The 54590-nt window shown below is 66.2% G+C and carries 58 protein-coding genes (1 of these 58 running past the window's edge); 29 read left to right on the top strand and 29 right to left on the bottom strand.

Features of this window, described 5'->3' with window-relative positions:
- On the top strand, positions 1 to 505 hold the end of the coding sequence (locus tag NX780_RS20795; RefSeq protein ID WP_258829792.1) for a GMC family oxidoreductase. It extends 1109 nt beyond the left edge of the window; 505 of the gene's 1614 nt are visible here — the last part of the coding sequence; the start codon falls outside the window, past its left edge; it ends in the stop codon at positions 503 to 505.
- Positions 506 to 526: 21 nt separating this feature from the next.
- Positions 527 to 1969 carry an HD domain-containing phosphohydrolase gene (locus tag NX780_RS20790; protein ID WP_258829791.1) on the top strand — a complete coding sequence of 481 codons (1443 nt, stop codon included), beginning with the start codon at positions 527 to 529 and terminating at the stop codon, positions 1967 to 1969.
- Here NX780_RS20790 and NX780_RS20785 read toward each other — a convergent pair.
- The gene (locus tag NX780_RS20785; RefSeq protein ID WP_258829790.1) at positions 1966 to 4503 is read right to left on the bottom strand and encodes a chemotaxis protein CheW; all 2538 of its coding nucleotides are present in this window, start codon (positions 4501 to 4503) and stop codon (positions 1966 to 1968) included. The genes NX780_RS20790 and NX780_RS20785 overlap by 4 nt on opposite strands.
- Positions 4504 to 4639: 136 nt before the next feature.
- On the opposite strand from NX780_RS20785, the gene NX780_RS20780 reads away from it, so the two are divergent.
- The 5 genes from NX780_RS20780 to NX780_RS20760 all read left to right on the top strand — a co-directional run bounded on the left by NX780_RS20780 (position 4640) and on the right by NX780_RS20760 (position 10324).
- Complete coding sequence (locus NX780_RS20780) at positions 4640 to 5371, top strand: class I SAM-dependent methyltransferase (RefSeq protein WP_258829789.1); 732 nt, start codon at positions 4640 to 4642, stop codon at positions 5369 to 5371.
- 203 nt (positions 5372 to 5574) lie between these two features.
- Positions 5575 to 6705, top strand: a complete 1131-nt coding sequence (locus NX780_RS20775; RefSeq protein ID WP_258829788.1) for a TRAP transporter substrate-binding protein — start codon at positions 5575 to 5577, stop codon at positions 6703 to 6705.
- A 161-nt stretch (positions 6706 to 6866) separates the two neighbouring features.
- Positions 6867 to 7448: a TRAP transporter small permease subunit gene (locus NX780_RS20770; protein ID WP_258829787.1), complete on the top strand. Its 582-nt coding sequence runs from the start codon at positions 6867 to 6869 to the stop codon at positions 7446 to 7448.
- Complete coding sequence (locus tag NX780_RS20765; RefSeq protein ID WP_258829786.1) at positions 7445 to 9352, top strand: TRAP transporter large permease; 1908 nt, start codon at positions 7445 to 7447, stop codon at positions 9350 to 9352. The genes NX780_RS20770 and NX780_RS20765 overlap by 4 nt, the downstream gene beginning before the upstream one ends.
- 324 nt (positions 9353 to 9676) lie before the next feature.
- On the top strand, positions 9677 to 10324 hold the full coding sequence (locus NX780_RS20760) for a YitT family protein (RefSeq protein ID WP_258829785.1): 648 nt from the start codon (positions 9677 to 9679) through the stop codon (positions 10322 to 10324).
- Position 10325: 1 nt separating this feature from the next.
- Here NX780_RS20760 and NX780_RS20755 read toward each other — a convergent pair whose 3' ends face one another.
- Positions 10326 to 11465 carry a serine hydrolase domain-containing protein gene (locus NX780_RS20755; protein ID WP_258829784.1) on the bottom strand — a complete coding sequence of 380 codons (1140 nt, stop codon included), beginning with the start codon at positions 11463 to 11465 and terminating at the stop codon, positions 10326 to 10328.
- 51 nt (positions 11466 to 11516) lie between these two features.
- Entirely contained in the window at positions 11517 to 12413 is an 897-nt protein-coding gene (locus NX780_RS20750; RefSeq protein ID WP_258829783.1) for a LysR family transcriptional regulator, read from the bottom strand.
- Between the two features lie 221 nt (positions 12414 to 12634).
- On the opposite strand from NX780_RS20750, the gene NX780_RS20745 reads away from it, so the two are divergent.
- The 4 genes from NX780_RS20745 (at position 12635) to NX780_RS20730 (ending at position 16906) form a co-directional block, all read left to right on the top strand.
- Complete coding sequence (locus NX780_RS20745) at positions 12635 to 14329, top strand: sensor domain-containing diguanylate cyclase (RefSeq protein ID WP_258829782.1); 1695 nt, start codon at positions 12635 to 12637, stop codon at positions 14327 to 14329.
- A 58-nt stretch (positions 14330 to 14387) separates the two neighbouring features.
- A complete protein-coding gene (locus NX780_RS20740) occupies positions 14388 to 15119 on the top strand; it encodes a transcriptional regulator (protein WP_258829781.1) in 732 nt (243 codons plus the stop codon).
- Between the two features lie 246 nt (positions 15120 to 15365).
- On the top strand, positions 15366 to 16382 hold the full coding sequence (locus NX780_RS20735; RefSeq protein ID WP_258829780.1) for a porin: 1017 nt from the start codon (positions 15366 to 15368) through the stop codon (positions 16380 to 16382).
- An 86-nt stretch (positions 16383 to 16468) separates the two neighbouring features.
- Positions 16469 to 16906 carry a hypothetical protein gene (locus NX780_RS20730; protein ID WP_258829779.1) on the top strand — a complete coding sequence of 146 codons (438 nt, stop codon included), beginning with the start codon at positions 16469 to 16471 and terminating at the stop codon, positions 16904 to 16906.
- Here the strand turns inward: NX780_RS20730 and NX780_RS20725 are convergent.
- The 3 genes from NX780_RS20725 to NX780_RS20715 form a co-directional block, all read right to left on the bottom strand.
- Complete coding sequence (locus tag NX780_RS20725; protein WP_258829778.1) at positions 16865 to 17887, bottom strand: SDR family oxidoreductase; 1023 nt, start codon at positions 17885 to 17887, stop codon at positions 16865 to 16867. The genes NX780_RS20730 and NX780_RS20725 overlap by 42 nt on opposite strands.
- Positions 17888 to 18142: 255 nt before the next feature.
- Entirely contained in the window at positions 18143 to 19156 is a 1014-nt protein-coding gene (locus NX780_RS20720) for a sulfate ABC transporter substrate-binding protein (protein WP_258829777.1), read from the bottom strand.
- 101 nt (positions 19157 to 19257) lie between these two features.
- Positions 19258 to 19470 carry a hypothetical protein gene (locus NX780_RS20715; protein WP_258829776.1) on the bottom strand — a complete coding sequence of 71 codons (213 nt, stop codon included), beginning with the start codon at positions 19468 to 19470 and terminating at the stop codon, positions 19258 to 19260.
- 139 nt (positions 19471 to 19609) lie between these two features.
- Between NX780_RS20715 and NX780_RS20710 the strand changes: the two genes are divergently transcribed.
- Both NX780_RS20710 and NX780_RS20705 read left to right on the top strand, forming a co-directional pair.
- Entirely contained in the window at positions 19610 to 20359 is a 750-nt protein-coding gene (locus tag NX780_RS20710) for a phosphatase PAP2 family protein (RefSeq protein WP_258829775.1), read from the top strand.
- A 16-nt stretch (positions 20360 to 20375) separates the two neighbouring features.
- Positions 20376 to 21212 carry a metallophosphoesterase family protein gene (locus NX780_RS20705; RefSeq protein WP_258829774.1) on the top strand — a complete coding sequence of 279 codons (837 nt, stop codon included), beginning with the start codon at positions 20376 to 20378 and terminating at the stop codon, positions 21210 to 21212.
- Between the two features lie 119 nt (positions 21213 to 21331).
- Here NX780_RS20705 and cls read toward each other — a convergent pair whose 3' ends face one another.
- A complete protein-coding gene (gene cls, locus NX780_RS20700; RefSeq protein ID WP_258829773.1) occupies positions 21332 to 22720 on the bottom strand; it encodes a cardiolipin synthase in 1389 nt (462 codons plus the stop codon).
- The gene (locus tag NX780_RS20695) at positions 22717 to 24810 is read right to left on the bottom strand and encodes a site-specific recombinase (protein ID WP_258829772.1); all 2094 of its coding nucleotides are present in this window, start codon (positions 24808 to 24810) and stop codon (positions 22717 to 22719) included. Before NX780_RS20695 ends, cls begins: the two co-directional genes overlap by 4 nt.
- A gap of 150 nt (positions 24811 to 24960) precedes the next feature.
- Between NX780_RS20695 and NX780_RS20690 the strand changes: the two genes are divergently transcribed.
- Complete coding sequence (locus tag NX780_RS20690) at positions 24961 to 25797, top strand: branched-chain amino acid aminotransferase (RefSeq protein WP_258829771.1); 837 nt, start codon at positions 24961 to 24963, stop codon at positions 25795 to 25797.
- Between the two features lie 104 nt (positions 25798 to 25901).
- Here NX780_RS20690 and NX780_RS20685 read toward each other — a convergent pair whose 3' ends face one another.
- The 5 genes from NX780_RS20685 to NX780_RS20665 form a co-directional block, all read right to left on the bottom strand.
- The gene (locus NX780_RS20685; RefSeq protein ID WP_258829770.1) at positions 25902 to 26480 is read right to left on the bottom strand and encodes an NUDIX domain-containing protein; all 579 of its coding nucleotides are present in this window, start codon (positions 26478 to 26480) and stop codon (positions 25902 to 25904) included.
- A 105-nt stretch (positions 26481 to 26585) separates the two neighbouring features.
- Positions 26586 to 27254: a YiaD family glycine zipper/OmpA-like lipoprotein gene (locus NX780_RS20680; protein ID WP_258829769.1), complete on the bottom strand. Its 669-nt coding sequence runs from the start codon at positions 27252 to 27254 to the stop codon at positions 26586 to 26588.
- Positions 27255 to 27362: 108 nt separating this feature from the next.
- Complete coding sequence (locus tag NX780_RS20675; protein ID WP_020652694.1) at positions 27363 to 27509, bottom strand: lmo0937 family membrane protein; 147 nt, start codon at positions 27507 to 27509, stop codon at positions 27363 to 27365.
- A 97-nt stretch (positions 27510 to 27606) separates the two neighbouring features.
- Positions 27607 to 27834, bottom strand: a complete 228-nt coding sequence (locus NX780_RS20670; protein ID WP_258829768.1) for a hypothetical protein — start codon at positions 27832 to 27834, stop codon at positions 27607 to 27609.
- Positions 27835 to 28017: 183 nt separating this feature from the next.
- The gene (locus tag NX780_RS20665) at positions 28018 to 28782 is read right to left on the bottom strand and encodes a glycine zipper 2TM domain-containing protein (protein ID WP_258829767.1); all 765 of its coding nucleotides are present in this window, start codon (positions 28780 to 28782) and stop codon (positions 28018 to 28020) included.
- A 242-nt stretch (positions 28783 to 29024) separates the two neighbouring features.
- Between NX780_RS20665 and NX780_RS20660 the strand changes: the two genes are divergently transcribed.
- Positions 29025 to 29756, top strand: coding sequence for a Crp/Fnr family transcriptional regulator (locus tag NX780_RS20660; protein ID WP_258829766.1), 732 nt, complete (start codon positions 29025 to 29027; stop codon positions 29754 to 29756).
- Between the two features lie 159 nt (positions 29757 to 29915).
- Here NX780_RS20660 and NX780_RS20655 read toward each other — a convergent pair whose 3' ends face one another.
- The 3 genes from NX780_RS20655 to NX780_RS20645 all read right to left on the bottom strand — a co-directional run bounded on the left by NX780_RS20655 (position 29916) and on the right by NX780_RS20645 (position 32641).
- Positions 29916 to 30137: a YMGG-like glycine zipper-containing protein gene (locus NX780_RS20655; RefSeq protein ID WP_258829765.1), complete on the bottom strand. Its 222-nt coding sequence runs from the start codon at positions 30135 to 30137 to the stop codon at positions 29916 to 29918.
- 22 nt (positions 30138 to 30159) lie between these two features.
- On the bottom strand, positions 30160 to 30471 hold the full coding sequence (locus NX780_RS20650) for a BON domain-containing protein (protein ID WP_258829764.1): 312 nt from the start codon (positions 30469 to 30471) through the stop codon (positions 30160 to 30162).
- Positions 30472 to 30568: 97 nt separating this feature from the next.
- Complete coding sequence (locus NX780_RS20645; RefSeq protein WP_258829763.1) at positions 30569 to 32641, bottom strand: AsmA family protein; 2073 nt, start codon at positions 32639 to 32641, stop codon at positions 30569 to 30571.
- 223 nt (positions 32642 to 32864) lie between these two features.
- Between NX780_RS20645 and NX780_RS20640 the strand changes: the two genes are divergently transcribed.
- From NX780_RS20640 to NX780_RS20615, 6 genes are all read left to right on the top strand, one after another.
- Complete coding sequence (locus NX780_RS20640; RefSeq protein WP_258829762.1) at positions 32865 to 33299, top strand: DUF4398 domain-containing protein; 435 nt, start codon at positions 32865 to 32867, stop codon at positions 33297 to 33299.
- A gap of 46 nt (positions 33300 to 33345) precedes the next feature.
- Positions 33346 to 34266, top strand: a complete 921-nt coding sequence (locus tag NX780_RS20635) for an OmpA family protein (protein WP_258829761.1) — start codon at positions 33346 to 33348, stop codon at positions 34264 to 34266.
- A gap of 62 nt (positions 34267 to 34328) precedes the next feature.
- Complete coding sequence (locus tag NX780_RS20630) at positions 34329 to 34862, top strand: ferritin-like domain-containing protein (RefSeq protein ID WP_258829760.1); 534 nt, start codon at positions 34329 to 34331, stop codon at positions 34860 to 34862.
- A gap of 43 nt (positions 34863 to 34905) precedes the next feature.
- Positions 34906 to 35265: an ElaB/YgaM/YqjD family protein gene (locus NX780_RS20625; protein ID WP_258829759.1), complete on the top strand. Its 360-nt coding sequence runs from the start codon at positions 34906 to 34908 to the stop codon at positions 35263 to 35265.
- A 17-nt stretch (positions 35266 to 35282) separates the two neighbouring features.
- Complete coding sequence (locus tag NX780_RS20620; RefSeq protein ID WP_258829758.1) at positions 35283 to 35669, top strand: phage holin family protein; 387 nt, start codon at positions 35283 to 35285, stop codon at positions 35667 to 35669.
- A 24-nt stretch (positions 35670 to 35693) separates the two neighbouring features.
- Complete coding sequence (locus NX780_RS20615; protein WP_258829757.1) at positions 35694 to 36077, top strand: hypothetical protein; 384 nt, start codon at positions 35694 to 35696, stop codon at positions 36075 to 36077.
- A 382-nt stretch (positions 36078 to 36459) separates the two neighbouring features.
- Here NX780_RS20615 and NX780_RS20610 read toward each other — a convergent pair whose 3' ends face one another.
- Both NX780_RS20610 and NX780_RS20605 read right to left on the bottom strand, forming a co-directional pair.
- Complete coding sequence (locus tag NX780_RS20610; RefSeq protein ID WP_258829756.1) at positions 36460 to 36822, bottom strand: hypothetical protein; 363 nt, start codon at positions 36820 to 36822, stop codon at positions 36460 to 36462.
- Positions 36823 to 36990: 168 nt separating this feature from the next.
- Positions 36991 to 37452, bottom strand: coding sequence for an outer membrane lipoprotein (locus NX780_RS20605; RefSeq protein WP_258829755.1), 462 nt, complete (start codon positions 37450 to 37452; stop codon positions 36991 to 36993).
- Between the two features lie 218 nt (positions 37453 to 37670).
- On the opposite strand from NX780_RS20605, the gene NX780_RS20600 reads away from it, so the two are divergent.
- The 3 genes from NX780_RS20600 (at position 37671) to NX780_RS20590 (ending at position 39952) form a co-directional block, all read left to right on the top strand.
- Positions 37671 to 38219: an HlyD family secretion protein gene (locus tag NX780_RS20600; protein WP_258829754.1), complete on the top strand. Its 549-nt coding sequence runs from the start codon at positions 37671 to 37673 to the stop codon at positions 38217 to 38219.
- A gap of 100 nt (positions 38220 to 38319) precedes the next feature.
- Positions 38320 to 38637 (top strand): BON domain-containing protein, encoded by a 318-nt coding sequence (locus NX780_RS20595; protein ID WP_258829753.1) that lies wholly within the window; start codon positions 38320 to 38322, stop codon positions 38635 to 38637.
- 46 nt (positions 38638 to 38683) lie between these two features.
- Positions 38684 to 39952 carry an AI-2E family transporter gene (locus NX780_RS20590; RefSeq protein WP_258829752.1) on the top strand — a complete coding sequence of 423 codons (1269 nt, stop codon included), beginning with the start codon at positions 38684 to 38686 and terminating at the stop codon, positions 39950 to 39952.
- Between the two features lie 131 nt (positions 39953 to 40083).
- Here the strand turns inward: NX780_RS20590 and NX780_RS20585 are convergent, their stop codons facing one another.
- Entirely contained in the window at positions 40084 to 41034 is a 951-nt protein-coding gene (locus tag NX780_RS20585) for a YihY/virulence factor BrkB family protein (protein ID WP_258829751.1), read from the bottom strand.
- Positions 41035 to 41144: 110 nt separating this feature from the next.
- Entirely contained in the window at positions 41145 to 42182 is a 1038-nt protein-coding gene (locus NX780_RS20580; RefSeq protein WP_258829750.1) for an OmpA family protein, read from the bottom strand.
- Positions 42183 to 42596: 414 nt separating this feature from the next.
- Here NX780_RS20580 and NX780_RS20575 point away from each other — a divergent pair, with 414 nt between their 5' ends.
- The 4 genes from NX780_RS20575 to NX780_RS20560 all read left to right on the top strand — a co-directional run bounded on the left by NX780_RS20575 (position 42597) and on the right by NX780_RS20560 (position 45727).
- Positions 42597 to 43211 (top strand): winged helix-turn-helix domain-containing protein, encoded by a 615-nt coding sequence (locus NX780_RS20575; RefSeq protein ID WP_258829749.1) that lies wholly within the window; start codon positions 42597 to 42599, stop codon positions 43209 to 43211.
- A 199-nt stretch (positions 43212 to 43410) separates the two neighbouring features.
- Positions 43411 to 44175 (top strand): glutathione peroxidase, encoded by a 765-nt coding sequence (locus NX780_RS20570; protein WP_258829748.1) that lies wholly within the window; start codon positions 43411 to 43413, stop codon positions 44173 to 44175.
- The gene (locus tag NX780_RS20565) at positions 44175 to 45074 is read left to right on the top strand and encodes a M90 family metallopeptidase (RefSeq protein ID WP_258829747.1); all 900 of its coding nucleotides are present in this window, start codon (positions 44175 to 44177) and stop codon (positions 45072 to 45074) included. Before NX780_RS20570 ends, NX780_RS20565 begins: the two co-directional genes overlap by 1 nt.
- A 92-nt stretch (positions 45075 to 45166) precedes the next feature.
- On the top strand, positions 45167 to 45727 hold the full coding sequence (locus NX780_RS20560) for a hypothetical protein (RefSeq protein ID WP_258829746.1): 561 nt from the start codon (positions 45167 to 45169) through the stop codon (positions 45725 to 45727).
- Between the two features lie 68 nt (positions 45728 to 45795).
- Here NX780_RS20560 and NX780_RS20555 read toward each other — a convergent pair whose 3' ends face one another.
- The 9 genes from NX780_RS20555 to NX780_RS20515 all read right to left on the bottom strand — a co-directional run bounded on the left by NX780_RS20555 (position 45796) and on the right by NX780_RS20515 (position 53545).
- Positions 45796 to 46341, bottom strand: a complete 546-nt coding sequence (locus NX780_RS20555; protein ID WP_258829745.1) for a hypothetical protein — start codon at positions 46339 to 46341, stop codon at positions 45796 to 45798.
- 11 nt (positions 46342 to 46352) lie between these two features.
- The gene (locus NX780_RS20550) at positions 46353 to 47222 is read right to left on the bottom strand and encodes a hypothetical protein (RefSeq protein ID WP_258829744.1); all 870 of its coding nucleotides are present in this window, start codon (positions 47220 to 47222) and stop codon (positions 46353 to 46355) included.
- A 97-nt stretch (positions 47223 to 47319) separates the two neighbouring features.
- Positions 47320 to 47850: a hypothetical protein gene (locus tag NX780_RS20545; RefSeq protein WP_258829743.1), complete on the bottom strand. Its 531-nt coding sequence runs from the start codon at positions 47848 to 47850 to the stop codon at positions 47320 to 47322.
- 5 nt (positions 47851 to 47855) lie between these two features.
- Entirely contained in the window at positions 47856 to 48221 is a 366-nt protein-coding gene (locus tag NX780_RS20540) for a VOC family protein (protein WP_258829742.1), read from the bottom strand.
- Positions 48222 to 48264: 43 nt separating this feature from the next.
- On the bottom strand, positions 48265 to 49074 hold the full coding sequence (gene hyi / locus NX780_RS20535; RefSeq protein WP_258829741.1) for a hydroxypyruvate isomerase: 810 nt from the start codon (positions 49072 to 49074) through the stop codon (positions 48265 to 48267).
- Between the two features lie 51 nt (positions 49075 to 49125).
- Complete coding sequence (locus NX780_RS20530; protein WP_258829740.1) at positions 49126 to 50427, bottom strand: MFS transporter; 1302 nt, start codon at positions 50425 to 50427, stop codon at positions 49126 to 49128.
- Between the two features lie 26 nt (positions 50428 to 50453).
- Complete coding sequence (locus NX780_RS20525; protein WP_258829739.1) at positions 50454 to 50936, bottom strand: MarR family winged helix-turn-helix transcriptional regulator; 483 nt, start codon at positions 50934 to 50936, stop codon at positions 50454 to 50456.
- A 177-nt stretch (positions 50937 to 51113) separates the two neighbouring features.
- On the bottom strand, positions 51114 to 52496 hold the full coding sequence (locus tag NX780_RS20520; protein ID WP_258829738.1) for a DEAD/DEAH box helicase: 1383 nt from the start codon (positions 52494 to 52496) through the stop codon (positions 51114 to 51116).
- A gap of 269 nt (positions 52497 to 52765) precedes the next feature.
- Entirely contained in the window at positions 52766 to 53545 is a 780-nt protein-coding gene (locus tag NX780_RS20515; protein WP_258829833.1) for an inositol monophosphatase family protein, read from the bottom strand.
- 176 nt (positions 53546 to 53721) lie between these two features.
- Here NX780_RS20515 and NX780_RS20510 point away from each other — a divergent pair, with 176 nt between their 5' ends.
- Positions 53722 to 54504: an RNA methyltransferase gene (locus tag NX780_RS20510; RefSeq protein ID WP_258829737.1), complete on the top strand. Its 783-nt coding sequence runs from the start codon at positions 53722 to 53724 to the stop codon at positions 54502 to 54504.
- The last annotated feature ends 86 nt before the right edge of the window (positions 54505 to 54590 follow it).

The following is a 54590-nucleotide window of genomic DNA, read 5'->3' as shown; positions in this document are numbered from 1 at the left end:
GAGCGCGGAGAACGCGGCGCGCGGCGTGCCCGAGCACGGCTGGACCATGTTCGCGGGACTCGCACACCCGAAGAGCCGTGGCGAGTTGCTCCTGTCGGGTCCCGAGGTGAACGACGCCATGATCATCCGGGCCAACACCCTGTCCGATCCGGACGACATGCGCGCTGCACTGGCCAATATCGATCTTTGCCGCGCGCTGGGCAACGCCGGCGCCTTCGGGCGACTGGTGAAGGGCGAGAGCATGCCCGGCAAGCTGAATCGCGAAGAGATGGAAGCGTACATCCGCGACGGCGCCGTCACCTACTGGCACCAGTCGTGCACGGCCAAGATGGGGCGCGACGCGATGTCCGTGGTGGACGCGAAGCTGCGGGTCTATGGCGTCAAGGGCCTGCGCATCGCGGATGCTTCGATCATGTCCCGCATCACGACGGGCAATACCATGGCGCCCTGCGTCGTCATCGGCGAAAGGGCGGCGGAGCTCATCAAGTCCGCACATGGCGTCTAGAGAATACGCTACAGTTCGGGGATGCACACCGACCACACCGTCACCGTAGAAGAAGCCGTCCAGGTGCTCGCCATGGTGGGCGACCTGAGCATGGGCCAGCCCACCGACCAGTCGATCCGCTCGGCCGCCCTGGCCGAGCGCCTGGCCCTGCAGGACGGCGCCGCAGCCGGGACCTGCGCCCACGTGCGGCTGGTGACGCTGCTGCGCTGGTCGGGCTGCACCGCCAACGCGAGCGGCTTCACCGACCTGCTGGGCGACGACGTCGCGGGCCGCGATGCGATGCTCACGCAGACCCTGCCGCCCGGCACGAAGATGAGCTTCACCAGCGTCGCGCCGCTGGCCCGCATCCACTGCGAGGTGTCGGGCGCGATCGCCGAAGCCATGGGCTTGCCGGTGGAAGTCGAGGTCGGCCTGCGGCGCGTGTGGGAACACTTCGATGGTGGCGGCATCCCCGAACGCCTGACGGATGCGGACATCCCGCGCCTGGTCTACTACGTCAACCTGGCGAGCGACCTGGAGATCCTGACCCGGGCGCACGGGCTGGAAGAGGCCCTGCGGATGATCGCCGCACGCGCGGACCGGAAATATCCGGGGGACCTGGTCCGGCTGCAGGCGACGCATGCCGCCCAGTGGCTGGAGGCGGTCGAGGCGCCTCCCTGTCCGACGGCTCTGCCGGTCCTGGGCGAACGCGTGTCGCTCACCATCGTGGCCGACATGATCGAACTGAAGCTGCCCTGGTTGCTCGGCTACTCGCGCAGGGTGGCGGACCTCGCCGAGCGCGCCGCCGCGCTGGCGGGCCTGAGTCCGAGCCAGCAGCAGTGCCTGGGCCGCGCCGCCCTGATGCACGGCATCGGCCGTGCCGCCGTGCCGAACGCCGTCTGGCAGCGCAGCGGCAAGCTGACGACGGCGGACTGGGAAAAGGTGCGCCTGGTGCCTTACTGGACGGCGCGCGCCGGCGTGCAGATTCCCTCGCTGCGCGCCGAGGCCACGCTGGCATCCCACGTGTATGAGCGCCTGGACGGCAGCGGCTACCACCGCGATCTTGAAGGCGATACGCTGACGCTGCCGCAGCGGATCCTGGCCGCAGCAAGCGCGTATGCGGCCTTGTGCATGCCGCGCCCCTGGCGCGCCGCCTGCGATGCCGGGGAGGCGGGGCGGCTGCTCGCGGCAGGCGTGGCGGCGGGGCGTTTCTGCGGCAGCGCCGTGAACGCCGTCGTCACGGCCGCCGATGGCAAGGGGCTGGACGTGGCGGAGCCGGCGGCACAGCGCAAGCGCCTGCTCTCCGAGCGCGAGACCTCGGTGCTGCGCCGGCTCAGCCTCGGCGAAAGCAACAAGGAAGTCGCGCGCGAGCTGCAGATCAGCCCGTCGACCGTGCGCACCCATGTCGAAAGCATCTTCCGCAAGCTCGAATGTTCGACCCGCACCGCTGCGACGCTCAAGGGCCTGACGCTCGGCCTGATCTAGGCCGGGACCATCGCAGCGCAAACCTGCGCCAGGATTTTTTCCACGCTGATTTCCTGGATCAGGAGCTCGCCGCCATTTGCCTTGATCAGGCCGACGGTAATCCCCGTTTCGTCTCCCGCCATGCCGATCGGACTCGCCGCTTCCGGGGCGAAGCGCTGCACCGAATGCACGTCGTTCACCAGCAGGCCGACCGTCGTCGCGCCATGGTGTACCAGGATGACCTGGCCGTCGCCGGGCAGCGCCCGGGGATGGCCTGATGTCCAGCGCGCCAGGTCGAACACCCACACGACATGGCGCCGCTCCCTGTCGACGGCGACATCGAGCATGCCGATGCGGGCGCTATCGGAGGCGGGGGTGCGTTTTACGCGGGCGAAGGGCACGGCCTCGATGACCGCGCCGGCATCGAGCGCCATCAGGACGCCGTCCACCTGGAACAGCGCGAAGTCGCGGCCATGTTCATGCTCCGGGGTTACGCGCGCTTGTCCGCCCATCGCCGCGAGTTCCTGCGCCGAACGCAGCGGCCCGAAGGACTGCAGCAGCACCGACAGCACCGGCTGCTCGCGCCCGGTAACTGCGCGGAACTCGCGGTAGCCTTGCGCGCGGGCGCAGGCAGCGACGCAGTACTGGCCGCCATGCGCCACGATGCGCGCGTCGTGGCCTTGCTGCGAAGCCGCTGTGAGCAGTTCGCGATCGAGCGGCAGCACGCTCCCCGGTGGATGGGCAGGATCGGTCCCGCACAGCACCCGCCCGTCCGGGCTGACCAGGAAGGCGTGCATGTTCGCGCGCCCGGCGACGCCGCTTTCCAGCATATTGCGCAGCTCGACGGCGCTGTCGAACACGATGCCGATGCCGCCCACGACGGCCGCGTCGCGCTCGGGATGGCGGATCGCGGCGTGGTAGACGAAAGTCGGCCGGCCGTCGTACAGGGGAGAAGGACCGAAGGGTTCGACGTAATGGTCCATCTCGCTGCGCAGGCCCGCCACGGCGCGCAGGGTCTCGCCCGGCACCTGGCTGCCGACGACATCCTGCGAGCCGGTCGCCGCGACGATGCGGCCGCTGCGGTCGTAGACGAAGAGGCGGGCGTAGACCGTGTACAGGCCGTTGATATGGTGGAGCAGGGCGCCGATGCCATTCGTCCTTTCCTGTTCGTCGCCACCGGCAAGGGCCTGCCGCAGCTGGCCGGCCAGGGCCCACCAGCGGCAGTCGTTGGCGCGCTCGTAGAGACTGCGGTCCAGCATGTCGACCAGCAGCTGGGCGGTAAACGCGGCCGCCTGCAGGCTGGAGGCCAATACCGTCTGGTACAGGCCCTGGATCGATTGCGAGAAGGCCGCGTCGCTGCGCTCTCCTGTTTCGGTGATCTGGTCCAGCACGGGGTTCAGGCGGCTGTAGTCGCGCGTTTCGCCATGGGCCGGTTTCACGCTGCCGACCTTGCCGTTCCAGACGATGCGCCTGATGGCCTGGGTCGCGCCGAGCACGGAGGACATCAGGGCGTGCAGCGCCGGGTTGAAGGTGTGGGCATGCGACAGCAGCCCTTGCAGCATTCCCGGCGCCACCTGGGAGGCCGCCTCCTGGCGCGCGCCGCGGAAGGCCAGGTCGAGCGGCGCCATCACCTGCGTCTTCCAGCCGGGCGGGCCCGGATAGCCCTGGTAGCCGTTCGAGGCGAAGGTGCGCACCAGGTACTCGCGGCCCGCGAACATGCGCGGTGCCGTCCCGTCATCGAGATTGACCGGCACCTGCATGCCGGGCGCGATCCACAGCGGATCGGCGCTGCTGACGACACGGTTGTCGGCATCGAGCAGCAGCATGTTGGCGCGTCCCTCGCGGTCGCTGTATGCGCTGAAGATCGCGCCCAGCTCATGTTCGAAGCGAAAGCTCAGGACCAGTACGCCGATCACGGCGCCGCCAGGCTCGCGCATGGCCTGTGAGTAGAGCAGCGCGCGTGCCTGGCCGGGACGCAGGTCGCTGGCGCGGAAGGTTTCGACATGGCCCCGGGCGCCCAGCGTCGCGGCGATCAGCGGGTCGCTGCTGTGCCCGATCCGACCGGAAGCGTCTGCCTGCGCGAGCACCGAGCCGTCAGGCTTGAGGAGCAGGATGTCGTCGTAGACCGTGTACTTGTCGCGGTAGGCGGCCAGGCGTCGCCGCGCGGCATCGTCGTCCGTGGACTGGCCTGACACGAAGCGGCACAGGTCGAGGTCGGCCGCGAGGAAGCCGACATCGGCGGTGCGCTCGAACAGGTTGCGCACCAGGAGGTCGAGCGCATACTGCGCGCGCGTCGCGGCTTCACTTTGCACCTGGCGCACCTTTTCGATGACCAGATTGGCGACCAGGTCGCGCTCGAGCTGCACCAGATCGGTGCGGGTGGCCAGCACGGCCGGCAGCAGCAGGCGCGCCTCCACGGGACAGTTCATTTTTGCGGACGCCTCGATCAGGCGCCAGGTCTGGTGCAGTTCATGCAGCGCCACCTGGCGCTGCATCACATCCGGCATGTAGGGCAGGAAGGATTGCACGAGAGGATTGTTGGTTTCTTGATTCATGGTCGCTTGGCAGAACAATTCTTTCTTGTAAGCAAAACCTATGCCAGAACAATAAAGATCCGGCCTGCCGGTATTCTTCATGTTCACGTAATGGCCGCCCTGTTAGACTGCGCGTTTTCGATCCGACCGAACCACCATGGCGACACAAGGCGAATACGACTACTTCAAGAACATTGGGGCCGAGGGCATGCAGCACGCGACGCATAAACCCTGGTCCGACGCGCAATGCGGCCTCTACCTGATGGAGCTCGGGGCCATGATGGGGATGATGCCGGAGGGTGGCCGCCTGCTCGACATGGGCTGCGGCACGGGGTGGACCAGCGTGTTGTTCGCCAAGCGCGGCTACGAAGTGGTCGGTACGGATCTGGTGCCGGAAGCCATCGAAGCGGGCCGGAGGATGAAGGAGGCGCAGGGGATCGCCAACCTCGACTTCGTCGTGGGAGACTACGAGTCGCTCGCGTTCAGGGAAGAATTCGACATCGTCGTGTTCTTCGACTGCCTGCACCATGCGGTCGACGAAGTGAGCGCGCTGGCCAGCGCGTATCGCGCGCTCAAGCCGGGCGGAATTGTCATCACCTCGGAGCCTGGCTGGGGACACGAGCGCCGCTCGGCCGACGTCATCGCCGAATTCGGCGTGACCGAGCGCGACATGCATCCGGCGAAGATCATCCGCGGCGCGAAGAAGGTGGGCTTCCGCAACTTCAACGTCGTGCCGCGTGCTTCGTATCTCTACATCTCGCTGTACCGCCGCAAGTCGCACGGCATGCTCGGCCGGCTGCTGCGGATCCCGGGCATGCGCACCTTGCTGGGCATGGCCATGGTGCTGTTCTCGAAACACCAGTCGGGGATCGTGGTCCTGCAAAAATAGGCTGCCCGCAGGACTGTTCGGGGCGCTTACGCAGAGTTGCTTCTTGACACGGCAATAAAACAGGCCGATCCTGCCGTACGTACAAGATCGATATTCCGGCATCCATTCTATCCAGGAGGTATCTGCACCAATAACCGTCGCGCGTACCGATTCACCCAAGCATCTCATCCGTGGTTCACATAAAACGAGACAGGAGACAGACGATGAAGAAGGGTAGCAAAGAGTCGAAGCAATCCACCCGCAGGACCTTCCTGGGAGCCGCCGCAGGCACCGCGCTGGCGGCCCCGATGATTGCAAGCGCGCAGACGCCGAAGCAGATGCGCTTCCAGAGCACCTGGCCCAGCAAGGACATCTTCCACGAGTACGCGCTCGACTTCGCCAAGAAGGTCAACGACATGACCGGCGGCGAGCTGAAAATCGAGGTGCTGCCGGCCGGCGCCGTCGTTCCCGCATTCGGCCTGCTGGACGCGGTCTCCAAGGGCACCCTCGACGGCGGCCATGGCGTGATGGGCTACAACTACGGCAAGCAGGCCGCGATCGCGCTGTGGACCTCGGGCCCGGCCTACGGCATGGATGCCAATATGGTGCTCGCCTGGCACAAGTACGGCGGCGGCAAGGAGCTGCTGGCCGAGCTGTACAACGGGATCGGCGCCAACGTGGTTTCCTTCCTCACCGGTCCGATGCCGACCCAGCCGCTCGGCTGGTTCAAGAAGGCCATCACCAAACGCGAAGACCTGAAGGGCCTGAAGTTCCGCACCAATGGTCTCGCCATCGACATGTTCACCGCCATGGGCGCGGCCGTGAACGCGCTGCCGGCCGGCGAGATCGTGCCGGCCATGGACCGCGGCCTGCTCGACGGGGCGGAGTTCAACAATGCCAGCTCGGACCGGGTGCTCGGCTTCCCGGACGTGTCCAAGATCTGCATGCTGCAAAGCTTCCACCAGAGCTCGGAGCAGTTCGAGATCACTTTCAACAAGACCAAGTACAACGCGCTGCCGGCCAGGATGAAGGCGATCATCGAGAACGCGGTGGAGGCGGCGTCTTCGGACATGTCCTGGAAGGCGGTCGACCGCTATTCGAAGGACTACCGCGAGCTGCAGTCGAAGAACGGCGTGAAGTTCTACAAGACCCCGGACGCGCTGCTGCAGGCGCAGCTGGCGGTGTGGGACGAGGTGGTCAAGAAGAAGGGCGCGGACAATCCGCTGTTCCGCAAGGTCGAGGCCTCGATGCGGGCCTTCGCGGAGCGGGCGGTGAAGTGGGACATGGACACCAACAATCCGCGCCGCATGGCCTACAACCACTACTTCGGTCGCAAGGCGCCAACCAAGGCGTAGGGGTGATCTGGTCCAGTGGACCAGATCACGCTTTGCCGACCGCGCGTTCAACTCCGGCGTGCGCTGGGGCTGCTCGACCGGGAGTCGAACGCGCGGACGGCGTAGCCGCCTCTCGTGGCCCGGTCCACCCTACGGCATTCCCATCGCGTCCGGAGCAGCTCATGCAGAACATTCTGTTTTTCGTCGACCGGCTCAGCAGCTGGGTCGGCCAGGCCTTTTCCTGGCTGATCGTGGCGCTGACCTTCCTCATCAGCTGGGAAGTGTTTGCGCGCTACGTCCTGAACACGCCCAATCCCTGGGCCTTCGACCTGATGATCATGATGTACGGCGCGGCCTTCATGATGGCGGGCGCCTACACCCTGGCCAAGAACGGCCACGTGCGCGGCGACGTGCTGTACAGCTTCTTCCCGCCGCGCCTGCAAGCCGGCCTGGACCTGATCCTGTACTTCGTGTTCTTCATCCCGGGCGTGGTCGCCCTGGTGTGGGCCGGCTATACCTACGCCGCCGAATCCTTCGCCATCCGCGAGCACTCCACGCTCACCGCCAACGGCCCGCCGCTGTATCCCTTCAAGATGGTCATTCCCTTGTCCGGCGCGCTGCTCCTGCTGCAGGGCCTGGTGGAGATCGTGCGCTGCATCGCCTGCCTGAAGGAGGGCGCCTGGCCGCCGCGCGAGGCCGACGTCGAGGAGGTCGATGTCGACCAGCTCAAGGCGCAGGTGAGTGGCGAGGAGGGCGCGCGATGAGGAAGGAAATCTGGTTCGGCCTCTCGATCCTGCTGGCGATCGTGATCGGCGTCTTCATCCTGATGCCGGCGCCCGCCGACATGACGAACGGCCACCTCGGCCTCCTGATGCTGGCCCTGGTGGTGGTCGCCATCATGCTCGGCTTTCCCACGGCCTTCACCCTGATGGGCATGGGGGTGCTGTTCGCCTGGTTCGCCTTCCACAGCACCGAGCCGGACCTGGCGCTGCAGCGCACGCTCGACCTGATGGTGCAGCGGGCCTATTCGGTGATGGCGAACGACGTCCTGATCTCGATCCCGCTGTTCATCTTCATGGGCTACCTGGTCGAGCGGGCCAACCTGATCGAGCGCCTGTTCAAGAGCCTGCACCTGGCCATGGCCAACGTGCCCGGTTCGCTGGCCGTGGCCACCATCGTCACCTGCGCGATCTTCGCCACCGCCACCGGCATCGTCGGGGCCGTGGTCACGCTCATGGGCCTGCTGGCGCTGCCGGCCATGCTCAAGGCCGGCTACAGCACCCAGTTATCAAGCGGCTGCATCACGGCGGGCGGCTGCCTGGGCATCCTGATTCCGCCCTCGGTGCTCCTGATCGTGTATGGCGCGACGGCCGGGGTCTCGGTGGTCCAGCTGTACGCGGGGGCCTTCTTCCCGGGGATCATGCTGGCCACGCTCTATGTCGGCTACGTGATCCTGCTCGCCAAGCTGCGGCCCAAGCTGGCGCCCCCGCTGCCGGCCGAAGAACGGATCGTCACGTTGCCGGCCTATACCCAGGCGATTCCGAACGCCCATCGGAGGACGGCCCTCGGTGGCCTGGTCGACGCGCTGCGCGTGCCCGAGCACCACCGCACGGCGCGCTCGCAGCTCTTCGTCGCGCTGCTGCCGGCGCTGGCCTTTGCGGCCATCATGGGCCTGAGCTACCGCATCGTCACCGCACCGCTGGCGCCGCAGACGGAGCTGGTCGAAATGGGCGCGGAGCAAGAGCTCGACCCCTTCGCCAGCAGTGTCTCCGGTGGGCTCGAGGAGCCGCCGGTCGAGGGTGGCCTGGAAGAGCCGCCGGTGGAAGGCGAGGGCGCCACTGCCGGCGCGCCGCCGGTGGCGCAGCAGGCGACGGCAGGCGTGGACCCGGCGCCAAGCGCGGAGCCGGTGGCCAGGTCCGCCTCGCGGACCTACTGGATCGTGCTCGCGGCGGGCGTCGTCCTGCTCGCGGCCTTCTACCTTTACTTCAACTTCGCGCGCCTGGAGATCTTCAAGATGCTGCTGGGCTCCCTGTTCCCGCTGGCGCTGATGATCCTGGCAGTCCTGGGCAGCATCGTGTTCGGGCTGGCGACACCCACCGAGGCTGCGGCGATGGGGGCCTTCGGGGGCCTAATCCTGGCGATCGCCTATCGGAGGTTCAATGTGAGGCTGCTGCGCGAGTCGGCCCACCTGACGACCAAGACCACGGCCATGGTGTGCTGGCTCTTCGTCGGCTCGAGCATCTTCTCGGCCGCCTTTGCGCTGCTGGGCGGGCAGGAGATCATCAATGCCTGGGTGCTGGGGATGAACCTGACGCCGGTGCAATTCATGATCCTCGCCCAGGTGATCATTTTCCTGCTCGGCTGGCCGCTCGAGTGGACCGAGATCATCGTGATCTTCATGCCCATCTTCGTGCCGCTGCTGCCGCACTTTCATATCGACCCGCTGTTCTTCGGCCTGCTGGTGGCGATGAACCTGCAGACGGCCTTCCTGTCGCCGCCGGTGGCGATGTCGGCCTTCTATCTCAAGGGCGTGTCGCCGCCGCACGTCACCCTGAACCAGATCTTCCTCGGCATGCTGCCCTTCATGGGGCTGCAGGTGCTCGGGATCATCCTGCTCTACACCTTCCCGGCGATCGGGATGTGGCTGCCGGAAGTGCTATACAAATAAGAACCGGCACCAAGCTGGTTTGCGTTATTAGCAAGATTCTCGAGTTCCGCGGCAGTTATTCGTTTCCCGAATGGCTGTCATGCGGAACACGAAGTTTCATTGCGCTGCAACATGGGTAATAATACGGCCCTGTACGCAGTAGTACACCGACTATTCCCGGATTTTGTTGTCGCCGCCGCCATGCTCACAAGGCATGCGCGGCGGCGTCTTCGTCTCTTGCATTGTGAGGACCATGAAGCATCCATCCCCCTTCGGCCCGACTTCTTCCCGATATGGCGCGCAGCCCGTGCGCTCGTCCGGTTCGGCGTGCGTCGAGGTGGTGCGATGATGCAGGGCGCCCTGTCGTCGCAGGCCGCCCAGGGGAATCACGTCGTGACCGTCAAGCCGCATAGCCTGTTCGATGACGTCTACGGCATCGCCGTGGGCATCCTGTTCGTCGTGATGGGTGTGCTGCTGCTGCAGGCGGCGGGCCTGATCACGGGCGGCGTGGCCGGCATCTCGCTGCTGGTGTCCTACACCATGGACCTCTCCGTCGGCGTGCTGTTCATGCTCATCAACCTGCCGTTCTTCCTGTTCGGCTACCTGTTCATGGGCGCGCGCTTCACCGTCAAGTCCCTGATCGGCAGCGTCGCCATCATGCTGCTCCTCAAACTGATGCCGGGCGGCCTGGTGATCGGCCACGTCCACCCGATGGTGGCGGCGCTGGGCGGCGGCACCTTCTGCGGCATGGGCATCCTGGCCCTGGCCCGCCACGGCGCGGGCGTGGGCGGCACCGGCATCGTGACCCTGTGGCTGCAGAAGAAGTACGGCATCAACGCCGGCCGCACCCAGGTGGCGATCGACGCGGTGATCCTGCTGGTGGCGCTGTCCATCGTGCAGCCGGACCTGGTGGGCTGGTCCTCGCTGAGCGCGATCGCCATGAGCAGCATGGTCATGGCCTGGCACCGGCCGGGGCGCTACTTCGGCAACTGACTCATTGCGGGGAGGCCTTGTACCACCCGTACTCCCACTTCCACGGCATGTCCGTCTCGCCCAGCACGCGGCGCGCCAGCTCGGGGTAGATGCGCTCGGCGCGCACGTCGTTCGATAGCATTACCACGCAGCGCCGGCCATTCTCCAGGCAGATCACCATATTCCCGGTGCCGTCGTCGTGCCCGCCCTTGAACCAGGCCGGCCCGCTGCGGTCCTTGAAGGTCACGAGGCCCAGGCCTGCGGCGAGTTGCTGCGGCCAGGCGACCCGGCCCGGCACCAGGGTCGGGAACTGGCTGCTTGACGTAATGGCCAGCTGTGGCTTCACCATCGCGGCGCGCGAGGCCGCGCTCACTCCTTCTCCACGCACGATGCCGGCCCAGAGCCGCGCCTGGTCCTCGATGGTCGTGTCCATCGAGCCGGCCGCGCTCGGCCGGCTGCGGTCGTCGTGCGGGATCATCTTGCCCTCCACCGTGTAGCCGTCGGCGAGGTTGTGCGCGAAGTCGGCCCGCCACAGCATGCTGGTGTTGCGCATGCCGAAGCGCTGGAAGACGCGGCGCTGCATCTCCTGCCCGGTCTCCAGGCCCAGGCCGCGCTCGACGATCAGCTGGAGGATGTACATGCCCTCGGCCGAGTAGCCGTAGCGCGCGCCCGGATCGAAGTGGAAGCGCAGCTTCTTGTCCGGCTCGACCCAGCGGAAGTTGGCGAAGCCCGAGGAATGCGTGAGCAGGATGCGCGGGGTCAGCCTGCGCCAGCGTTCGTCGCCGGCCAGGTCGGAGAAATCGTAGGGCTTCATATCGTAGGCGGGCAGCGGCTGCGGCAGCAGGGTGGTCAAGGGTGCGTCGAGGTCCAGCCTGCCCTCGTCGACCAGCTGCATCAGCATGTAGGCGAAGGCCGGCTTGGTGAGCGAGGCGCCGTACATGATGGTGTGCGGCTCCAGCGGCAGCTTCTTCTCGACGTTGCGCCAGCCCCAGGTGCGCACGCTGCTCACCCGGCCCTCGTCGATCACGGCCAGCGCCAGGCCCTCGACCTGTGCGCCCGCCATCAGGCGGCGTACTTCTTCATCGGGGACGATGCGTGCGGCGGGCGGGGAGGCGGCGCAGGCGCAGAGCAGGCAGGCGAACAGCAGGCAAGGCACTCTCATCGAAGGCTCCTGGCGAGGGCTGGTGCGGCCATGGTACACCGGCCCGCCCGCTCAAAGATCGCCTGCCTCCCCAAAGATGGACCTGAGCCAGTCGACGAAGACGCGCACCCGCGGCGACAACTGGCGGCTGTGCGGATACAGCACCGAGACCGGCAGCTCGGGCGGCGGCAGCTCCGGCAGGACGGCTTCCAGGGCGCCGGATGCCAGTTCGCGCTCGATCCGGTAGCGCGGCACCTGCGCCAGTCCCAGTCCGGCGATGGCGCTGGCCGTGTACATGTCGGCGCCGGTCACCGACACCGAGGCCGGGGGCGTGATCTGGCGCAGCGCGCCGTCGACCAGGAATTCCAGCGGGTAGGGGCGGCCGGTGCTGGATGTCAGGTAGTGCACCGACTGGTGTCTGTCGAGGTCATCGAGGCTGCGCGGGCGGCCGTGACGGTCCAGGTAGTCGGGGCTGGCGCAGGTGACCTGGCGCAGGCGCGCGACCTGCTGGGCGACCATCGAGGAATCCTGCAGCTTCCCCACGCGCAGCACGCAATCGATCCCTTCGCGCACCAGGTCGACCAGGCGGTCGCCTTCGCCGATCTGCAGCTGGATGCCGGGATAGCGGGAAAGAAAGGCCGGCAGGGCGGGCGCGACGACGTGGCGCGCCAGCGTGGCCTGCAGGTTCACGCGCAGCAGGCCGGTGGGCTCGGTGCGGGTGAACACCGCCTCCATCTCCGCCAGCTCGCCAAGCAAGCGCACGCAGCGCTCGTAATAGGCCTGGCCGTCGAGGGTGGGGGCGACCACGCGCGTGGTGCGCGCCAGCAGGCGAGTGGCCAGCCGCGTTTCCAGGCGCTTGATGGCATTGGTCACCGTGGCGCGCGGCAGCTGCAGGTCCTCGGCGGCGAGGGTGAAGCTGCGGCGTTCGACGATGCGCACGAAGATGCGCATCTCCTGGAAACGGTCCATCTGGCTGCTCATCGATTATTGGCCCATCAGGAATGATGAGCGCTAGACTAACTCATCTATTCAGTTTTGAACAACGCTGAAGCGTGACCCGGAACTGTCCTGTGGTGAATACGATAGAAATAATCCTTTTGGAAACAAATGATGCTTATTTGTATCTGTTGCATGGCACAAAAGTCGTTACAATGTGTGGATATTGCTTTTTAAACAGTTGAACTAGAAACATGAGCCTCTTCTCCGCCAAACTGCGGCTGTCCAGCCTGATGACGCTGGCAGTCTGCGCGACGGTCGCGCTGACGGTCGCCTTGCAGCTGGCGCTGGTGAACCATTTCGCGGTGCGCCAGTCCCGGGAAGAAGCGCAGCTGCGCCTGCAGCAGCTCTCATGGCAGATGCGCGATTCGCTCAACCGCGTCATCGAACAGGCCGCCGGCGACGCCCGCCTGCTGACCGAGCTGCCCGCGGTGCGCTCCGCCCGCGATCCGGACAGCGCGCGCAAGGTGCTCGAAAGCCTGCAACGCACCTTCCCCGACTACGCCTGGATCGGCATCGCCGACATGGATGGCGTGGTGAGCGCCTCGACCGGCCGCATGCTGGAAGGGGCGAACGTCGGCAAGCGCCCCTGGTTCACGACCGGCATGCGCGGTGTGCGTGCCTCGGACTACCATCCCGCCGTGCTGCTCGAGAAGATCCTGCCGCGCAAGCCCGACCCCTGGCGCTTCGTCGACGTCTCCGGCCCGCTCCTCGACGAACAGGGCAGGCCGGCCGGCGTACTGGGCCTGCACCTGAGCTGGGAATGGGCGCGCAACCACGCACGCAGGCTCCTTACGCCGGCGCTGCGCGAATACGGCGCCGAGATCCTGGTGGTGCGCGACGACGGCACCGTGATGCTGGGGCCGGACGGCCTGTTGGAGAAGAAGATCGACACCGCCAGCCTGCGCCTGGCGCAGAAGGGCATGACCGGCTCCATGCGCGAGGTCTGGCCGGACGGGCGCGCCTATCTCACCGGCTACAGCCAGACCGGCGACATGCTGGACAGCACCTCGCTGCGCTGGAGCGTGCTGGTGCGCCAGACCGAGGACCGCGCGATGGAGGGTGCGGTCGACCTGCAGCGCCGCATGCTGGCCTGGAGCGCGCTGCTCACCCTGTTCCTGATCGGCGCCGCGGCGCTGCTGGCGCGCCGACTGACGCGCCCGATGGCGGCGCTGCGCCGCGCGATCGAGCAGATCACCGCGGCCACCGACGCCGGCCGCGCGCCGCCGCCGATCCCGCACGTGGACGGCTTCCTCGAGGCCGAGATGCTGTCGAATACCCTGCGCGACCTGGTGCGCAGCGAAACCGCGCACCGCAAGGCCCTGCTGGCCATGAACGAAAGCCTGGAAGCGGCCGTGGCCGAGCGCACCGCCGAGCTGCAGGACCTGCTGCTGCGCGACGCGCTGACCGGCCTGCCGAACCGCCGCGCCCTGCTCGAGACCCTGCCCGAGGCGATGGGCCGGGCGCGCCGTGTGGGCCGTCCCTGCGCCTTGCTGTTCCTCGACATGGACGGCTTCAAGGCGGTCAACGACAACCATGGCCACGAGGAAGGCGACGAGCTGCTGCGCCAGTTCGGCGCGCGCCTGCTGCAGGGCGTGCGCAAGACCGATATGGTGGCGCGCCTGGCCGGTGACGAATTCGTGGTGGTGCTCGAGATGCTGGCCGACGCCGTGCATGCCGAGGACACGGCGAGGAAGCTGCTGGCGCTCCTGAAGGAACCGTTTGTCCTGCGCAGCGCCACCGTGAGCGTGGGCGCCAGCATCGGCGTGGCCCTGCATCGACCGAACGACGAGCCGGACCTCGACGCCTGGCTGGCGCGCGCCGACCATGCGATGTATGCCGTCAAGCGCACCGGCAAGAACGGGGTGGCGCTGGCGGCCGCCGTGTGATGCCCAGGTACGCCCACTAAGCTTGCTTGGTGGATAAACCGGCTGCTACCATCGCCGCATGTCCGAGATCACCCAACTCATCACCACCCTCAAGCGCGAACTGAAACGCCAGGGCAAGACCTACCGCGACGTCGGCGTCGCGCTCGACCTGTCCGAACCGAGCGTCAAGCGCCTGTTCGCTACAAGGCAGTTCACCCTCGAGCGCCTGGTTGACATCTGCGGCCTGCTGGGCCTGACCCTGGCCGAGCTGGCCCAGGAAGCGGGGCAGCGCCCCCAGCAGATCCATACCCTGAAGGCCGCCCAGGAGCGCGAGCTGGTGTCCGACATGCGCCTGCTGCTGGTGGCGGTGTGCGCGCTGAACCACTGGACCATCGAGCAGATGCTGCAGGTTTACCGCCTGACGGAAGCGGAATGCCTGCAGCTGCTGCTGCGCCTGGACCGGCTCGAGCTCATCACCCTGCTGCCTGGCAACCGCATCCGCCTGAACGTGGCGCGCGACTTCGACTGGCTGCAGGATGGGCCGATCCGGCGCTACTTCCGCGAGCAGGGCATGCCGGAATTCATCGACAGCGGTTTCCGCACCCAGGGCGAATCGCTCGACTTCGTGCACGGCATGCTGACCGAGAGCGCCTGCGCCAAGCTGCAGGCCGAACTGCGCCAGCTGCGCGCCCGTTTCGCCCAGCTGCACGAGGAAAGCCTGGCCGCGCCCCTGCCGCAGCGCCGCGGCACCGGCCTGCTGCTCGCCCTGCGCGAGTGGGAGCCGGCCGCGTTCGCGGCCCTGCGCCGCTGAGTTTCCCATCCGCGCGCACCGACGAGTCGCGCGGCGTCGACGCTTCCCCATATGCACATGCCGCATTTTGTCCAAGGCACTTGCGCCCGCTCATTCTGCGGTGTAGAACCAGACATGAGTGCGAAAGTTCTGCGCGGCCGCAGGCGATGCTGATTTTTTTGGCATGAGCTGCTGTTTTATGTGAGGTATTAGACAGATCAGGCCGCTGCGATACGGAACACTTGGCATCAAAGAGGGAATGACGCCATGAAGATGTCCATCGTCGCATGTGCCGTGCTCGGAGCGAGCGCGGCGTGCGCCTCGGCACAGAACGGTGCGCCTGCTGCGGGCGCCGATGCCGGGGTCGCCAGGGAAGCCGGGTGTGCCAATGGCTGCACCGTGTCGCCTGTCGCCGGCAGCGTGAAGGAAGCGGCCGCCCAGCTCGCGGCCGGGCAGGCGGCCAGGCAGCCGGGTGATGCGCCGGCGATTTTTACGCTGGAAACCGCCCGGGAGGCGGACGCGCGCCGCAGCGCCGAATCGACCGCGCAGGCGCTCACGGTCGGCCGCCAGTACAACCTCGACTTCACCACCCTGAACGAGGTGGGCGACCCCTTCCGCGGCGGCCTGGCCGGCAGCGGCAGCGGCGCCGAGGACAGGCTGCGCGGCGACGACAGCATCAGCTACCAGGGCCGCTACAAGGGCTTCACGGCCGGCTCGTCCTGGGGCAGGGGCGATATCGACGGCTCGCCCTCGGGCCGCGCCTGGGGCATGACGGCCGGCTTCAAGCTCGGTCCCTTCACCATCCGCGCCGCCCACCAGAACCGCAACGTGGCCAAGGTCACCCGCATCAACCAGGTCGACATCACCATGGCCGCGAAGAATTCGATCGTGGCCGCCAACTACCGCATGGGCTGGGGCACGGCCTACGCGGCCTACAGCGCCAATCGCGGCTGGGTCAGCTCGCCGCTGTTCAACCCGGACAATCCCTACGGGGCCGCCGGGCTCAAGAGCACGCTCTCGACCGACAGCCGCGACGTGCTGGCCGGTGTTGCCGTACCGCTGAACCACGCTACCACGCTGCTGGCTTCCTTCATTCGCAAGAACGACCGCGACCCGTCCAACCAGGACGCGCGCCAGATCGCGGTCGGCGCCACCTATGCGGTGTCGCGCAGGATGGACTTCTACGCCGCCTACTCGCACATCCAGCACACCGGCGGCGTGCTCGACGTCGGCAAGCGCGGCAGTGGCGGCGCGATCAACGTGGGGATGCGGCGCGCTTTCTGACGCCTGGACGCGGCGCCCTGCGCGGCGACGCGATGTTGCAAAAAACGGTAGCCTGATCCCATGGCTAACAACGTTTTGGAGGCAACATGACAGGCACAAGCACACTCGATCCGGACAACTTCCCGGAACGCCCGGACCGCAGCCTGGGCAAGGGCCACGGCATCGATGCCCTGGGCCCGAGCGATATTTCCGACAGCGGCAGCGACGTGGTGGGCGGCCCCGGCTTCTCCGACGCGCTCGACCCCGAGCAGACCCTCGATTTCGACCGCGGCACCACATCGGACCTCGAGGCCAGCCACGCCGACGGCACCGCCGGCCCGGACGTGGGCGACGCCAACTTCTCGGGCGACAGCGACATGGGCGGCACCGGCGAACGCGCCGCGGCCGGCCGCGACACCGTCTCGAAAGACGGCGCCGACATCGACACCGACCAGGTGGTGTCCATCCCCGATACGCCGCTCACCGAGGAGGACACCGACTTTTTAACGAGCCAGCCGCCGCGAGAGCGAGAAGGCGGCCAGTAAGGCGCCGCCGGCCACCAGCAGGGTGGTCGTGGGCGAGGAGCGCAGGCTGGTCTTGGTGTACAGGCTGCGCTCATGCACGTTCTGCGGCATGCCCTGGCGCTGTCGCAGCTCGGTCGCCGGATCGGGCTTGTAGAGGGCGTCGCGGCGGCCCGGCATGGTCGGGCGCTGCGATTGCTGCTGCTTGAACATGGTGGCGTTCATGTAGCGGTCGAACATGGCCGGCATCAGCTTGGAGCCGGCCGAGATCATCTTCGAAGCGCCGCCGGCGTAGATGTCGCGCTTCGGGTGTTCCGCGCAGTAGAGGATGGCGTCGGCCACGACTTCCGGCGCGTAGATCGGCGGCGGCAGCGCCGGTTCCTTGTCCATGTAGTTCTTCGCGTGCACCGCGAACATCGTGTCGATCGCGGCCGGACGCACCAGCGTCACCTGCAGCGGGGCGTTTTCCTTTTCCAGTTCCATGCGCAATGCGTCGGTGAAGCCCTTCACCGCATGCTTCGAGGACGCGTACATGCCCTGCATCGGGATCGAGCGCTCCGACACTTCGCTGCCGACATTGATGATGGCGCCGCCGCCCCGGTGCTTCATGCGGCGCACCGCTTCCAGCGAACCGTTGACCGTGCCCCAGAAGTTGGTCTGGAACAGGCGGTGGTGGTCTTCCGGCGCGATTTCTTCCAGGCGGCCGAAGATCGAGATCCCGGCATTGTTGACCCAGGTATCGATGCGGCCGAAGCGGTCGATGGCTTTCTGGCCGATGCGTTCGACGTCGGCGATGTCGCCGACGTCGGCGGCGACGGTCTCGACCATGACGCCCCGGCTGCGCATCTCGTCGGCCAGCTCGCCCAATGCTTCCTTGCTGCGGGCCGCGAGGACGAGGCGGGCGCCGCGCGCGGCCGCCATGCGGGCGGTGGTCAAACCGATGCCGCTGGTGGCGCCGGTGATGACCATGACCTGGTCGTGGAGTTTCCGGAGTCTGATTGCCATGACGTGATCCTTTTCTATGGTGGGTGAAGAGGACTGCCTGCGGCGTCCAGCCGCGCGGGCAGGCCTGGATTGATGAACAATCACTATGCTAGCCCGGCTGGAGAAAAGGGGATGCCAGCTTGCTTGTCGGAATGCGAATGCATCGCCGCCGGACGCGCGGCATGTTCCGTCGACCCGGCGAAGCCTGGCCCAAGTGCGCGTAAAAAAGGCGCCGGCAATGCGGCGCCCCTGCGAGACCGAAGCAGGTGGAGATGTTTACCTGCCCGGCTGGTAGATCTGGTCGAACAGCCCGCCATCCGCGAAGTGCGCCTTCTGCGCCTGCGTCCAGCCGCCCAGCTCGGCAATCTGGAACAGCTTGATGTTCGGGAACTGCGTGGCGTACTTCTTCGAGAAGCGTTCCACCGCCGGACGGTAGTAGTTCTTGGCGATGATGTCCTGCGCCTCGTCGGTGTACAGGAACTCGAGGTAGGCTTGCGCCACCTTGCGGGTGCCTTTCTTGTCGACGTTCTTGTCGACCACGGCCACCGGCGGTTCGGCCAGGATGCTGATCGAGGGCGCGACGATCTCGAACTTGTCCGGGCCCAGTTCGCGCAGGGCGAGCAGGGCTTCGTTTTCCCAGGCCAGCAGCACGTCGCCGATGCCGCGTTCGACGAAGGTGGTGGTGGCGCCGCGGGCGCCCGAGTCGAGCACCGGCACGTTCTTGTAGAGCTTGCCCAGGAAATCCCTGGCCGTGGCAGGGGAAGCGCCCGGCTGGCGCAGGGCGTAGCCGTAGGCGGCCAGGTGGTTCCAGCGCGCGCCACCCGAGGTCTTCGGGTTCGGGGTGATGACGGACACGCCCGGCTTCACCAGGTCGCCCCAGTCGCGGATCTTCTTCGGATTGCCCTTGCGCACCAGGAACACGATGGTCGAGGTGTAGGGCGCGCTGCGGTACTGCAGGCGGTTCTGCCAACCTTGCGCGATCAATCCTTTTTCGCTGATAGCATCGATGTCGTAGGCGAGCGCCAGCGTCACGACGTCGGCCGCCAGGCCGTCGATGACGGCCCTGGCCTGCTTGCCCGAGCCGCCGTGCGATTGCTTCACGGTGACGGTGTCGCCGGTCCTGGCCTTCCAGCTGCGGGCGAAGGCGGCGTCGATGTCCTGGTAGAGCTCGCGGGTCGGATCGTAGGACACGTTGAGCAGGGTGACGTCCGCCGCCAGGGCTGCCGACGGGGCCAGGCTTGCCAGCAGCGTCAGCGCCGCCAGCGATTGCACGAAGGTTTTGCGAAGCATCGTTCTTCTTTCAGAGGGAGTTCGGAGCCTGTAGATTACGGCTCAGCTCCCGCTGAAGGAAGGAATGAATTCGCCTAACAATATGCGATTTTTTTTGATTCTCAGTGTGCCTTGGACAGGATCAGCAGCCAGCGGCGCAGCAGCAGGATCTCGACATGGCCGGGCTCGACGCCGGTATCGCACTCGATGATCGGGTTGACGGCGTAGAAGCGCTTGCGGAAATCACGGGTGATCAGGATTTCGCGGCGGCCGAGACGCACCATAAAAGGGACAGGTGCATATTCCAGGCCGAAGGAGCTGTTCAGAGTGGTCATGGTGTGTTTCCTTTTATTAAAATCGTTGGAGTGAGTAAAGAATAACACAACTACTGTATAAATCTACAGTGACTGTGTGGATGTACAGTAAATTTTTATTTCTGTGGTTTTTTCACCAACAAGCCCCAGATAGCCCCGCATGAACCAGATCCTGCCCCGACTCCACCGTTTCGCCGCCGCCCGTTTCTCCCCAAGCGGGGAATACGGCCTCCACCTGACCGCCGGCCTGGCCATGCTGGTCATCGCCACCGCCGTCTTCGCCCACCTGGCCGGCGCCGTCGTGGCCGGCGCGCCGATCACCCGGCTCGATGTCGAGGTGGCGAACTGGCTGCACCCGCATGCGCATGCCAATGGGCCCCTGCGCAGCTTCCTGCTGGGCATCACGCACATGCACAGCACGCCGGGCATCCTGGTTCTGGCGGCGCTGTTCGGCATCTTCCTGTACCGGCGCGGCCACCGTTATTCCCTGATCGCGCTGGCGAGCAGCGTGCCCGGTGGCCAGGTCCTGAACGTGGTGCTCAAGCACACCTTCGAGCGCGCACGCCCGCATTTCGCCGAGCCCATCCTGGAACTGACGACCTACAGCTTCCCCAGTGGCCACGCGATGGGCGCGACCGTGCTGTACGGCTTCATCGCCTGCTATGTCGCCCGCCATGCGCGTTCATGGTGGGGCAGGTTGCTGCCCTTCGTGCTGGCGGCGGCCATGGTGGCGACGGTCGCCTTCTCGAGGATGTATCTTGGAGTCCATTACTTAACTGATGTGCTGGCAGGCCTCGTCGAGGGCTGCGCCTGGCTGGCGATCTGCATCACCGGCGCCGCCACCCTGAACCGCCGCAACCGCGCCCGCGCGGTACGTCGAGGCAAGACCCCGGAGCCGCAGGACATCTGACACCGAAGGAGAAAGGATGCGCACACTCGTCCACCTGTCTGACCTGCATTTCGGCCGTGTCGACCAGGCCTTGCTGGCGCCGCTGCGCGCCCTGGTCGAACGCGTGGACCCGGACGTGGTGGTGGTGTCGGGCGACCTGACCCAGCGCGCCAAGATGGAAGAGTTCGAGGAGGCGCGCGCCTTCCTCGACACCCTGCCGGGCCCGCAAATCATCGTGCCGGGCAACCACGACATCTCGCTGTACAACGTGTTCCGGCGTTTTGTGAAGCCGCTTTCGCGCTACAAGCGCTACATCACCGACGACCTCGATCCCTTCTACGCCGACGAGGAGATCGCGGTGCTCGGCGTGAACACGGCGCGCTCGCTCACGATCAAGGACGGCCGCGTGAGCCGCAGCCAGATTGCCGCCATGCGCGAGCAGCTGGCCGGCCTGTCGCCGGAGATCACGCGCATCGTCGTCACCCACCATCCCTTCGACCTGCCCGACGGTTTCGAGGAGCGCGACCTGGTGCGGCGCCGTTCGCTGGCCATGCAGGCTTTCTCGGAGTCGGGCGTGGACATCCTGATGGCGGGGCATATGCACGCCAGCCACGCGGGCAGCACGGCGGCGCGCTACCAGATCAGCGAGTATGCGGCGCTGGTGGTGCAGGCCGGGACGGCCACCTCGACGCGCGGACGCGGGGAGGTGAACTCCTTCAATGTGGTGCGGGTGGAGCCCTTGAAGGTCGAGATCGACCGCTATGGCTGGGACGTGGTGCGCGGGGAGTTCGCGCTGGTGGCGACGGAAAAATTCATGCGGACGGGGAATGTGTGGACGCCGCACATCGACGGCCTCATGGCCGCGGGTTTGTAGGGTGGTCGGCTTCGCCGACCGCGCGTTCAAACAGTGGATGAATGAAGGCGCATCGGATCGAAGGGGAGTTGAACGCGCGGACGGCAGAGCCGCCTTTCGTGGCCCGGTCCACCCTACGATCAGATCCAGTATTCGGCCAAACGCCCGATGAACTCGCGCAAGCGGTCCTTCCATGGCCGATCCCGCCACTGCTCCAGCGTCACCTGTTTCGAGCTGCGCAAATCCTCGTTGAACGCCGCTTCCATGTCGCGCCCGAAGGCCGGATCCAGCACCACGACATTGAGCTCGTAGTTGTGGATGAAGCTGCGCCGGTCGATGTTCGCCGAACCGATGGTCGACCAGATGCCGTCGATGACCGCCGTCTTCGCATGCAGCACCGCCACCTGCAGCTGGTAGATCTTCACGCCGCCCGCCAAGAGCTGGTCGTAGAAGGCCTGGCCCGCGTACTTGATGAGGTCGTGGTCCGACACCCCCGGCAGCACCAGCTTGACGTCCACGCCACGCTTCGCCGCGCCCACCAGCGAGTCGACGATCTGCTGGTCCGGCACGAAGTAGGCCGAAGTGATGTGGATCGATTGCTTGGCCTCGTTCATGGCCACCATCATCGATTTGTAGATCTCGGAATCGCGGTCCGGCGACGTCGCCAGCACCCGCAGCACCTTGTCGCCGGCCGGCGCGAGGCGCGGGAAGTAGTCGGCCCGGGGCAATTCGCCGGCGTCCTGGTGCACCCAGTTGTCCACGAAGGCGTACTGGAGGGCGGCGACCGCCGGGCCCTCGATGCGGATATGGGTGTCGCGCCACCCGACCTCGTCCTTGTTGACGCTGGCAGGCTTCTTGCGCGAGCGGAACAGCGAGCTGTTGGCATAGGTCTCGCTGATGTTGATCCCGCCCGTGAAGCCGACCTTGCCGTCGACGACCATGATCTTGCGGTGGTCGCGGTTGTTCAGCTGCCAGTTGCCGGGACGCTGGAGGGGATTGACCGGATTGAAGATCAGGACGTTGATGCCGGCCCCGCGCAGGCGTTCGAAGAATTCCTTGGGCGTGGCAAGGGTTCCGACGCCATCCGCGATGATGTTCACGACCACGCCCTGGCGGCGCTTTTCCATCAGCAGTTCGGCGAACTGCAGGCCGATCGGGTCCTGGTCGAAGATATAGGTTTCGAGGTTGATCGAGGTTCTGGCGTCGCGCGCGGCGGCCATCATCTCGCGCATGGTGGCGGGGCCGTCGAACAGCAGGGTGACCTTGTTGCCCGGGATGAGGGGGGCGCCGGTGGCCTGTTCCTCCAGCACCGCGAGCTGCTTCAGGTCGGGCGTGGCGTTGGCCCAGCGCTTCTTCAGCAGCGCCGCCGCCTGCTTGTTGTCGAGCATGCCGCGCGGCGTCTTCACTGTCGGCGTCGCCTTGGCCGGGTTGTCGGGCAGGGTATTCGCGTCCGGCAGGGTCTTGCACGAGGCGACGACGCAAACGAAGGCGAAGAACGCCAGGAAGGTCCGCAAGCGCTTGCTGTTCATTTCGTGTCCCTCTCGAGGAGTCCGATGGTGACGGGCTGGTCCTTCGGCCCGAGGAAGAAGTCGATCGGCGAGGCGATCAGGCGCCGTCCCATGGCGCGCACCAGCAGGATGCCGCGCTTGAAACGGATCTTGCGGGCGCGCATGGCGACCCACAGCGCCAGCCCGAAGCTGACCAGGAGGTTGACGGCGCCGATCAGCGCCACGCCCGAGGCGGCGTTCACTACCGCCTCCACCGGCAGGCGGTAGTCCAGTCCGACGAGGGCGGTGGCCAGGTTGGCGGTGGAGAAGGTCACGTGGCGGATGTCGAGCGGCAGGCCGAGCAGGTAGCCGACGGTGCCGGTCATGCCCAGCATGATGCCGAAGAAGAAATTACCCATCAGGCCGCCGAGATTGTCCTCGACGTAGTCGGCGAAGCGCCCCAGGCGCTCCTCGCCGAGCAGGCGGCGCAGGCCGCGCAGCTGGCGCACCCGCTGGCCCATGCGGGTGTACAGGGCCTTGTTGTCGTAGTAGCCGGAGATCAGGCCGGCCACGAACAGCCAGATGCCGGCGATCGCGGCGTAGAACAGGGCAGGGCTGTGGATGGGGTCGATGTCGTGCAGCAGGTGGTGGGCCTTGGCCGGGTCGACGATGTGGCTGCCGTTAATGGCCTTGTAGCCGACCGCGATCGCCCAGGCCACGGGGAAGGCCAGCAGCACATTGCCGACCACGGCCACGATCTGGGTGCGGAAGACTTTGTTGACCAGTTCGGCCAGGCTGTCCACGTCCAGGCCCCGTCCATTGTCGGCGCGCTGCAGTGAGGCGGCGATGCGCTGGGCCGTCATGGCCGGCTGCTTGGTCGCGATGGTGAAGTGCAGCACGTGCACGAGGATGAAGCCCAGCGAGTAGTTCATGCTGAACAGGAAAGCCTCGACCAGGGGCGCGGTGCGCAGGTAGCCCAGCATGATCTTGAACATCGCCATGAAGCCGACGATGAAACCGGCGCCGGCGGAGGCGGTGAACATGTGGCGCAGCTCGCGCCGGCTCTCGGCGATGTAGTGCTCGCCGGTGCGGCTGGCGTTCTCGGTGACGTTGCGCGCCAGCAGGTCGACGTTGTCGCGCATGAAGCCGCGCACCTCGTACTTGGTGTTGTGCGCTTCGATCAGCTCCTCGGCCAGGGCGATGGCCGCCAGGCGCTTGTCGCTCGCCACCAGGCCTTCCTGGCGGCTGGCCATCGCTTCCAGGTCGACCGAGGGCGCCGAGGGCAGGGTGCCGCTGACGTCGACCAGGTAGAGCAGCTTGTGCAGGCGGTCGATGCTCTGCTGCAGGGCCACCAGCAGGTAGGTGAGGGCCACGCTGGTGCCGCTCGACATGGCGCCACGGCGGATCTTGAGCACCACCTCCTCGCACTGGTCCAGCATCACGAGCAGGTGGCGCGCGGGCTCGGGCTGCTCAATCTTGCCGTCCAGGTAGCGCGCGTATTCGTCGAGGTAGTCGTTGACCTCGATGTTCTGCATCAGGAAGGGCGAATCGAAGTCCTCGATCTCGCTGTAGCTGTGCACCAGGCGCGGCTCCAGGCCCAGGGCGCAGATGCGGCAGGACAGGGTGCGGATCGCGTCCAGCAGGCCCATCAGCGTCACGTAGCGGGCGCGGTCGGGCGTCGCGTCAAGGGGCGGCGGCGCGTTGGCGATGACGTCGAACAGTTCCATCCAGTCGGGACTGGGCACCGCGCGGATCCATTCGTAGTCGTCTTCGCGGTACAGCACCTGGTTCAGGGCATCGGACAGGTAGAGGTCGTTCAGGGCCGGCGGCAGGAAGCGGTAGGCGATGCGGCGCTTCAGTTCGGTGACGAAGCCATCGTTCGAGAGGATGCCGATGTCGCTGTACAGGCTGGTGTGGCGGCGCTTCTCGAGCAGGGTGGTGATGTAGCGGCGCAGCGCCCATGCCTGCGCGGGATTCCCCTTGAGCAGCTGGGAGAGCGTGCGCACCGCTTGCGCCGGATCGTCCGCTTGTTGCCAGACCCAGCGCGGGCGCGGGCGCAGGCAATCGACCAGGTCGACCAGGAGGTCGATCCGGTCGCTATCGGGATCGATGCGTTCGAGGATGGCGAGCATGGGCAGCGTTTGCTTGGAAAGCCCTAGTGTACGCGAGGCGGGGAGGAAACATGGTTCGCCACCGAACAATGGCCACTGGCTGGCGTCAACACATCCGGGTCACGCATCCGCGCTACACTACGATGTTTCGTGACAAGAAATGGGGATGCGATGTATCTGACTTATTACAACGGCCAATGGACTGAAGGTAATGTGCCGCTCTATGGCGCCATGGACCACAGCCTGTGGCTGGGCTCGTCCGTCTTCGACGGCGCCCGCGCGCTGCGCGGCAAGCTGCCGGACCTGCGCCCGCACCTGGAGCGCGTGATTGCATCAAGCGAAAAGCTGGGCCTGCGCTGCCCCTTGAGCGTGGACGAGATGGAAGCCCTGGTGCGCGCAGGCGTGGCGAAGTTCCCGGCGGACGCCGAACTCTACATCCGCCCGCTGGTCTTCGGCACCGAGGGTTTCCTGATCCCGGTGGCGGAAAGCAGCCAGTTCGCCCTGACCCTGTTCGACGCGCCGCTGCCGCCGTTCGCCGGCTTCTCGGCCTGCCTGTCGACCATGCTGCGCCCGCAGCCGACCATGGCGCCGACCGACGCCAAGGCCTCGGCCCTGTACGCCAACTCGACCCGCGCCATGCGCGAAGCGCAAGCACGCGGTTTCGACCAGGCGATCCTGCTCGATGCGGATGGCAATGTGGCGGAGTTCGCGGCCTCGAACCTGTTCATCGTGGCCGAGGACGGGGCGGTGGTGACGCCCAGGCTGAACGGCACCTTCCTGGCGGGGATTACCCGTGCGCGCGTGATCGCGCTGCTGGCCTCCGAAGGTGTGCACGTGGAAGAGCGCACGGTGGCGCCGGAAGAACTGCGTACCGCGCGCGAGATCTTCAGCACCGGGAACTACGGCAAGGTGACGCCGTGCACGCGTTATGAAGACCGTACGCTGGAAGCCGGACCGGTGGCGCGCCGTGCGCGTGAGTTGTACCTGGCCTTTACCGAAGCCAGCTGAACGTAAGGTGGTCGGCTTCGCCGACCGCGCGTTCAAACCGACTTTGCACAGCGTTTCGCCTGATCGTAGGGGAGTCGAACGCGCGGTCGGCAGAGCCGACCACCCTACGAAAGCTCCTGCTGCAGGCGCTGCAGCAGAATCACCGTTTTCGCATCGACAATCCGCCCGTCTTCGACCATCCTGAAGGCCTCGTCGACATCGATCTCCAGCACCTCGATATCCTCGCCTTCCTCCTCCTTCCCGCCGCCTTCGCCCTGCTTGTCGCCCCGCTCGTACTCGCCAAGGTAGCAATGCACGATCTCGGTCAGCGACGAAGGATTCGGCATGAACGCCAGCACCTTGCGCACCTCCTTCGCGCGATAGCCCGTCTCTTCGCACAGCTCCGCACGCACGCGCTGGTCCGGGCTCGCATCGTCGAGCATCCCCGCCGGCACCTCGATCACGAAGGCGTCAATGCCGGCGAGGCGCGCTCCGATGCGGAACTGGCGCGTCAGCAGCACGGTGCGGCGGGTGGGGTCGTGGAGCAGCACGGCGGCGCCGCCGGCGTTGGCGTAGACCTCGCGCTGCTGGCGCTGCCAGCTGCCGTCGCGCCGACGCTGTTCGTAGCTGACTTTCTTGAGCGGCGCATAGTCGTCGGACAGGATTTCTTCGCCGACGATGCGGATCGGATCGTTCTTTTCCATGGAGCCGACTATAGCGAAGATGCCCGCGCATCAGCGCGCGATGTGCGCGACGAAAAAAAACCGCCCGGCAAAGGCCGGGCGGTTTCGCGGACAGCGCAGAGGGAATCAGCCTTGGGCGCGTTCCGCCACGTAGATCTCGACGCGGCGGTTGCGGGCGCGGCTGTTCGCGTCGGCGTTCGAGGCGATCGGCTCGCGCGAGCCGCGGCCTTCGATGGTGATGCGGTTCGGGTTGACGCCGCGGCCCGCCAGGTAGTCGCGGGTGCGCGAGGCGCGGTCGACCGACAGCGGCTGGTTGATCTCGTCGGTGCCCGTGTTGTCGGTGTGGCCGATGATGGTCACGGTGGTGGCCGGGTTTTCATTGAGCGTCTGGGCGAAGCGGTTCAGCACGGGCTGGAAGTTGCCCTTGATGTCAGAGCGGCCGGTGTCGAACGAGATGTCGCTCGGGATCTCCAGCTTCAGGCGGTTGTCGGCGGTCTGGCTGACCTGCACGCCGGTGCCCTGGGTGGCCTGTTCCATGGCCTGGCGTTGCGCTTCCATGCGCTTGGACCAGATGTTGCCGGCCACGGCGCCGAGGGCGCCGCCGATCACGGCGCCGCGGGTGGCGCGGCCGCTGCCGCCGCCGCTGGTGGTGGCGCCGATGACGCCGCCCAGGGCGGCGCCGATGCCCGCGCCTTGCGCGGTGCCGCGCTGGGTCGCGCTCATGTCGGCGCAGCCGGTTGCGGTGAAGGCGACGAGGGCCATGGCGGCCGCGGTCTTGGTCAGTTTCTTATGCATGGTGTTCTCCTTGAATCGAAAAATCCGTTTCGGAATCGCACCCCGTCGATGTGGGCGCGACTGCGAAACGGATCGGGATGGTACTGCGTACTGCAAGGGCTTACAAGGCTATATGCCGCGTCCGCTGATCAGGCGCACCAGGATCATGATCACGGCAACGACCAGCAGGATGTGGATGAAGCCACCGATGGTGTACGAGGTCACCAGGCCGAGCAGCCACAGGACGATCAGGATGACAGCGATTGTATACAACATGTTTCACCTCACTGGAAGCACGCATCGTTTGCGTCGTGATTCCAGTATGCCCATCCGTGGCGCCGGTCTCTGTACGATGGCGTACGTATCCCGGGTTTCAGGCCTTGGCGCCGTCCTTCTTGATGCCCGGGATCCAGCCCATGAAGCCGAGCAGGCCGGTCACGCCGATCAGGCAGGTGAGCAGGCCGCCCGCCACCAGGAAGACGACGTCCTGCGGCTGCAGGCCCGTCGCCGACGCTTCTCCCGGCGGATGGGCCGACAACAGGCCGAAAGCCGCCACGACCACACCCCAGACGATGATGCCGATCCATGCCATGCTGTTCATGATGCGTTCCCCCTTGAATGGTTTTTATCCGAATCGCACACGCCTCGCAGCGTGAGTCCATTGTCGGGTTAGCTCATCCATTGTTCCGTGCGCTGCCGCACATTGCTATTAAGAAAAATATTCAGAAGAAATAAAAGCCGGGATCCTTGCGGCATCCCGGCTTTCGACCACGTTGATGTGGAATCAGGCGACCGAGCGCAGCTTTCCTTTGACGATGCGCACGCGGTCGCCGCTGCGCCATGCGGGCGGGCTGCTCTGGCGGAAGGTGCGCAGGGTGCCGTCGTCGAGGCGCACGCGGATCTCGTAGCTGGTGGTGGCCTTCATATTGCCCTCGACCTGGTTGCCGACCACGGCGCCGCCGATGGCGCCGGCCGCGGTGGCGATGGTGCGGCCGCTGCCGTCGCCGATCTGGTTGCCCAGCAGGCCGCCGATCACGGCGCCGCCGGCGGCGCCCAGGCCGCTACCTTGCGCGCGCTGCTTGATCTCGCGCACCGATTCGACGTTGCCGCAGTTCGAGCACCAGTTGCGGCCGGTGTCGGCGGCGGCCACCTGCACGTCTTTCTTGACTGCCTTGGGCGCCGGTTCTTCACGCACGGGCGCCGCGGCGGCCGTGGCCGCCGCAGCCGGGTAGGCCGGGGCATAGGCCTGCGCCGGCACGGCCGGGGCCTGGGCATTGGCCGGCTCGGCGTAGCCCGGCGCCAGTTGCTGGCCAGGGACCGGAGCGACCACGCCCGGCGCCGGCTGCACGCCGCCCTGCGGCAGGGTGGCGGCCAGGGCAAGGCGGTCGGCTTCGCTCAGCTGCCGCTCGGCGGTGCCGCCGGTCGAGGTCGGGATCCAGCCGAGGATGGCGGCCGTGCCCACCAGGCAGAACAGGACGACCGCGAGCGCCGCAAGGATCATCAGGGGATGCAGGCGCGCCCGGGTGGGGGAAGTAGAGGGGGTATTCATGGTACATCCTTTCGTTCGTTTCTGTCGGCTCCGCGGCTTGGTTTTACAGCGCCGTCCGGACTGCCTGACACATGCGAGGATTGTCCTCAGGAACAACAAGCCGTTCCGTGCGTCACCGTACATACCAGCCCGCAGCGGGACGGTTACGCTGACCGAAATTGTTTGCAAATGTATCCGGCGCGGCCACAAGCCCGCCCGACGGCGCCCTTGCTCGTATGCCACAGTCCCACCGCGAGAAACCGATGAACTTTGCCGCATCGCCGCCGATCGCCGAACACAACAGCAACCTGCTGCTGGCCGCACTGCCGCCGCAAGACCTGGCCCAGGTATTGGCGCTGCTCGACCCTGTGAAGGTTGAAGCCGGCGACGTCCTGTGCGAGGCAGGCGACCCTCTGCGCACCATCTATTTTCCCCACGACTGCCTGATTTCGCTGATGGGCGTGGCCGAAGGGCGCATGACGCTCGAGGTCGGCCTGGTCGGCCGTGAAGGCATGGTGGGCGCTACCGTGGCGCTGGGCCATGACACCGCGCAGGTACGCGCCATCGTCCAGCGCGCCGGCAGCGCCAGCCGCATGGACAGCGAGCGCTTCCGCGACGAGGTGGCGCGCAACCCGGCGCTCCAGCGCGTGCTGTACCGCTACACCGATACCCTGCTGGCGCAGGCGATCCAGATCGCCGTGTGCAGCCGCTTCCACGTGCTGGAGGCGCGCCTGGCGCGCTCGCTGCTGGTCACGCGGGACCGCCTGCAGTCGGACAAGTTTCACCTCACCCACGAGTTCCTGGCCCATGCGCTCGGTGTACGCCGGGTCGGCGTGACCAAGGCCGCCAGCGCCCTCCAGCAGCAGGGCCTGATCAACTACAGCCGCGGGAATATCGAGATCCTGGATCCGGACGGCCTGGCGGCTGCCTCATGCACGTGCTACGAGATCGTGCGCGAGGCGGGAGCGATGCCGCTGCACGGCGCGCGCGCGTGATCCGGAACCTGTCGCGACTTCAGGAGGCCGCGCGCCAGAAGAAGATGTCGTCCACCCGCTTGCCGAAGACATCCGCGATTTTCATCGCCGGTAAATGAACAGGGCCCGGCAGTGCCGGGCCCTTTGGTCTTGCGGGCGCCTGGCGCGCCCGGACCGGATTTAGTTGGTCTTGTTGACCTGGTTGCCGATGACGCCGCCGACAGCCGCGCCACCCACGGTGCCGGCAGCGCTGCCGCCGGTCAGTGCGCCGCCGATGACGGCGCCCGCACCCGCGCCGATCGCGGTGTTCTTGTCCTGCTGCGACATGCCCGAGCAGCCGGCCAGGCCCAGGGCGGCGGTTGCGATGGTTGCGGTCACGACCAGTTGTTTGATGGTTTTCATGTTGATCTCCTTTTACGGTGGGTTATTTCAGGCGCAGGTCGTTTCGTACCGACCTGACGCCCTTAACGGTCCGGGCAACCGATGCCGCGGCCGCCACGCTATCCGCCGAGCCGACGTATCCGCTCAGCTGTACTACGCCCTGCCTGGTCTCGACACCGAGCTCGGACACCTTCAGCGACTGGTCGCCATCGATGGCGGCCCTGACACCGGCGGTGATGGTGGCGTCGTCGACGACTTCGGCCACCGGCCCGGCCCGCCCCGACAAGGCGCATCCTCCCAGCTGGCCGCCCAGCAAAACGACCAACAGGGCGGTGGTGAATCGGAGATGCTTCATGTCGTGCCGCGGTTTGTCGAATCCATGTGCTCAGGATATTGCGCGCTCAAAGACTGATCTGTTCGACAACTCACAGTGCCGCAGATTTTCGTCGCCATCAGCCGCGTTTCGCCTTGCCCGGCGGCGGCGCCTTCGGCTTTTCGCGCGATTCGGCGAGCAGGCGGCCGCAATCGCTGTCCTTGCCCGGGCCCGTGTTCACCAGCGGGATCAGGGCGGCCACCGGGGCCGCGGCGGCGAGGGCGAGGGCGCCGCCGGCCTTCATGGCCAGCACGCCCTTGTCCACCGACACGTCCGGCTTGCTGAAGGAACCGCGCACGTAGAGCGGCGAGCGCAGTGTGAACAGGCGCAGGGCCTTGGTCTTCGGATCGATGCGCAGGTCCATCTGTTCGCCCGCCAGGTTGATCGCGCCGGCCACCTCGATCAGGGCCTCTTCGGTATCGACCACGAAATAGCGGGTGCGCGCGATGCCGTTGGTGACTTCGAAATCGGTGGCCATGCAATTGAGCTTCACCTGCTTGTCGCCGAACAGCTTGGTGACGATGATGTTGCCGACGTTCAGGCCCATCAGTTCCAGCAGATACTTGCTCACCTGGCCCTGGTTGATCAGGGTCTTCAGTTCGCCGTTCGACCCCGCCAGCAGGCTGGCCACCGAGTTGCCTTGCGCGGTCAGGTTGGCGTCGCCATTGATGCTGCCCACCGTCGCCTGCAGCTCCTCGATCTTCGGGAACAGCTTCTTGATCTCGATTCCGCGCGCGGCGACCTTGGCCTGGGCCTTGATCGCCTTCGGCCCTTCGCGGCCGCGGCCGTCGAGGCGGATATTGGAGCGCACCGTGCCGCCCGCCATGGCGAACTCGAGCGGCTGCAGGTTCAGCACCGCGTTCTCCATGGTGAGATGGGTCGACAGCTTGCTGACCGGGAAGGCGGTATCGCGGATGATGCGGTCCGCCGAGAAGCGCACGTCGGCGTCCAGCTTGTTCCAGCGCTCGGTCTTGAATTCCTCGACCGGCAGCACCTTGCCGGCAGGCTGCACCACGTCGGCATTGCGCTCCTTCTTGGCGGCATTCGAGTCGGCGCCGATCAGCGGGGCCAGGTCGGCGAACACCAGCTGCTGCGAGCGCACATTGCCCGACAGCTTGGGCCGCGGTTCGCCGGTGACGTACTCCAGGCGCCCGGCGATGTCCGAGGAACCGACCTTGCCCTTGAAGCCGTCATACACCCAGCGGCTCTTGTCTTCACCCAGTGTGCCGGTCAGGCGGCCCGAGGTCGAGAAGGGGCTGGTGGTCGGCAGCACCACGCCGGTGAAGTAGTAGAGCTGGTCCATGCTTGGCCCGGCCAGCGTGAGTTGCAGGTCGATCGCGGCCAGCTTCGAAGGACGGGTGACCGTGCCCTCCACGGCGATCCGGGTTTTGCCGGAACGCATATCGGCCTGGACCGGGTAGGGCGTCGACTGCTGCTTGAGCGAGAGCACGGCTCCCGCCTTGCCGCCGCCTTCCACTTTGGCGCCGTTATAAGTCCCGTCCAGGGTCCAGGCGACGCCGTAGCGCGGGTCCCTGTCGAGGGTGCGCACCCGCGCCGTCACGTCCGCTTTGGTCACGGCATCCTTGATGTGGATGACGCCGTCGGTCAGCACCACGCGCTCGAGGTCGAGGGTCCAGCGCGACTTCTCCTCGTTGCGCTTGAAGGTCCAGTTGTTGTGGGTGGCATCAAGGCGCAGCAGGTCCACGCGCGGGCCGTCGAAGCGCAGCAGCGGGATGTGGATGGTGCGCGAGAGCAGGGCGAAGGGATTGAGCGAGAAGGAGAACTGGCGCGCGCTGCCCGCGTCCTGGACCGGCATGCCGGCAGGGTTGCCCACGTGGGTGTCATTGGCGATCAGGTGGGGCCAGGGAATGTGGTCGCGCCAGGTCCGTTCGGCGGGCGCCATGGTTTCGGCAGGGCGCTGCCACTCGACTTCCAGGTTGCCGCGGATCGCGAAGGGGCGGTCGATGGCGTCGCTCACCTTGGCATTGATCCAGGGGCGGGCGCGGTTCCAGTCGAAGGTGAGGATGAAGACGATCACGATGACGGGAATGGCGATCACGATGCCGAGGATGCTCAGCAGTACTTTCTTGCTCTTGCGATTGCGGCGCGCGGGATGCCGGCCTTGCGCCGCCGGCGTGTGGGTGTCGGCCATGGCGGTCTTCCATTGTTGTCATAGTGGGGTAGTCGAATCCAGCTTAGCGCAAAGCCTGTTGCATCCAATGTGCGCTGCCTAACCCCCGATTGTTGAGCAGGGCGGCATGGCCCTTCAATGTGCGGCAGCGAACCGATAGCGGGGGGATAACAGGTTTATAACGTTACTCAGGACATTTCTTCAATAACAGTCGAGACGAGACTGTTCAACCGGAGGATCCAGAATGGACCAACAACAACAAGCCATGGGCCGCCTCGCCGCCGGCGCCTTCGCTGCCGCCGTGCTGCTGCTGGCCGGCTGCGCCAGCCCGCAGAAAGCCCCCGCCACCGCCGACGTGGCCGTGTCCCGCAATGCCGTCGAGAATGCCGTCTCGGCCGGCGCCGCCGAGCTGGCGCCGGAAGAGATCAATGCCGCGCGCGACAAGATGATGCGCGCCAACCAGGCCCTCGCTGCGCGCGACTACAAGCTGGCGCGCGAACTGGCGATCCAGGCCCAGGCCGATGCCAAGCTGGCCCAGAGCAAGGCCAGGTCGGCCAAGGCGACCGCCGCCTCGAACCAGCTGGACGAAGACCTGCGCGTGCTGCGCCAGGAGGTCGAGCGCGCCAACGCCGCGCAGCCGGCTGCGACCACGACGACCACGACCACGACCCAGCAGTAAGGCAAACGGATTCGCCTCCAACCAAGACCAAGAAAAGGACAAGGACATGAAAACCCGTTCCATGATGTCGCTGCTGGCCGCCGCCGTGCTGGCCACAGCTTGCGCCACCGCTCCCGTGACCACCCCGACCCTGGACCAGGCGCGCGCCGATTTCGTTGCTGCCAATAACAATCCGCAAGTCTCGCAGTACGCGCCCCTGGAATTCAAGCAGGCCAGCGACGCGCTCGACCAGGCCAATGCCGCGGCCGCCCGCCGCGAAAGCCTGAACGACATCGACCGCCTGGCCTATGTCGCCAAGCAGCGCATCGCCACCGCGATGGAAGTGGCGAAAGCCAAGGCGGCCGAAGCGGACATCGCGAATGCCTCGCGCGAACGCGACCAGGTACGCCTGGAAGCCCGTACCGCCGAAGCGGACCGCGCCAAGCGCGAAGCCGAGGCCGCCCAGGCCGCTGCCGCGCAAGCCCAGGCCCAGGCCCAGGCCGCCCAGCAGCAGGCTGCTGCAACCCAGGAACAGAACGCCGCCCTGGCCCAGCGCGCGGCCGTGCTGGAGGCCCTGCTGGTCGAGCTGCAGGCGGTCAAGACCGAACGCGGCTATGTGGTGACCATCGGCGACGTGTTGTTTGCCACCGACAAGGCCAGCCTGACGCCGAACGGAATGTCGACCCTGCGCAAGCTCGCCGACGTGATGGCGCAGAACCCGAACCGCACTGTGCTGGTCGAAGGGTTTACGGACAGCACCGGCAGCTCCTCGTACAACCAGGAACTGTCGCAGCGCCGTGCCGAAGCCGTGGCCTCGGCACTGAGCTCGCTGGGCGTGCCGCGTGACCGCATCGCCATGAAGGCCTATGGCGAAGCCTTCCCGGTGGCATCGAACGACACCGCGTCCAACCGCCAGCTCAACCGCCGGGTGGAGATCGTGCTGTCGAACGAAGGCGCGCAGATCCCACCGCGCACCGCAGGACGCTGAGCGGCTGGCCGGGGCGCTCATCAAGGCGCCCCGTAAGCGCTTTTCTAGCTTTAGGAAACATCATGGAACAGACGAACAAGCTGGCGCATGGTTTCGATATCGCGGCGATCCGTCGCGCGGCCGCCAACCTCGACGACGGCGCCGTCACCGAGGGCTACCAGGCCGACCGCGACGCCGTCATCGCCATGCTCAACGACGCACTGGCCACCGAGCTCCTGTGCGTGCTGCGCTACAAGCGCCACTACTACACCGTGAGCGGGCCGAACACCGGCCATATCAAGGCCGAGTTCCTCGAACATGCCCAGCAGGAACAAGACCACGCCGACCGCATCGCCGAGCGCATCGTCCAGCTGAACGGTTCGCCGAACTTCAACCCCGCCACGCTGACCGCGCGCAGCCACGCGGAGTACGACGATTCCGACGACGTGCAGGCGATGATCCGCGCCGACCTGATCGCCGAGCGCGTGGCAATCGAATCGTATCGCCAGATGATCGCGGCGATCGGCGACAAGGATCCGACCACCCGCGCGCTGCTGGTCGACATCATGGCGGTCGAGGAAGAACACGCCGACGACATGCGCGACCTGCTGGCTTGACACCGGCGGACATTTTTAACAACACCAACTAACGGAGTACACCATGCTTGACACTACCCGCAGCAACCTGAAAGCCAAGGCCCATTCCTACGAGTACGACGCCCACGCGGCCGAAGCCCAGTCCGACCTGAAAGCGCTGGTGCGCGATGCGCAGTCGATGCTCAGCGCGGCCACCGGACTGACGGGCGAGAAGGCCGAGGAACTGCGCAGCCGCGGCATGGAACTGCTGGACCGTGCCCTGGGCAAGGCCAACCGCTATCAGGATCAAGCCATGGAGCGCGGCCGGGAACTGGCGCACGACGCCGATGTCTATGTTCGTGACAACCCCTACCGTACCCTGGCGATCGCCGCCGGCATCGGCATCGCCCTCGGCGTCCTGCTGAGCCGCGGCAAGCAGCAATAAGCGGGACCGGTGACGCCATGGAAAAGGACGATACCGTAGTGCATAGCCCTGGCCTGATGGGCGGGATTTCCATCCTGATGAAAAGCCTGTTCGGGCTGCTCGTCTCGCGCGTCGAACTGGCCGCGCTCGAGCTGTCCGAAGTGCGCAACCACGTCATCGAGCTGCTGGCCTGCTTCGGCATCGCCATCCTGGCGGTCTGGTTCGCCATCGCCTACGGCACCATGACCATCGTGGCGCTGGCCTGGGAAGACATGGGATGGAAGATCCTCCTGATCATGTTCGTCGTGTTCCTCATCATCGCCGCCGTGCTGGTGGCGAAGGGGCTGGCGCTGCTGAAGCAGGACAAGCTCGGCTTCCCGGCCACGATGAAGGAACTCAAGAACGACCGCGACATGCTGCTCTAAGCGGCGACACGAAGGAGGGGAAACATGCACAATGAAGATGGCACGACCGGTTTGGCCGGACACAAGCACAGTGTGGATCCTGTGATCCGCAAGCAGGAGCTCCTGCGCGAAGGCGAGTACTTCCGCCAGAGCGTGGCGCAGGCCAAGGCGGAAATCCGCTACGGCGCGCGCCCGGATGTGATCCTGCACGGGGCGCTCGACCATGCCACCCTGGCCCTGCGCACGCGCGCGGATGCGCTGCTCAGGCCAACCGGCATCAGCGTCGCGACGCTGGCGCCTTACGGGATGACGGCGTTTAATTTCATCCGCCAGCGCCGTCTCGGCAAGCAGGCAGGCGTCGCCGCCATCCTGCTGGGTGTGGTCGGGTGGTATGTACACAAGCGCCGCTCGCAGCAAACGGCGGTTTGAAACGAGGCAGCATCGTAGTCAACAGCAAGTAAGCGCAGCCTGAAGAATATGGTGGGGCTTGAGCGGCGTCGCAATCTCTGATTCGGCGCCGTTTTTTTTCGCCTGTTGCGGGCAGTTACCGCGAACGTTGGCGTGTTCGCTCAACCGTAGGGTGGACGGCTCTACCCCGGAGGGAGCGTGACCCGCTGCAGGTGCGCCGTCCGCGCGTTCAACTCTCGTTCGCGCAGAGAGAACGCCTTCTCGGCCAAACGTAGTTCCCAGCTATTCCAAGGGGAGTTGAACGCGCGTACGGCGTTCCAGGCGCGTGAATGCACGCCGTCGGGCGCAGCCGTACACCCTACGGCAAACTATCAGCCGACGGACATGCCAATACTTTGCGAATTCAAGGCGTCTGCCCGTCCACCTGCGCCTTGGCCTGCGCCATATCGCGCTGGTAATTCGCACGCGCTTCCTGTTCGCAGCTTTTGCGCTCGGCGCTCGGCCCCTTCTTGCAGGCATTGCGCGCTTCCTGCAGCGCGGCGCCGGCTTCCTTCTGCAGGGTGCGCAGCCGGGCCTGGCGGGTGGTGTCTTCGCGGTACCAGCGCGCCGGATCGCCCTGGGCGATTTCCTTCGCCTGCTGGCGGGCCGCGACCGGATCGACCAGGGCGTCGCTGCTGGTCTGGGTCTGGGTCTGGGCGTGGGCGGACAGGACGGCGCCGAGCAGGCAGGCGCAGGCGCCGCGCAACAGGGTGCGATGGTGGGGCATGGTGTTCTCCCATGTGGCCGGGCCGCGGCCCGGCAGGACAAGGTGAAGCCGGCCAGCCGCGGGCACACGGCCGGCGGGCAATGGCCGGATACCCGGCAGGCGCGGGGCCGACCGGGCATCCGGACCAGGAAGGAAGAGGAAGCGGCCCGTCAGCCGCTCCTGGCCCGATCAATAGCGGTAGACGCGGCCGTCGACGATGCGCACGCGGTTGCCCACGCGCAGGTCGTAGACGCTGTCCTGGTTCACGGTGCGGTACTCGCCGTTATCCATGCGCACATTGATCTGGTACACCTCGGCGCCGCCGCCGGCAGCGCGGTTGCGCTCGACGCTGTTGCCGATCGCCGCGCCCGCCACGCCGCCTGCCACGGTGGCCGCGGTACGGCCGCTGCCGCTGCCGACCTGGTTGCCGGCCAGCGCACCGACCACGCCGCCGAGGATGGCGCCGGCGCCGCTGGTGCGGTTCTCGCCCTGGACAACCTGGATCGACTCGATCGTGCCATAGCCCATCGACACGTTGTTGTAGCCGCTGTTGTAGCCGTTGTTATACGGCTGGGACGAGGTGCTTGCGCAACCGGTGAGGAGGGCAGTGGTTGCCAGCACGGCAGCAGCGAGGGTTCGGGATGCTTTCATGTTGTTCTCCTGATAAGAGTATGGCTCCACTGTAGACAGGCACGGGCTTGGGGTCTGTGCGTTTCCTAACCGTCCTAGCTTCACGTTATTTCGACGGGATATTTGAGCGACTCCATACGGAATTGTTGTGCAAATGCTCATGTGTTCGGCACCGAACAGAAAGCCGGGGGAACTGGGCGTAAAACGTCATTAGCGTGTTGACAAATGGAGAACAAAAAATGAGAACCAGCCATGCTTTCCTGCTGATCGGCGCCGCGCTCGCCTGGGCAGGTTCGGCGCGCGCCCAGGCCGTGCCCGACGCCAAGACGGCGTACGAACAGGCCCGCGCCACGGCCGAAGCCAACTACAAGGCGGCCAAGGCGCGCTGCGACCTGATCGCCGGCAATCCGCACGACCTCTGCATCGCCGAAGCCAAGGCGGCGCGCGTGCGGGTCGAGGAAGAGGCCGAGGCCGCCTACAAGAACACCCTGTCGGCCTATACCCAGGCCCGCATGCGCATCGCCTCCGCCAACTTCGACCGCGACAAGGTGCGCTGCGCCGCCGTGACCGGCAATGACCGCGACGTCTGCCTGGAGCAGGCCAAGGCCACCCTGGTCGCGGCCCAGGCCGATGCCAAGGCCGACCGCAAGAGCATCGAGGCGCGCCTCGATGCGCGCGAGGACAAGCTGGCCGCCCAGTATCGCGTCGCGATCGAGAAATGCGATGCCTATGCCGGCGCCGTCAAGGACCAGTGCGTGAACGCGGCCAAGACCCAGTTCGGCAAATAAGCTTTCGTTTTTGGCGGGCCGGCGCGCCGGCACCGCCCCCACGCCCGCACGGGCTTGCTTTTGTAGTCTGACTATCTGTAGTGTTAACCAAGGAGCTATCATGAAAATCGCACAACGCCTCATCACCGCCACCTTCGCCGCCGCTGTCGCCATCACCGCCGTCGGTTGCGCTTCGCAGAACGAAACCTCGAAGACCGCCGGCGAATACGTCGACGACGCCGTCATCACCACCAAGGTGAAGGCAGCCTTCGCCGCCGACCCGACCGTCAAGGCGACCGAGATCAACGTCGAAACCTACAAGGGCGACGTGCAGCTGTCGGGCTTCGTCGCTGAAGCCGGCGACGCACAGAAGGCCGTGCAGATCGCACGCGGCGTCAAGGGCGTGACCTCGGTCAAGAACGACATCCGCGTGAAGTAATTCCGAAGCCGGGGCGGCCCGGCTCCTTGTCCGAGGCGCTCGATTTATGCAGCTTGTACCACCCGAACCGGCGCAACCTGCGCAAGCGTCCGACAATGCCGCCCCGGCGCCGGCGGCCCCCGACGGGCCGGGCGCCGCGGCCGAGCCCCTTCCTGCTTCACCCCCAGCCGGCGACGAGCTGACGCTGCATGCGGCCGGCTTGCGCCTGCCGGTCCACGTCAATGCACGTGGACTGTCGCTGGGCATCCTCGCCACCATTGCCTGCATCTTCGCGCTGCAATGGGCGCAGAAATTCTTCGTGCCGCTCCTGCTCGGCATCTTCATCGCCTACACCCTCAATCCCGTCGTGCGCTGGCTGGAACGCTGGCACGTGAAACGCGTCATCGGCGCGACTCTCGTGACCGCGCTGATCCTCGGCGCCATGGGCGGCACCTTCTACCGGCTGCAGGGCGAATTCTTCAACATCATCGACGAGCTGCCCGCGCTGACCCACAAGGTCACCAAGATCCTGACCAGCAGCAGCGGCGAGCGCTCCACCATCCAGCAGGTGCAGCAGGCCGCGGCCGAGATCGAGCGCGCCGCCTCCAACGCCACCGGGGGCGGGGAGCGCAAGGCGATCCAGAAGCGCACCCAGAGCGTGCCGCCGGCGCCCGCCGCCGGCTCGAACATCCGCGTGATGGACTGGGTGCTGGCCGGCTCCGTGGGGCTGGCGACCTTCCTCTCGCAGGCGACCATGGTGGTGTTCCTGGTGTTCTTCCTGCTGCTCGCTGGCGACACCTTCAAGCGCAAGCTGGTCAAGCTCACCGGCCCCTCGCTCACCCGCAAGAAGGTGACGGTGCACATCCTGGACGACATGAACAATGCGATCCAGGCCTATATGTTCATGCTGCTGGTGACCAATGTGCTGCTCGCCCTGCTCACCTGGGCGGCGCTGCGCGCCATCGGCCTGGAGAACGCGGGCGCCTGGGCGGCCTTCGCCGGCGTGGCCCACGTGGTGCCGTATTTCGGGCCGCTCCTGATCACCATCGCGACCGGAGCGGTGGCTTTTTTCCAGTTCGAATCGCTGCGCATGGTGATCCTCGTGGCGGGCTCTTCGCTCGGGATCGCGACCCTGGTCGGCATGGTGGTGACCACCTGGATGACGGGCAAGATCGCCAAGATGAATCCGGCGGCCGTGTTCGTGAGCCTGCTGTTCTGGGGCTGGCTGTGGGGGATGTGGGGCTTGCTGCTCGGGGTGCCGGTGGTCGTGGTGCTGAAAGTGGTGGCCGAGCGTGTCGAAGGGATGGAAGTGCTGGCGGAGTTGTTGGGTGAGTGACCCAGTCCGGGGGACTGGATCACGGTGTTCGGCTCTGCCGAACGCGCGTTCAAATACACTGTGAACTAATGCTCATCGTCCATTTTAACGCTGGTTGAACGCGCGGACGGCGGAGCCGTCCACCCTACAAATTAAACTGCACGTCCGCCTTTCCAGGTACCCGTCTGCGCAGGCGGTTCCTCTTTCTTCTTGTCCCCCGTCTCTTCCGCCGGCTTGTGCTTCAGGCTGCCCAGCTTGAGGGCATACTGGCGCGCGAACTCGGCGCCGAGGAAGAAGATCTGGGCCGAGTAATACACCCACAGCAGCAGGGCGATCAGGGAGCCGGCCGCGCCGAAGCTGTCCGCGGCGCCGCTGTTGCCGATGTAGAGGCCGATGCCGAATTTACCCAGCGTGAACAGTGCCGCCGTGCCGAGCGCGCCGATGGTGACGTCGTGCCACGACAGGTGGATGCGCGGCAGCAGCTTGTAGATGGTCCCGAACAGGATGGCGATCACGAGGAAACTGATGCCTGAGGCAACCCAGCCCATCACGACGGCTGCTTCCTTCCACATGCCCCCGATAAAATTCTCGACCACGGCCAGGGCCGCGCTGACGACCAGCGACACCATCAGGAGAAAGCCCAGCACCAGGATCAGGCCGAAGGAGAGCAAGCGGGTGCGCACCACGTCCCAGAAGCCCCCGTTCTTGGGCTGGGGCACGTCCCAGATCTCGTCGAGGCTGTCCTTCAGCTCGGAAAACACGGTGGTGGCGCCGACCAGCAGCAGCACGCCGGCCACGATAGTGGCGAACATCCCGTCTTCCTTGTTGCGCGCGCCGGCCAGGATGGCCTGGATCGTCTCGGCGCCCTGTTTGCCGACCAGGCCGCGCAATTCGTTGAGCAGTTGACCCTGTGCGGCTTCGGCTCCATAGAAGAAACCGGCGATCGCGATCACCAGCACCAGGATCGGCGCCAGCGAGAACAGGGTGTAGAAGGCGAGCGCGGCGCCCTTGCTGGAGGCGCGGTGCTCGAGCCATTCCGTGACGGCGCAACGCATGACGCGCACCAGCTCGCGCGAATACGGTAGCCAGTTTTTGACAGCCATGTCCTATCCTCCAAATAAAAAGGGGGCCGAAGCCCCCGGGACGTGCGTCGACGCTGCCGCGGTCCAGCCTGGCCCTGGAGGGCGCGGCTGGCCGTGGCATGCCGGCTGAATTACTGCACGCGTTTTTCGACGGTGATCTGCTCGACTTCGACGCGGCGGTTCGGTTCCAGGCAGGCGATCAGCGCAGCGCGGTTCTTCTCGTTGCACTGCACCAGCGGGTTGGCTTCGCCCTTGCCGTAAGCCTTCAGGCGGTTGCCGTCGACGCCCTTGCTGATCAGGTAGTCACGCACGGAGTTGGCGCGGCGCTCCGACAGCTTCAGGTTGTACTTTTCCGAACCCAGGCGGTCGGTGTAGCCGGTGATGTCGACGTCGGTGATGCTGGTGTCGGCCTGCAGTGCCGAAGCGATCTCGTCCAGCTTCGGCGACGGCATGATCAGGTCGGCCTTGTCGAACTCGAACAGCTTGGTGGCTTCCAGGGTCACTTTCTCGAAGCGTGCCGGCGGCGGAGCGACCGGAGCCGGTGCGGGCGCCGGAGCCGGGGCTTCGACGACCGGAGCCGGTGCCGGCGCCGGAGCGGCGGCCACTGGCGGCGGGTTGAACGCGTAGTTCAGGCCGACGGTCAGGTATTTGTTGTTGCTGCGCTTGAAGCCGAAGTCTTCGTCGTGGCGCAGGAAGCCGCGCACGCTGCGCAGGTCGGCCTGCAGCGACCATTGCGGGGTCAGGCTGGCCTGGAAGCCGATGCCGACGGTGCCGTACGGCGAGTTGTGGCCGACGCGGCGCAGCGGGTTCTCGACCTTGTCACGCTCGACGCCCAGGCCGAACAGGACGAAGGGACGGAAACGCTCGCGCGACAGCATCAGCAGGGCGTCCACGCCCAGCAGGGTCTGGCGATAGTTGTTGGCGCCCTCTTCGAAGCGCACCTGGCTGCCGCCAAACTGGACGTCCCAGTACTGGTTGATGGCCTTACCGAACTTGAGGCCGCCGCCGGTGTCGCGATCATTCACGCCGAAGTCGGCGTCCGGCTTGGCGTGCACGACGCTCGGCTGGATATACCACGACGGGTTGATTGCTGGGGCTTCTTGGGCGAGGGCGGTGCCGGCCGAGCAGAGGATGGCGACTGCCAGGGCGATCTTCTTCGTATTATTCACAGGTTACTCCCATAAGGTGAAGGGTTGTTGACATCGCATGCCTTGACACAGATGTTGGATAAACAATAACAGTCCAAGTTCCGTGCTCTCGGTGCGGTACCGCACCCAAGGCATATTTGCTGTGCAAATTTACAACAGTGGCAAAAAAGCTACAGAAGCGTTGTGCGCAGCATCATAGTGCATTTTGGAAATTTGTGACGGTTGCATGACAAATCGTGTGTAAGCAGATGTTTCAAAAGATTAAGTAAATGCCTACAGGAATTTTGTTGAATGTTGGATGGCGCACAGACCAAGGGGTCTGACGCAGGCAATCTTGAGCCCAGTTAAGCGGAACCGAGGTGTTGTCAGGGTGTCGAACAGGCACACAGCGACCCGGACCACACAAGTCTCACTCTATAAAACGGAGCTCACCACATGCATGCAACGACCCATCACAACGCGGTGCAAGGCGATCTTGGCGCAGTGCACACTTCCAGCAACTCCGCGCTGATCGAACGCGTCCCGCCGCAACCGACCGAACGCGCGCCGATTTCCCTGGCGCCCATCGAGCGTGTCCGCTCGACGTCGGCCACGCAACGCCGGATCGAAAACATGCAGAAACTCATCAACGAACTGTCGACCCACGAGATGCTGGCCGACGAGATCGCCTGGTTCCTGAAGTTCTCGCCGTCGGGCGCCCGCAAGTACATCCGCGACCTGCGCGAAGCCGGCGTCATCGAACTGGCCCGCTACATCGAGGGCACCGCCACCTACCTGGGCAAGGCCGTCTACCAGATCTGCCCGGACCAGGAGCGCGTGAAGGCCTTCCTGGCCGCCATCTGCCAGCCCAAGCGCGAAGGCGCCGCCCCGCGCAAGGAGCGTCCGGGCCTGCGCGAGCAGAACATGGCCGGCAGCGGCCGCCACTTCCACATCCTGGCGGACGACACCCACTACGCCATCCGCGTCAACCGCAGCCCGGTCACCCGCGATCCGCTGGTCGCCGCGCTGTTCGGCCCGGCTCCGAGCCAGACCGCCAAGCAGGGTGCCTGACAGGCACGCCCCGGCCAGCCGCGCCTGAGACCCGCGGCTGCCGGCCAGACGATCGCTGTCGTCCTTCATGCCGCGCCTTGTGCGCGGCTTTGTTTTTTTCAGTTCAACAATTATTTGGCGCGGCCGCGTTGAAATCCCGTCAAGCATCCCTACCTGCCTCCCAATGCGGCCCCGGCCGCCCACGAGGAAAGGAAGCCAGATGCCATCGACCACGACATTACCGACCGCCGAATCGCTCCAGGGCAAGCCCGTTCCCAGCGTCACGTTCAAGGCGCGCCTGGAGGACCAGTGGCGCGACCTGAGGTCCGACGAGCTGTTCAAGGGCAAGACCGTGGTCGTGTTCTCGCTGCCCGGCGCCTTCACGCCGACCTGTTCCTCGACCCACCTGCCGCGTTATAACGAGCTGGCGCCGGTGATGCGCCAGAACGGTGTCGACGACATCCTGTGCATCTCGGTGAACGACGCCTTCGTCATGAACCAGTGGGCGGCAGGACAGGGCGCCTCCAACATCACCGTCGTCCCCGACGGCAATGGCGACTTCACGGAGGGCATGGGCATGCTGGTCGACAAGCGCGACCTCGGCTTCGGGCGGCGCTCCTGGCGCTATTCGATGTTGGTGAACGACGGCGTGATCGACAAAATCTTCATCGAGCCGGACAAGGAAGGCGACCCGTTCGAGGTCTCCGACGCCGATACGATGCTGAGACATATCAACCCGAATGCGAAGATTCCCGAGCCGGTCGTCATGTTCTCGCGCCCCGGCTGCCCGCATTGTGCGCGCGCCAAGGCCGCGCTGCGCGAGAATGGCATCGTGTTCACCGATATCTCGGAAGACCAGAAGATCACGACCAGCGTGCTGCGCGGCATTAGCGGCGAGCTGACCTGGCCGCAGGTGTTTGTGGGCGGCAAGCGCATCGGCGGGGCCGACGAGACTGTCGCCTGGGTGGCGGAACGGGAGCGTTGATGGAAGGGATCGTCGTCGGCCTGATCGGGGCCGGACTGCTGGCGGCCTGGTTGCTGCCGAAGTGGCGCCTGCGCCGTGCGCTCGCGCGTCCGCTGTCGCGCGAGCAGCTCGCCATCCTCGAGCGCAATGTTGTGCAGTACGCGGGCATGGACGGGGGCGAGCGCCAGCGGCTGCAGCGCCTGGTCCAGCAGTTCTTGCACGAGAAGAATTTCGTCGGCTGCGCCGGGCTCGAGATCACCGACGAGATGCGCGTGACCATCGCGGCCCAGGCCTGCCTGCTGGTGCTGGGACGCGCCGGCGGTGGCGTGCCGGCGAACGTCTACCCGAGCCTGCATGCCGTGCTGGTCTACCCGGGCGCCTTCCTGGTGCCGCGCCGCGAGATCGACGCGGCCGGCGTCGTCACCGAGCAGCGCCAGGACCTGCTGGGCGAATCCTGGGGCGACGGCCGCGTGATCCTGTCCTGGGACCATGTGCGGCGCGGCGCGCAGCATGCGTGGAGCGAAGATGCCCAGGCCCACCACAATGTGGTGCTGCACGAATTCGCCCACCAGCTCGACAGCGAGTCGGGCAGCACGAATGGCGCTCCTTACCTCGGCAGCACCGAGCGCTACCGCAGCTGGTCCGAGGTGTTGTCGCGCAATTTCGCGAACCTGAGGCGCGATGCCATGTGGGGCCAGCACGGCGTGCTCGACCATTACGGGGCGAGCAGCCCGGCCGAGTTCTTTGCGGTGGCCACCGAAAGCTTCTTCGAGCAGCCGCATGCCATGGCCGTGCGCCATCCCGACCTGTACGGGGAATTCCTCAAGTATTTCCGGGTCGACCCACGCGCCTGGCTGCCGGAGCCGGTCGTGGTGGAGGAATCCTTCGGCGAGCACGTGGTCTACGGCCAATGGCGCTGAAAGTTGCAGAGCTGGACTGCGTGCGCCTCCGTACAGAGTAGGGACGCTTGCCGGCGTATCGTTGAGCCAACCACGTTCCAGGAGGAATCGATATGTCCACGATTATTGCAGGGCGCTTCCAGCTTCAGGAGGACGTCGACCGCGCCCGCCGCGCACTTGCCGATGCGGGCTTCGACGCCGGCCGGATCAGCGGTTTTTACCTGACCCAGCCGGGCCAGCACGACCAGACCCCGATCGGCGGAGACCACCTCCAGTCGCCGGGCGCCAAGGAAACGCCGGAGGGCGTGGTGCAGGGCGTGGCGACGGGCGGTGCGGTCGGCGCCGCTATCGGCGCGGCCACCGCGCCCGTCACCGGACCGCTGGGCCCGGTCGTCGGCGGCCTGGTGGGCGGCCACGTCGGCTCGCTGTTCAGCTTTTCCAAGATGAAGGAACGCGGCGAGACGGAAGAGGGCAGCACCGAGAACCGCGTCCCGCCGCGCGAGGCGGGCATGCTGGTGGCGGTCGCTTTCGACGACGGCGATGGGCTGGCGGACAAGGCCGTCGACGTGCTGCGCCAGCTGGGCGCGCGTCACATCGAACGGGCCGAAGGCAATATTGTCGACGGGGACTGGGCGGATTTCGATCCCAGCAGCCGGCCTCAACTTATTTCCTGACCGATTTTTATAGGGTGGGCGGCGTTTCTTCCAGCGTTCATTTGGGTCGCCCGGTAGAGCCGCCCACCCTACGTTTTTGCCGCTGCCGAGGGCTTCGGCGCCAGCGCCTCGATCGCCTTCACCTGCTTGTGCACCTTCTCGAGCGCCATCAGCACCGGCACCGCCTGGCCGGTCGCGGCGGCGCCCGCCAGGCCGATCAGCCCCGCCACCAGCCCCGTGACTTCCCCGATGACGCCGATGCGGCGGATCTTCTCGGCCGCGTCGGCTGTCAGCTTGACCAGGTGCGCCTGCGGCTTGCCGAGCGCCTTGACGATGAAGGTGGCGGCGTCGGCGTAGAGGCCGTTGGCGCGCTGGCGCAGCAGGACTTCGTCTTCCAGCAAGGCGCGCGCCGTGGCCTGGACCTTGTCCGGCACCGGCTTGCCGCCATAGGAGCGGATTTCGCTCATCACGCGTTCGTGGATCTGGTCGGCGCAGGCCGAGAGCTGGTCGGCGAGTTCGACGATCTGGTCCGTGGTCGACAGGCCGCCCGGGACGGCGCCTTCCGCGGCCGGGGTCTCTTTGGCGGCGCTTGCCGGAGCCGGAACGGCGCCTTTGCGGGTCGAGGTGCTTGCCATGTGCTCTCCTGTCATTCGCCGGACAGCCCGTCGCGGATCGTGCGCAGGTCGCGGCCGTAGTTGGTCAGCAGGCGCCGCACTTCATCGCTGGACAGCTTGCCGAGGTTCTCGCGCATCTTCTGGTGCCCCAGCGCGACCTTGGTCAGGCCCTGCAGGGCCAGCTCGTAGCGGCGGTCGATGAGCTTGTATTCGGTGGCCTTGTTCATGTAGTGCACCTTGGCGAGCGTCACCAGCATGCGGTCCGAATTGCGGGTCGAAAACGGAATCTCGACATCGAAAATGCCGAGGATCGTCTTCTTCTCATTCTCGTTGGTCTTGTAGTAGAGCCGGGTGAGCTGGATCATGGCGTCCAGCAGGACCTGCACGTCGGCGTCGCCGTCGCGCACCATGGTCTCGACGCTGCGGTTCTGGTAGCCCGAGGCAATCACCCGCGTGAGCAGGCGCGTCATGCCGGTATAGGCCGTGATGTGGCGCTGTTGCAGGCCCGACTCGGTATTCGCCTTCAGGCCATTGCCCAGGTCGTCGATGCGGGCCGACAGGTCATAGCGGGTGTCGCCGGCCAGCAGGCTGAGCGTCTGCATGTAGAGCACCAGGGTTTTTTGGATGGCGACGAAATCCTCGAAGACGGCGCGGCGCTTGGCGTCGTTCTCCTTGGCCAGCTTGTCGGCCGCCGGCGACAGATAGGGCTGCTCGCGCTCGTAGGTGTCGCGGTAGCGGCGCGCCAGTTCGGCATAGCCGCCCAGGCGGGCGGAGGCATCGGCGAATTCCCGCACCTCCTGCAGGCTGACCTGGCCGGTATTCGTCGTGGCGCAGCCGGAGAGCAGCAGGGCGCCCGTGAGCATCAGGCGGGGGAACAGACGGGTGGCAAAATGTCGCAGCATGGGCTCCCTCCTGGCCGCGGTACGGCCCGAAAGGTCCCATTGTTTCAAACTCCGTGGAAGAAAGTTTTGCTGACGGTCAATGGCGGTGTCGCCACTATCACTCTTCGGAATCGGAACCGCCCAGGATCTCCTTGAGGCGCTGCCTGAGTTCCTCGGCCTTTTCCGGGCCGGGCGCGTGAGCGATCGCCAATGCGGCAGCCTGCCTGGCTTCGACCCTGCGATCCAATGCCTGGAGGATGCAAGCCTCTTCGAAGCGTGTCAGCCAACTGGTTGGCGCATGCAGGATCGAGGGCGCCAGGGTGCCGAGTGCGGCTTCCTTGTGGCCGAGCCGAAGCAGCTGATCGGCGAGAAAGTAGCGTGCAACGATCACGGGCGGCGAGCCTTCTGCATAGCCCTGCGCGATTTCAGTCTTCAATGCAGTTTCCAGCGCAGCGCATGCCTGTTCGTGTCGTCCGAGCGCATTCAGTACGCCGGCATACTGGCCATGGTACTGCGCCAGAGCAAAGTGTTGTGGGTCGGCCAGAGAAAGGGCCTCTTCATATAGCAGCCGGGCCTGCTCGTGCCGGCCGGCCTGCCACTGGTCGAACGCTTCTCTGGCAAGAATCGCCACCCTTGCTTGATCGGTCATTGGGGTCAAGCGACTTTGTTGCGGTCGAAATGCGGATTCTCGATCACGCCGAATACATTGCCGTCCGGATCGCGCACCGTGGCCACGCGGATGCCGCCGCCGACGTCCTCGACCGCCTGGTCCAGCCTGGCGCCCAGTTCGAGCAGGCGCGCCAGTTCGGCATCGGCGTCCGCCACGCCCCAGTAGGCGGTGGCGCCGTTGCTGCCGGGCTGTCCGTCCGGGATCAGGCCGAGTTCGAAGCCGCCGACTTCGAAGCCGACATAGAAGGCTTCGCTGAAATAGGGCGCCCGCTCGAGCACGCGCTCATACCAGGCGGAGGCCTCGGCCAGCTTGGTGACGGGGTAGATGACGGTACGCAAACCCTGGATCATCGCAGCTCCTCGCTAGGGGAAAGCATCGATGTTGCCTGAATGGCTAGTTACTGTCTATGCCTCGCGCATGGCTTCGTGCGCGTTCTTCCTCCAGCCAGGCGAAGGATTCGACCGTGGCGCCTTCGGGTACGTACTCGCAGCCGACCCGCCCCTGGTAGCCGAGCTCATCCAGCAGCCGGAACAGGTAGGGAAAGTTGATCTCGCCCGTGCCCGGCTGGTGGCGCCCCGGCACGTCGGCCAGCTGGATGTGGCGGATCAGGGGCAGGTACTGGCGGATCGTGCCGGCCAGCTCTCCCTCCATGCGCTGCATGTGGTAGATGTCGTATTGCAGGAAGAGGTTGTCGGCGCCGCATTCGGCGATGACGGCGGCGGCCTGGCCTGTCCCTGTGAGGAAGTAGCCGGGGATATCGCGGTCGTTGATCGGCTCGATCAGCAGTTCGAGCCCATGGGCGCGGCATTCCGCGGCGGCGTGGCGCAGGTTCTCGACATAGGTCGCATGGGCGCGCTCCACGCCGACCCGTGGCGGACGGCGGCCGGCCAGGCAGTGCAGGCGCGGCACGCCCAGCTCGAGCGCGTAGTCGATGGCGAGCTGCACGCCTTCGCGGAATTCGCCCGTGCGGCGCGGATCGCAGGCGATGCCGCGCTCGCCCGCGGCCCAGTCGCCGGCCGGCAGGTTGAACAGCGCGAGTTCAAGGTCGTAACGCTGCAGGCGGGCGGCGATCTGGCGCGGCTCGAAGGCGTAGGGGAAGAGGAACTCGACCGCATCGAAGCCGGCCTTGCGGGCGCAAGCGAAGCGGTCGAGGAAGTCGAGCTCGGTGAAGAGCAGGCTCAGGTTGGCGGCGAAGTTGGGCATGCTGGGCAGGATCGGTGGCGATCCTGCGATCGTAACCGATCCCGCATCGACTCACGCCGCATCCGTCTCCGCAGCCGCGGGCCTGGCGGCCGGCAGGGCGGCGTCGGCCAGGGACGACATCGGCGTGAACAGCCAGGCCAGCAGGGCGGCCGCCACCAGGAAGACGCCGGCGCCGGCGAACAGTGTCGCCAGGCTCATCAGGCTGGCGAGCGAGCCGGCCCCGGCTGCCGCCAGCGGCGCCAGGCCCATGAAGACGAACATGAAGATGCCCATCATGCGGCCCAGCATCGAAGGCGGCACGCGCTGCTGGAGCCAGGTGAACACGGCCACCTGGATAAAGCCGCCGAGCACGCCGATCGCAGCGATCAGGAGCATGCCCTGCCAGCTTTGCGTGACCAGGCCCATCGGGATCAGGAGCAGGCCCGACACGCCGTCCACGACCAGCAGGGTGATGCCGAGGTTGACGATGCGGCGCTTGCCCATGACGCCGGACAGCGCCATGCCGGCCAGGATGCCGGCGCCATGCGCGGCCATCAGGACGGCGAGTGCCGAGGCGCCGTGCAGGCGTTCGCTGGCCAGCAGGGGCAGGGCGACCTGCATCAGGCCGCCGACCACGCAGGCGCACAGGCCCCAGTAGAAGAAAGCGGTGCGCAGGGTGCGGTCGCGCCACACGGTGGCGAGACCGGCGCCGACCGAGCGGAATACGGATTCCTTCTTCGCTTCCCCGGCGGCGGGCCGGACCAGCGGCTTGACCTTGGCCAGGGTCCAGGCCGAGACGATGTAGCTGAGGGCGTCGATGGCAAAGGCCAGGCCCAGGCCGCGCGCATCGCCTTGCCCCTTGCTGCCGTCGCCGGCCAGCACGAACAGCAGGCCGGCCAGCAGCGGTCCGCCCAGCATGGTCAACTGGCGCATGCCCATCATCGCCGCGTTCGCGGCCGGCAGGTGCTGGGGCGCGACCGTGTGCGGCAGCATCGAGGTGCCGGCCGGGATGCTGAAGGCGGACGCCACGCTCATGCCGAAGCCCAGCGCGGCGACCAGGGGCAGGGTGGCGGCGTCCAGCAGCACGAGGGCGGCCAGGATGGCCAGCAGCACCGTGTTGGCGTGCTTGGTCAGCATCAGGACGCTTTTCGGCGAGTAGCGGTCGACCAGGGCGCCGCCGAACAGGATCAGGATGGCGCGCGGCACGCCCATCGCCGCTACCATCACGCCCAGGGCCAGCGGGTCCTTGGTGAGCTGCAGGACCAGCCAGGGCAGGGCGATCATGGTGAACTGGTCGCCCAGGGCGGAGATGACGCCGCCGCTCATCAGCCAGGTGAAATTGGGGTCGCGCCGCAGCGCCTGTTTCTCGCTCATGTTCTGTTGCCTGTTCGTTGGACGAATTACTGGCCGCCGGCGAGCTGGGCCAGCAGGGTCGAGGTCGACTCGACCTGCTCGCGCGAAGGCGCGCCCAGCAGCATGCGGCTGACGTTGTGCACCACCACGCTGGCGTTCGTGACCAGCTCGCTGCCCGTCGGGGTGATGATGGCGTAGCCGACGCGGGCGTCGCGCGGATCGCTCTGGCGCGCCACCAGGCCGATCTTTTCCAGCGGCAGCAGCGAGCGGGTCACGCCGGAAGCGGTGAGGCCGAGCTTCTCGGCCAGGTCGACCCGGCGCAGCTTGCCGCCCGGCGCGCGTTGCAGGCTCAGCAGTAACTGGTAGTCGGCGAAACTGATGCCGTGGTGGCCGCCGAGGGCGCTGTCCAGGCGCCGCGACAGGGCCGCCCAGGCGCGCGCCATGCGCAGGCAGAATTCGCTGGTCGGGCTGTCGAAGGGGGCTTGCTGGGTACTGCCGTTCATGTCGTTCATGTCGTTTACGTCGCTCATGGCGGTTCCTCCATACTTGAGAAATAGTTGATTACTCAAATATAGGATGAATATCGACCCTTGGTAAGTGCTTGAGTGCTCAAGTATCACTTTTGGGTGAAAAAAAGCCAGTGGCGGACAACGCGGTCCGACACTGGCTTTCCTGAAGCTAGCCCTGCGGCAGCTCAGTTGCCGCGCTTATCCCCGCGACGCGGTACGCGGGCCGCGGCCACCGCCGCCATTGCCGTTGCGGCTGCCGCCGTTGGCATTGGCGGGACGGCCACCACCACCGGCCGGGCGGCCGTTGCCGGCGCCGGCACTGCGCGGCTGGCCGTTGCCGCCACGGTTGCCGCCAGGACGGCCGCCGCCACGGTTGGCGTGGCCCGGCGCGCCGCTGCGCAGCTGGATCGGTTGCGCCTTGGCGTTCAGGTCCGGCTCGAAGCCCGGGATCACGTGACGCGGCAGGGTCTGCTTGATCAGGCGTTCGATGTCCTTGAGCATCTGGTGTTCGTCCACGCAGACCAGGGACACGGCTTCGCCGGTCGCGCCGGCGCGGCCGGTACGGCCGATGCGGTGCACATAGTCTTCCGGCACGTTCGGCAGGTCATAGTTGACCACGTGCGGCAGCTGGTCGATGTCGATGCCGCGCGCCGCGATGTCGGTTGCCACCAGCACCTGCAGGCTGCCGTCCTTGAACTCGGACAGGGCCTTGGTGCGTGCCGACTGGCTCTTGTTGCCGTGGATGGCCATCGCGCCGATGCCGTCCTTGCCGAGCTGTTCGACCAGCTTGTTGGCGCCGTGCTTGGTGCGGGTGAACACCAGCACCTGGTGCCAGTTGTTTTCCTTGATCAGGTGGGCCAGCATCGGGTGCTTCTTGTCGCGGTCGACCGGGTGGATCTTTTGCGCGATCACTTCCACGGTCGAGTTGCGGCGCGCCACTTCGATCGATTGCGGGTTGTTCAGCAGGCGGTCGGCCAGGGCCTTGATCTCGTCCGAGAAGGTGGCCGAGAACAGCAGGTTCTGGCGCTTCGGCGGCAGCAGGGCCAGGACCTTCTTGATGTCGTGGATGAAGCCCATGTCCAGCATGCGGTCGGCTTCGTCCAGGATCAGGATCTCGATCTTCGAGAGGTCCACGGTGCCCTGGCCCGCGTGGTCGAGCAGGCGGCCAGGCGTGGCGACCAGGATGTCGACGCCCTGCTTGAGCAGCTTGATCTGCGGGTTGATGCCGACGCCGCCGAAGATGACGGCCGAATTCAGGTTGGTGTACTTGCCGTACAGGCGCACGCTCTCCTCGACCTGGGCAGCCAGTTCGCGGGTCGGGGTCAGGACCAGGGCGCGAATGGCGCGCGGGGCGGTCTTGTTCTTGAGCTGGGCGCCGATCTTGTCGGTCGAGAGCAGCTGCAGGATCGGCAGGGTGAAGCCGGCGGTCTTGCCGGTGCCGGTCTGGGCGCCGGCCAGCAGGTCGCCGCCGTTCAGCACCATCGGGATCGCCTGGGCCTGGATCGGCGTCGGCGAGGTATAGCCTTGTTCAGTCACCGCGCGGACGATCGCGTCGGACAAACCGAGAGTAGAAAATGACATAGATTCTTTATAAAAAAGCGGGCCGTCGCCACGCGGCGGCAGTCCAGGAAAACCGGATTAGTCATTGCAGGCGGGACGCGATGGGTGTCGCGGGAACGCCGGACGCTGCCGCCCGCATCGAAGAATGCGGGCAGGCCAGCCGGGATTATAGAGGAGTTTGTTTCTCTATGGAAAGTTTCTGACCGGGACTTTCCAGCCGGTACGGCGGGCGCGGAATAGCACGCCCGTAAGCACGGTGGCTATTCTACGCGAAAACGCCGCATCGAACCTCAAGCGAACGGCGACAGCAGCGGCACCATGGCGCCGAACACCTTCGGGCCGGCGGCGATCACGTCGCCCTTGTGCAGGTATTCCGATTCGCCATTGAACTCGCCGACGATGCCGCCCGCCTCGGTGACGAGCAGGGCGCCCGCCGCGATGTCCCAGACCTTCAGGCCCTTCTCGAAGAAGCCGTCGATGCGGCCGGCGGCCACGTTGGCCAGTTCCAGCGCGGCCGAGCCGGCGCTGCGCACGCCGTGGCAGCGCGAGGCGACGACTTCGTACATGCGCAGGTATTCGGCCAGCGCGCGCGGGTCCGGACCGTGGCCGGCCGACAGCAGGGCCTTGCCGATGCGGTCGTGGTTGCGCACGCGGATGCGCTTGTCGTTCAGGTAGGCGCCGGCGCCCTTGGTGGCGGTGAACAGGTCGTTGCGGACCGGGTCGTAGACCAGGGCATTGGTGATCACGCCTTTCTGTTGCAGGGCGATCGAGATGCAGTAGTTGGGGTAGCCGTGCAGGAAGTTGGTGGTGCCGTCGATCGGGTCGATGATCCACACGAACTCGCTCTCGTCATTCAGGTTCTTCGACGCGCCGGTTTCTTCCGCCAGGATGGCGTGGTCCGGGTAGGCCTTCAGCAGGGTTTCCACGATGGCCGCTTCGGCCGCCTGGTCGACGTCGGTGACGAAATCGTTGTGATTTTTTTCAGAAATGGTGATGCGATCGAGATCGAAGGACGCGCGGTTGATGACGGTGGCGGCGCGGCGGGCGGCCTTGACGGCCGTGTTGAGCATTGGGTGCATGAGCTTTCCGTGGAAAAAACGCGAACGCCCACCACGCCTTCAATGCGCCGTGAACGGTCTGCTGAATAGAGAATGACAAAGAGCAAAGCGGTGCCGAACCCGTTAAAATCCCGGTCCTACACCTCCAGGAATTCAACCGCCCGCACCGCGCGATGGCGCTATTTTAAATGAACCAGACCGAAATCAACACATCTCTCTTCAAAAGGCTCCGTTTTGTGCTGGTCGAGACCAGCCGCGCCGGCAATGTCGGCTCGGTGGCGCGCGCCATGAAGACGATGGGATTTTCCGACCTGGTGCTGGTGGCGCCCCGCTGCGAGGATCCTTTGCACGATGCGGAGGCCGTCGCCTTCGCCAGCGGCGCCGGCGACGTGCTGGAACAAGCGCGCATCGTCGGCACCATCGGGGAAGCCCTGGACGGCTGCAATTTCGCAGCCGCCGTGTCGGCCCGCCTGCGCGAATTCTCGCCACCGGTATGGACGCCGCGCGCCTTCAGCACCCACGTGGCGGGGCAGGGAGAGTTGCGCCCGCCGCAGGGCGAGCTGTGGCCCGCCCTGCTTTTCGGCAACGAGCGGGTCGGCCTGCCGAACGAGATCGTCGAGGGCTGCAACGTCCTGATCAACATCCCGGCCAATCCAGATTACTCGTCACTGAACCTCTCTCAGGCCGCCCAGGTGCTGGCCTACGAGGCGCGCATGGCGGCCGCCGGCGACACGGTCGACGAGCGTGGCGTGGGCTTCCATGGCGACGCGGCCAGCGTGACCCAGATCGACGGCATGTACGCCCACCTCGAGGAAGCGCTGGTGGCGGTCGGCTTCCTGAATGCGAACAATCCGAAGAAGCTGATGCCGCGCCTGAAGCGCCTGTTCTCGCGAACCGGGCTCGAGACCGAAGAGGTCAACATCCTGCGCGGCATCGCCCGCGCCATCATCGAGCACGCCCCAAAGAAATAATGCAAGCAAAAAACCTGGGTGTCAGGTCTGACAAACGGACACAAGCTGGACTGTAATTGCGGTCAACGGTCGGGCTCGTGTCCAAA

Source organism: Massilia agri, from assembly GCF_024753255.1.
In the GTDB taxonomy this organism is placed as follows: Bacteria; Pseudomonadota; Gammaproteobacteria; order Burkholderiales; family Burkholderiaceae_D; genus Telluria; species Telluria agri.
This window is presented reverse-complemented; position numbering and strand designations above follow the sequence as displayed.

Bases quoted from the DNA above. Each gene is read 5' to 3' on its own strand.
- NX780_RS20560 (WP_258829746.1), top strand. From the start codon at position 45,167: ATGTCCACGATTATTGCAGGGCGCTTCCAGCTTCAGGAGGACGTCGAC.
- NX780_RS20665 (WP_258829767.1), bottom strand. From the start codon at position 28,782: ATGAATACCCCCTCTACTTCCCCCACCCGGGCGCGCCTGCATCCCCTG.
- NX780_RS20635 (WP_258829761.1), top strand. From the start codon at position 33,346: ATGAAAACCCGTTCCATGATGTCGCTGCTGGCCGCCGCCGTGCTGGCC.
- NX780_RS20640 (WP_258829762.1), top strand. From the start codon at position 32,865: ATGGACCAACAACAACAAGCCATGGGCCGCCTCGCCGCCGGCGCCTTC.
- NX780_RS20615 (WP_258829757.1), top strand. From the start codon at position 35,694: ATGCACAATGAAGATGGCACGACCGGTTTGGCCGGACACAAGCACAGT.
- NX780_RS20650 (WP_258829764.1), bottom strand. From the start codon at position 30,471: ATGAAGCATCTCCGATTCACCACCGCCCTGTTGGTCGTTTTGCTGGGC.
- NX780_RS20715 (WP_258829776.1), bottom strand. From the start codon at position 19,470: ATGACCACTCTGAACAGCTCCTTCGGCCTGGAATATGCACCTGTCCCT.
- NX780_RS20760 (WP_258829785.1), top strand. From the start codon at position 9,677: ATGATGCAGGGCGCCCTGTCGTCGCAGGCCGCCCAGGGGAATCACGTC.
- NX780_RS20675 (WP_020652694.1), bottom strand. From the start codon at position 27,509: ATGTTGTATACAATCGCTGTCATCCTGATCGTCCTGTGGCTGCTCGGC.
- NX780_RS20620 (WP_258829758.1), top strand. From the start codon at position 35,283: ATGGAAAAGGACGATACCGTAGTGCATAGCCCTGGCCTGATGGGCGGG.
- NX780_RS20645 (WP_258829763.1), bottom strand. From the start codon at position 32,641: ATGGCCGACACCCACACGCCGGCGGCGCAAGGCCGGCATCCCGCGCGC.
- NX780_RS20695 (WP_258829772.1), bottom strand. From the start codon at position 24,810: ATGCTCGCCATCCTCGAACGCATCGATCCCGATAGCGACCGGATCGAC.
- NX780_RS20525 (WP_258829739.1), bottom strand. From the start codon at position 50,936: ATGAGCGACGTAAACGACATGAACGACATGAACGGCAGTACCCAGCAA.
- NX780_RS20575 (WP_258829749.1), top strand. From the start codon at position 42,597: ATGCATGCAACGACCCATCACAACGCGGTGCAAGGCGATCTTGGCGCA.
- NX780_RS20770 (WP_258829787.1), top strand. From the start codon at position 6,867: ATGCAGAACATTCTGTTTTTCGTCGACCGGCTCAGCAGCTGGGTCGGC.
- NX780_RS20545 (WP_258829743.1), bottom strand. From the start codon at position 47,850: ATGACCGATCAAGCAAGGGTGGCGATTCTTGCCAGAGAAGCGTTCGAC.
- NX780_RS20710 (WP_258829775.1), top strand. From the start codon at position 19,610: ATGAACCAGATCCTGCCCCGACTCCACCGTTTCGCCGCCGCCCGTTTC.
- NX780_RS20585 (WP_258829751.1), bottom strand. From the start codon at position 41,034: ATGGCTGTCAAAAACTGGCTACCGTATTCGCGCGAGCTGGTGCGCGTC.
- NX780_RS20515 (WP_258829833.1), bottom strand. From the start codon at position 53,545: ATGCTCAACACGGCCGTCAAGGCCGCCCGCCGCGCCGCCACCGTCATC.
- NX780_RS20750 (WP_258829783.1), bottom strand. From the start codon at position 12,413: ATGGACCGTTTCCAGGAGATGCGCATCTTCGTGCGCATCGTCGAACGC.
- NX780_RS20555 (WP_258829745.1), bottom strand. From the start codon at position 46,341: ATGGCAAGCACCTCGACCCGCAAAGGCGCCGTTCCGGCTCCGGCAAGC.
- NX780_RS20725 (WP_258829778.1), bottom strand. From the start codon at position 17,887: ATGGCAATCAGACTCCGGAAACTCCACGACCAGGTCATGGTCATCACC.
- NX780_RS20570 (WP_258829748.1), top strand. From the start codon at position 43,411: ATGCCATCGACCACGACATTACCGACCGCCGAATCGCTCCAGGGCAAG.
- NX780_RS20670 (WP_258829768.1), bottom strand. From the start codon at position 27,834: ATGAACAGCATGGCATGGATCGGCATCATCGTCTGGGGTGTGGTCGTG.
- cls (WP_258829773.1), bottom strand. From the start codon at position 22,720: ATGAACAGCAAGCGCTTGCGGACCTTCCTGGCGTTCTTCGCCTTCGTT.
- NX780_RS20590 (WP_258829752.1), top strand. From the start codon at position 38,684: ATGCAGCTTGTACCACCCGAACCGGCGCAACCTGCGCAAGCGTCCGAC.
- NX780_RS20510 (WP_258829737.1), top strand. From the start codon at position 53,722: ATGAACCAGACCGAAATCAACACATCTCTCTTCAAAAGGCTCCGTTTT.
- NX780_RS20530 (WP_258829740.1), bottom strand. From the start codon at position 50,427: ATGAGCGAGAAACAGGCGCTGCGGCGCGACCCCAATTTCACCTGGCTG.
- NX780_RS20630 (WP_258829760.1), top strand. From the start codon at position 34,329: ATGGAACAGACGAACAAGCTGGCGCATGGTTTCGATATCGCGGCGATC.
- NX780_RS20660 (WP_258829766.1), top strand. From the start codon at position 29,025: ATGAACTTTGCCGCATCGCCGCCGATCGCCGAACACAACAGCAACCTG.
- NX780_RS20655 (WP_258829765.1), bottom strand. From the start codon at position 30,137: ATGAAAACCATCAAACAACTGGTCGTGACCGCAACCATCGCAACCGCC.
- NX780_RS20550 (WP_258829744.1), bottom strand. From the start codon at position 47,222: ATGCTGCGACATTTTGCCACCCGTCTGTTCCCCCGCCTGATGCTCACG.
- NX780_RS20735 (WP_258829780.1), top strand. From the start codon at position 15,366: ATGAAGATGTCCATCGTCGCATGTGCCGTGCTCGGAGCGAGCGCGGCG.
- hyi (WP_258829741.1), bottom strand. From the start codon at position 49,074: ATGCCCAACTTCGCCGCCAACCTGAGCCTGCTCTTCACCGAGCTCGAC.
- NX780_RS20740 (WP_258829781.1), top strand. From the start codon at position 14,388: ATGTCCGAGATCACCCAACTCATCACCACCCTCAAGCGCGAACTGAAA.
- NX780_RS20785 (WP_258829790.1), bottom strand. From the start codon at position 4,503: ATGAATCAAGAAACCAACAATCCTCTCGTGCAATCCTTCCTGCCCTAC.
- NX780_RS20610 (WP_258829756.1), bottom strand. From the start codon at position 36,822: ATGCCCCACCATCGCACCCTGTTGCGCGGCGCCTGCGCCTGCCTGCTC.
- NX780_RS20790 (WP_258829791.1), top strand. From the start codon at position 527: ATGCACACCGACCACACCGTCACCGTAGAAGAAGCCGTCCAGGTGCTC.
- NX780_RS20775 (WP_258829788.1), top strand. From the start codon at position 5,575: ATGAAGAAGGGTAGCAAAGAGTCGAAGCAATCCACCCGCAGGACCTTC.
- NX780_RS20605 (WP_258829755.1), bottom strand. From the start codon at position 37,452: ATGAAAGCATCCCGAACCCTCGCTGCTGCCGTGCTGGCAACCACTGCC.
- NX780_RS20690 (WP_258829771.1), top strand. From the start codon at position 24,961: ATGTATCTGACTTATTACAACGGCCAATGGACTGAAGGTAATGTGCCG.
- NX780_RS20565 (WP_258829747.1), top strand. From the start codon at position 44,175: ATGGAAGGGATCGTCGTCGGCCTGATCGGGGCCGGACTGCTGGCGGCC.
- NX780_RS20595 (WP_258829753.1), top strand. From the start codon at position 38,320: ATGAAAATCGCACAACGCCTCATCACCGCCACCTTCGCCGCCGCTGTC.
- NX780_RS20730 (WP_258829779.1), top strand. From the start codon at position 16,469: ATGACAGGCACAAGCACACTCGATCCGGACAACTTCCCGGAACGCCCG.
- NX780_RS20765 (WP_258829786.1), top strand. From the start codon at position 7,445: ATGAGGAAGGAAATCTGGTTCGGCCTCTCGATCCTGCTGGCGATCGTG.
- NX780_RS20720 (WP_258829777.1), bottom strand. From the start codon at position 19,156: ATGCTTCGCAAAACCTTCGTGCAATCGCTGGCGGCGCTGACGCTGCTG.
- NX780_RS20520 (WP_258829738.1), bottom strand. From the start codon at position 52,496: ATGTCATTTTCTACTCTCGGTTTGTCCGACGCGATCGTCCGCGCGGTG.
- NX780_RS20685 (WP_258829770.1), bottom strand. From the start codon at position 26,480: ATGGAAAAGAACGATCCGATCCGCATCGTCGGCGAAGAAATCCTGTCC.
- NX780_RS20755 (WP_258829784.1), bottom strand. From the start codon at position 11,465: ATGAGAGTGCCTTGCCTGCTGTTCGCCTGCCTGCTCTGCGCCTGCGCC.
- NX780_RS20745 (WP_258829782.1), top strand. From the start codon at position 12,635: ATGAGCCTCTTCTCCGCCAAACTGCGGCTGTCCAGCCTGATGACGCTG.
- NX780_RS20600 (WP_258829754.1), top strand. From the start codon at position 37,671: ATGAGAACCAGCCATGCTTTCCTGCTGATCGGCGCCGCGCTCGCCTGG.
- NX780_RS20625 (WP_258829759.1), top strand. From the start codon at position 34,906: ATGCTTGACACTACCCGCAGCAACCTGAAAGCCAAGGCCCATTCCTAC.
- NX780_RS20680 (WP_258829769.1), bottom strand. From the start codon at position 27,254: ATGCATAAGAAACTGACCAAGACCGCGGCCGCCATGGCCCTCGTCGCC.
- NX780_RS20780 (WP_258829789.1), top strand. From the start codon at position 4,640: ATGGCGACACAAGGCGAATACGACTACTTCAAGAACATTGGGGCCGAG.
- NX780_RS20705 (WP_258829774.1), top strand. From the start codon at position 20,376: ATGCGCACACTCGTCCACCTGTCTGACCTGCATTTCGGCCGTGTCGAC.
- NX780_RS20540 (WP_258829742.1), bottom strand. From the start codon at position 48,221: ATGATCCAGGGTTTGCGTACCGTCATCTACCCCGTCACCAAGCTGGCC.